The 57,445-nt window shown below is 57.1% G+C and carries 51 protein-coding genes (1 of these 51 cut by a window edge); 28 read left to right on the top strand and 23 right to left on the bottom strand.

The features are described 5' to 3' along the window. From ACZ3HG_RS20960 to ACZ3HG_RS20970, 3 genes are all read left to right on the top strand, one after another. Positions 1–356, top strand: a 356-nt coding sequence (locus tag ACZ3HG_RS20960) for a hypothetical protein (protein WP_465334266.1), incomplete at its 5' end; no start/stop codon positions are given. Then, a complete protein-coding gene (locus tag ACZ3HG_RS20965; protein ID WP_465334268.1) occupies positions 331–1,380 on the top strand; it encodes a colicin D domain-containing protein in 1,050 nt (349 codons plus the stop codon). The genes ACZ3HG_RS20960 and ACZ3HG_RS20965, both read left to right, overlap by 26 nt. 73 nt (positions 1,381–1,453) lie before the next feature. Further along, entirely contained in the window at positions 1,454–1,648 is a 195-nt protein-coding gene (locus ACZ3HG_RS20970; protein WP_465334270.1) for a colicin immunity domain-containing protein, read from the top strand. A gap of 307 nt (positions 1,649–1,955) precedes the next feature. Here the strand turns inward: ACZ3HG_RS20970 and ACZ3HG_RS20975 are convergent, their stop codons facing one another. Next, entirely contained in the window at positions 1,956–2,282 is a 327-nt protein-coding gene (locus ACZ3HG_RS20975; RefSeq protein WP_137269831.1) for a hypothetical protein, read from the bottom strand. A 33-nt stretch (positions 2,283–2,315) separates the two neighbouring features. Continuing rightward, entirely contained in the window at positions 2,316–3,218 is a 903-nt protein-coding gene (locus ACZ3HG_RS20980) for a lipid kinase (RefSeq protein WP_423244852.1), read from the bottom strand. A gap of 494 nt (positions 3,219–3,712) precedes the next feature. On the opposite strand from ACZ3HG_RS20980, the gene gdhA reads away from it, so the two are divergent. Further along, entirely contained in the window at positions 3,713–5,056 is a 1,344-nt protein-coding gene (gene gdhA, locus ACZ3HG_RS20985; RefSeq protein ID WP_191935514.1) for an NADP-specific glutamate dehydrogenase, read from the top strand. A 97-nt stretch (positions 5,057–5,153) separates the two neighbouring features. On the opposite strand, the gene ACZ3HG_RS20990 is transcribed toward gdhA, so the two are convergent. Next, a complete protein-coding gene (locus ACZ3HG_RS20990) occupies positions 5,154–6,551 on the bottom strand; it encodes an amino acid permease (protein ID WP_465334273.1) in 1,398 nt (465 codons plus the stop codon). 457 nt (positions 6,552–7,008) lie between these two features. Between ACZ3HG_RS20990 and dld the strand changes: the two genes are divergently transcribed. Beyond that, positions 7,009–8,700: a D-lactate dehydrogenase gene (dld, locus tag ACZ3HG_RS20995; protein ID WP_465334275.1), complete on the top strand. Its 1,692-nt coding sequence runs from the start codon at positions 7,009–7,011 to the stop codon at positions 8,698–8,700. Between the two features lie 154 nt (positions 8,701–8,854). Continuing rightward, a complete protein-coding gene (locus ACZ3HG_RS21000) occupies positions 8,855–9,298 on the top strand; it encodes a DUF3828 domain-containing protein (RefSeq protein ID WP_137269827.1) in 444 nt (147 codons plus the stop codon). A gap of 6 nt (positions 9,299–9,304) precedes the next feature. Here the strand turns inward: ACZ3HG_RS21000 and ACZ3HG_RS21005 are convergent, their stop codons facing one another. Next, positions 9,305–10,237: a VirK/YbjX family protein gene (locus ACZ3HG_RS21005; RefSeq protein WP_191935516.1), complete on the bottom strand. Its 933-nt coding sequence runs from the start codon at positions 10,235–10,237 to the stop codon at positions 9,305–9,307. A gap of 214 nt (positions 10,238–10,451) precedes the next feature. On the opposite strand from ACZ3HG_RS21005, the gene gstA reads away from it, so the two are divergent. The 3 genes from gstA (at position 10,452) to ACZ3HG_RS21020 (ending at position 12,992) form a co-directional block, all read left to right on the top strand. After that, positions 10,452–11,057 carry a glutathione transferase GstA gene (gstA, locus tag ACZ3HG_RS21010; protein WP_191935517.1) on the top strand — a complete coding sequence of 202 codons (606 nt, stop codon included), beginning with the start codon at positions 10,452–10,454 and terminating at the stop codon, positions 11,055–11,057. 67 nt (positions 11,058–11,124) lie between these two features. Then, complete coding sequence (locus ACZ3HG_RS21015) at positions 11,125–11,958, top strand: AraC family transcriptional regulator (RefSeq protein ID WP_191935518.1); 834 nt, start codon at positions 11,125–11,127, stop codon at positions 11,956–11,958. A gap of 71 nt (positions 11,959–12,029) precedes the next feature. Next, positions 12,030–12,992: a DMT family transporter gene (locus ACZ3HG_RS21020; protein ID WP_191935519.1), complete on the top strand. Its 963-nt coding sequence runs from the start codon at positions 12,030–12,032 to the stop codon at positions 12,990–12,992. 862 nt (positions 12,993–13,854) lie between these two features. Here ACZ3HG_RS21020 and ACZ3HG_RS21025 read toward each other — a convergent pair. Next, positions 13,855–14,250, bottom strand: coding sequence for a transposase (locus ACZ3HG_RS21025; RefSeq protein ID WP_191935520.1), 396 nt, complete (start codon positions 14,248–14,250; stop codon positions 13,855–13,857). Between the two features lie 545 nt (positions 14,251–14,795). Here ACZ3HG_RS21025 and ACZ3HG_RS21030 point away from each other — a divergent pair. Both ACZ3HG_RS21030 and ACZ3HG_RS21035 read left to right on the top strand, forming a co-directional pair. Further along, positions 14,796–16,052, top strand: coding sequence for an MATE family efflux transporter (locus tag ACZ3HG_RS21030; RefSeq protein WP_191936021.1), 1,257 nt, complete (start codon positions 14,796–14,798; stop codon positions 16,050–16,052). A gap of 8 nt (positions 16,053–16,060) precedes the next feature. Beyond that, entirely contained in the window at positions 16,061–17,017 is a 957-nt protein-coding gene (locus ACZ3HG_RS21035; RefSeq protein WP_191935522.1) for an ATP-grasp fold amidoligase family protein, read from the top strand. Between the two features lie 58 nt (positions 17,018–17,075). Here ACZ3HG_RS21035 and ACZ3HG_RS21040 read toward each other — a convergent pair whose 3' ends face one another. Then, the gene (locus ACZ3HG_RS21040; protein WP_465334281.1) at positions 17,076–17,357 is read right to left on the bottom strand and encodes a YjcB family protein; all 282 of its coding nucleotides are present in this window, start codon (positions 17,355–17,357) and stop codon (positions 17,076–17,078) included. 488 nt (positions 17,358–17,845) lie between these two features. Here ACZ3HG_RS21040 and dgcN point away from each other — a divergent pair, with 488 nt between their 5' ends. After that, complete coding sequence (gene dgcN / locus ACZ3HG_RS21045; protein ID WP_191936022.1) at positions 17,846–19,144, top strand: diguanylate cyclase DgcN/YfiN; 1,299 nt, start codon at positions 17,846–17,848, stop codon at positions 19,142–19,144. A gap of 3 nt (positions 19,145–19,147) precedes the next feature. On the opposite strand, the gene soxS is transcribed toward dgcN, so the two are convergent. Then, positions 19,148–19,573 carry a superoxide response transcriptional regulator SoxS gene (gene soxS, locus ACZ3HG_RS21050; protein WP_191935525.1) on the bottom strand — a complete coding sequence of 142 codons (426 nt, stop codon included), beginning with the start codon at positions 19,571–19,573 and terminating at the stop codon, positions 19,148–19,150. A gap of 91 nt (positions 19,574–19,664) precedes the next feature. On the opposite strand from soxS, the gene soxR reads away from it, so the two are divergent. The 4 genes from soxR to ACZ3HG_RS21070 all read left to right on the top strand — a co-directional run bounded on the left by soxR (position 19,665) and on the right by ACZ3HG_RS21070 (position 24,369). Beyond that, a complete protein-coding gene (gene soxR, locus ACZ3HG_RS21055; RefSeq protein WP_191935526.1) occupies positions 19,665–20,132 on the top strand; it encodes a redox-sensitive transcriptional activator SoxR in 468 nt (155 codons plus the stop codon). 30 nt (positions 20,133–20,162) lie between these two features. Next, positions 20,163–20,825, top strand: a complete 663-nt coding sequence (locus tag ACZ3HG_RS21060) for a glutathione S-transferase family protein (protein ID WP_191935527.1) — start codon at positions 20,163–20,165, stop codon at positions 20,823–20,825. A gap of 371 nt (positions 20,826–21,196) precedes the next feature. Further along, complete coding sequence (locus ACZ3HG_RS21065) at positions 21,197–22,546, top strand: NCS2 family permease (RefSeq protein ID WP_062748096.1); 1,350 nt, start codon at positions 21,197–21,199, stop codon at positions 22,544–22,546. Positions 22,547–22,719: 173 nt separating this feature from the next. After that, the gene (locus tag ACZ3HG_RS21070) at positions 22,720–24,369 is read left to right on the top strand and encodes a Na+/H+ antiporter (RefSeq protein WP_191935528.1); all 1,650 of its coding nucleotides are present in this window, start codon (positions 22,720–22,722) and stop codon (positions 24,367–24,369) included. Between the two features lie 84 nt (positions 24,370–24,453). Here the strand turns inward: ACZ3HG_RS21070 and ACZ3HG_RS21075 are convergent, their stop codons facing one another. Continuing rightward, positions 24,454–25,356, bottom strand: coding sequence for a LysR family transcriptional regulator (locus ACZ3HG_RS21075; RefSeq protein WP_465334285.1), 903 nt, complete (start codon positions 25,354–25,356; stop codon positions 24,454–24,456). Between the two features lie 107 nt (positions 25,357–25,463). Here ACZ3HG_RS21075 and ACZ3HG_RS21080 point away from each other — a divergent pair, with 107 nt between their 5' ends. The 3 genes from ACZ3HG_RS21080 to ACZ3HG_RS21090 all read left to right on the top strand — a co-directional run bounded on the left by ACZ3HG_RS21080 (position 25,464) and on the right by ACZ3HG_RS21090 (position 27,268). Continuing rightward, positions 25,464–25,892: a CidA/LrgA family protein gene (locus ACZ3HG_RS21080; protein ID WP_191936023.1), complete on the top strand. Its 429-nt coding sequence runs from the start codon at positions 25,464–25,466 to the stop codon at positions 25,890–25,892. Continuing rightward, positions 25,885–26,583 (top strand): LrgB family protein, encoded by a 699-nt coding sequence (locus ACZ3HG_RS21085; protein ID WP_465334288.1) that lies wholly within the window; start codon positions 25,885–25,887, stop codon positions 26,581–26,583. Before ACZ3HG_RS21080 ends, ACZ3HG_RS21085 begins: the two co-directional genes overlap by 8 nt. 139 nt (positions 26,584–26,722) lie before the next feature. Further along, on the top strand, positions 26,723–27,268 hold the full coding sequence (locus tag ACZ3HG_RS21090; protein WP_062748087.1) for a YfaZ family outer membrane protein: 546 nt from the start codon (positions 26,723–26,725) through the stop codon (positions 27,266–27,268). Positions 27,269–27,357: 89 nt separating this feature from the next. On the opposite strand, the gene ACZ3HG_RS21095 is transcribed toward ACZ3HG_RS21090, so the two are convergent. The 3 genes from ACZ3HG_RS21095 to acs all read right to left on the bottom strand — a co-directional run bounded on the left by ACZ3HG_RS21095 (position 27,358) and on the right by acs (position 31,533). Further along, positions 27,358–29,016 carry a cation acetate symporter gene (locus ACZ3HG_RS21095; RefSeq protein WP_191935531.1) on the bottom strand — a complete coding sequence of 553 codons (1,659 nt, stop codon included), beginning with the start codon at positions 29,014–29,016 and terminating at the stop codon, positions 27,358–27,360. Beyond that, positions 29,013–29,324: a DUF485 domain-containing protein gene (locus ACZ3HG_RS21100; protein ID WP_191935532.1), complete on the bottom strand. Its 312-nt coding sequence runs from the start codon at positions 29,322–29,324 to the stop codon at positions 29,013–29,015. Before ACZ3HG_RS21100 ends, ACZ3HG_RS21095 begins: the two co-directional genes overlap by 4 nt. A gap of 253 nt (positions 29,325–29,577) precedes the next feature. Next, entirely contained in the window at positions 29,578–31,533 is a 1,956-nt protein-coding gene (gene acs, locus ACZ3HG_RS21105) for an acetate--CoA ligase (RefSeq protein ID WP_191936025.1), read from the bottom strand. 523 nt (positions 31,534–32,056) lie between these two features. Here acs and gltP point away from each other — a divergent pair. The 3 genes from gltP (at position 32,057) to ACZ3HG_RS21120 (ending at position 36,172) form a co-directional block, all read left to right on the top strand. Beyond that, entirely contained in the window at positions 32,057–33,358 is a 1,302-nt protein-coding gene (gene gltP / locus ACZ3HG_RS21110; protein ID WP_191935534.1) for a glutamate/aspartate:proton symporter GltP, read from the top strand. 367 nt (positions 33,359–33,725) lie between these two features. Continuing rightward, complete coding sequence (locus tag ACZ3HG_RS21115) at positions 33,726–35,270, top strand: methyl-accepting chemotaxis protein (protein WP_191935535.1); 1,545 nt, start codon at positions 33,726–33,728, stop codon at positions 35,268–35,270. A 137-nt stretch (positions 35,271–35,407) separates the two neighbouring features. Continuing rightward, positions 35,408–36,172: an AraC family transcriptional regulator gene (locus ACZ3HG_RS21120; protein ID WP_191935536.1), complete on the top strand. Its 765-nt coding sequence runs from the start codon at positions 35,408–35,410 to the stop codon at positions 36,170–36,172. Here ACZ3HG_RS21120 and leuA read toward each other — a convergent pair. Further along, positions 36,154–37,827, bottom strand: coding sequence for a 2-isopropylmalate synthase (gene leuA / locus ACZ3HG_RS21125; RefSeq protein ID WP_191935537.1), 1,674 nt, complete (start codon positions 37,825–37,827; stop codon positions 36,154–36,156). The two genes, ACZ3HG_RS21120 and leuA, sit on opposite strands and share 19 nt — an antisense overlap. A 19-nt stretch (positions 37,828–37,846) precedes the next feature. Between leuA and ACZ3HG_RS21130 the strand changes: the two genes are divergently transcribed. Both ACZ3HG_RS21130 and ACZ3HG_RS21135 read left to right on the top strand, forming a co-directional pair. Continuing rightward, positions 37,847–38,158 (top strand): hypothetical protein, encoded by a 312-nt coding sequence (locus tag ACZ3HG_RS21130; RefSeq protein ID WP_465334293.1) that lies wholly within the window; start codon positions 37,847–37,849, stop codon positions 38,156–38,158. A 258-nt stretch (positions 38,159–38,416) separates the two neighbouring features. Continuing rightward, complete coding sequence (locus ACZ3HG_RS21135) at positions 38,417–40,069, top strand: dihydroxyacetone kinase subunit DhaK (protein ID WP_465334295.1); 1,653 nt, start codon at positions 38,417–38,419, stop codon at positions 40,067–40,069. Positions 40,070–40,149: 80 nt separating this feature from the next. On the opposite strand, the gene sbmA is transcribed toward ACZ3HG_RS21135, so the two are convergent. Continuing rightward, positions 40,150–41,385: a peptide antibiotic transporter SbmA gene (gene sbmA, locus ACZ3HG_RS21140; protein ID WP_191935540.1), complete on the bottom strand. Its 1,236-nt coding sequence runs from the start codon at positions 41,383–41,385 to the stop codon at positions 40,150–40,152. 454 nt (positions 41,386–41,839) lie between these two features. On the opposite strand from sbmA, the gene ACZ3HG_RS21145 reads away from it, so the two are divergent. The 4 genes from ACZ3HG_RS21145 (at position 41,840) to ACZ3HG_RS21160 (ending at position 48,040) form a co-directional block, all read left to right on the top strand. Beyond that, entirely contained in the window at positions 41,840–43,918 is a 2,079-nt protein-coding gene (locus ACZ3HG_RS21145) for a sensor domain-containing protein (RefSeq protein WP_244633760.1), read from the top strand. A gap of 270 nt (positions 43,919–44,188) precedes the next feature. After that, positions 44,189–44,926 (top strand): gluconate 2-dehydrogenase subunit 3 family protein, encoded by a 738-nt coding sequence (locus ACZ3HG_RS21150; protein ID WP_191935541.1) that lies wholly within the window; start codon positions 44,189–44,191, stop codon positions 44,924–44,926. Between the two features lie 2 nt (positions 44,927–44,928). Next, positions 44,929–46,713 carry a GMC family oxidoreductase gene (locus tag ACZ3HG_RS21155; protein WP_191935542.1) on the top strand — a complete coding sequence of 595 codons (1,785 nt, stop codon included), beginning with the start codon at positions 44,929–44,931 and terminating at the stop codon, positions 46,711–46,713. 10 nt (positions 46,714–46,723) lie between these two features. Next, positions 46,724–48,040, top strand: coding sequence for a cytochrome c (locus ACZ3HG_RS21160; RefSeq protein ID WP_191935543.1), 1,317 nt, complete (start codon positions 46,724–46,726; stop codon positions 48,038–48,040). 585 nt (positions 48,041–48,625) lie between these two features. Here the strand turns inward: ACZ3HG_RS21160 and araD are convergent. The 10 genes from araD to ACZ3HG_RS21210 all read right to left on the bottom strand — a co-directional run. Continuing rightward, positions 48,626–49,324 (bottom strand): L-ribulose-5-phosphate 4-epimerase, encoded by a 699-nt coding sequence (araD, locus tag ACZ3HG_RS21165; RefSeq protein WP_191935544.1) that lies wholly within the window; start codon positions 49,322–49,324, stop codon positions 48,626–48,628. Continuing rightward, positions 49,321–50,178, bottom strand: a complete 858-nt coding sequence (locus ACZ3HG_RS21170) for an L-ribulose-5-phosphate 3-epimerase (RefSeq protein WP_465334300.1) — start codon at positions 50,176–50,178, stop codon at positions 49,321–49,323. The genes araD and ACZ3HG_RS21170 overlap by 4 nt, the downstream gene beginning before the upstream one ends. A gap of 2 nt (positions 50,179–50,180) precedes the next feature. Further along, complete coding sequence (gene ulaD, locus ACZ3HG_RS21175; RefSeq protein WP_465334302.1) at positions 50,181–50,843, bottom strand: 3-keto-L-gulonate-6-phosphate decarboxylase UlaD; 663 nt, start codon at positions 50,841–50,843, stop codon at positions 50,181–50,183. After that, positions 50,840–52,324 carry an FGGY-family carbohydrate kinase gene (locus tag ACZ3HG_RS21180; protein WP_465334304.1) on the bottom strand — a complete coding sequence of 495 codons (1,485 nt, stop codon included), beginning with the start codon at positions 52,322–52,324 and terminating at the stop codon, positions 50,840–50,842. The genes ulaD and ACZ3HG_RS21180 overlap by 4 nt, the downstream gene beginning before the upstream one ends. Continuing rightward, the gene (locus ACZ3HG_RS21185) at positions 52,321–53,616 is read right to left on the bottom strand and encodes an MFS transporter (RefSeq protein WP_465334306.1); all 1,296 of its coding nucleotides are present in this window, start codon (positions 53,614–53,616) and stop codon (positions 52,321–52,323) included. Before ACZ3HG_RS21185 ends, ACZ3HG_RS21180 begins: the two co-directional genes overlap by 4 nt. Before the next feature lie 12 nt (positions 53,617–53,628). Beyond that, positions 53,629–54,099: a NanQ anomerase/TabA/YiaL family protein gene (locus ACZ3HG_RS21190; protein ID WP_191935549.1), complete on the bottom strand. Its 471-nt coding sequence runs from the start codon at positions 54,097–54,099 to the stop codon at positions 53,629–53,631. A gap of 14 nt (positions 54,100–54,113) precedes the next feature. Then, positions 54,114–55,112 (bottom strand): 3-dehydro-L-gulonate 2-dehydrogenase, encoded by a 999-nt coding sequence (yiaK, locus tag ACZ3HG_RS21195; RefSeq protein WP_191936032.1) that lies wholly within the window; start codon positions 55,110–55,112, stop codon positions 54,114–54,116. Between the two features lie 230 nt (positions 55,113–55,342). Continuing rightward, positions 55,343–56,194, bottom strand: coding sequence for an SMP-30/gluconolactonase/LRE family protein (locus ACZ3HG_RS21200; RefSeq protein WP_465334309.1), 852 nt, complete (start codon positions 56,192–56,194; stop codon positions 55,343–55,345). Between the two features lie 10 nt (positions 56,195–56,204). Continuing rightward, positions 56,205–57,305 carry an ABC transporter substrate-binding protein gene (locus ACZ3HG_RS21205; protein ID WP_465334311.1) on the bottom strand — a complete coding sequence of 367 codons (1,101 nt, stop codon included), beginning with the start codon at positions 57,303–57,305 and terminating at the stop codon, positions 56,205–56,207. Next, positions 57,302–57,445, bottom strand: the final stretch of a protein-coding gene (locus ACZ3HG_RS21210; RefSeq protein WP_191935553.1) for an ABC transporter permease. It continues 957 nt past the right edge of the window; the window shows 144 of its 1,101 coding nt (coding positions 958–1,101); its start codon lies off the right edge, out of view; it ends in the stop codon at positions 57,302–57,304. Before ACZ3HG_RS21210 ends, ACZ3HG_RS21205 begins: the two co-directional genes overlap by 4 nt.

Below are 57,445 nucleotides of genomic sequence, written 5' to 3' on the forward strand. Positions count from 1 at the left end.
ATCGTAGATCTTTAGCTTATGATGAACTGTATAAAGTTAAGGATGAATTAGATTCTATTAAAAGTGAACTTTCACTTGTGTTAAATAATAACATTGAGTGGATGTTGTTTGGAATAGATGAACATAACTCTAGATTGAATTTTGAGGGGGGGGATCTATCTGCTGTTTTTAAACGCTTCTTTAAAGCCTTTGATGAGGCATTAGAATGTACAGAGGTTTACTATCAAGGTTTTAATGAATATATACCTGTAAGAGTTGGGTTTACCGATACACCGTATTATATCGATGATGTTAATAGAGCATCAGAGCAATACGATGCATTAGCCCCAAATGATCCGCCTTTCTGGTTACGTTAAAATAAGTAAAATCCCGACCATCTGGCCGGGATTTTACTGTTCACTCAGTCAGTTACGCCTTAGCCGTCCGCTTCTGGGGCCCTGCGATCACCTGAATAAACTCGGCGATCTGCTGTTGTTTACGGGCGGAGAGCTTTTTACAGGTTTGACGCAGGGTGGTGACAACTTCCGGCTCCTCTGGCTCGAACTGGCCGCAGGAGTTGCGGGCGGCCTGGCGACGGGCGATACTGGCGGAGCAGTGACGGCCGGCCAGGCGGGTAAGAATGCGGTGGAGAATAACTCGCTGAGCGGCGATAAAGCCCGCGAATCGGTTAAGCAGAGCTCTGAACACTGGAAAGAGCAGGTCAGGGATAAGCTGGGCAACGGTACAACCTCTTCCATCGCAAACGGCATTATTAATGCCCTGGCTGATACCGGTGATGCGGCATTAGGTTCAGCGGACTACGTTGCCGATACAGCAATGGCGCTAGCTTCATGTGCTGCCGGGGACAGTTACTGTAGTACGGCGCTGAACGATCTGTCCGGGAAGAATCAGGCGGTGGCAGACAGCGTGAAAGCGCTGATGAACAGCGATGCCTGGTCAGCAGTCGCCGACACAATCAAACAGGCGTCTGAAGGAAATCAGGCAGCGCTGGAAGCTACGGGTGGGATGCTGGCCGGGATTATATTGCCTGGCAAGAAAGTACCAAGTGCAAGCACTGGTATTATTTCTGAAAGCGTTGCTTTCAGCACGAAACAATTGGATAAGAAATTCAAACATGCTGCTGACTTTGGTGTGACAACAACCAAGAAGAATGGCGATACAATTATAGAATATCAAACAGCTATCCAATCCCACCTGAACAATAAAACGGCTTACGAGCATGGAACCTATCTATTATTTCCTAAATCAAAAGTCTGTTTCAACCCGCACACCAATAATGTCGCGGTCGTTGATAAAATAGGTAATTTTGTGAACGGATGGAAACTTGATCCGCAAACGAAGCAATACGAAAACTTCATTAATAATGGAACATTAAGATGAGCATTTATCTTAAAGATTATATTGATCTCTTCCTTGCAAAAAAATAACAGCAGATGAATTTGCTGACAGCTATATGTCCAAATGGAAATGTGAGCGAGATGGTAATCTTCTTGAAAAAGATGAAGAGCATTTAAGCGAACTGTTATCGAGCACTTTTTGTCTGTCTGATATGTATAACCCTGATGATGATCGTGAAGAATATGAGCTTAATGAGGATCAATTACTTGATGAAATCAATAAACTCGTATTTGATTATCTGACTAAATGATCTCAAATCCCAGCCCTCAGCGGCTGGGATTTTTTGCCTGTTATCGGGCTAGCCAGCGTCCCGCTTCTTCACCATCACCTGAATCACGTCCATCAGTTCCCGCAGCTTACGGGCCGAGAGCCTCGGGCAGCGCTGGCCTGTATCACTTCCGGCTCCGTTGGCGGTACTTCCGCCGTCAGCACCAGACAACCGTTCATCACCCGCCCATCAGCCGGCGTGCCGGTGACAATATTATTTGGCTGCGATCTTTAAGAGTCTGCTTACAGTCTGGCCGTCCCTGACGGGCTGAAGGTGTCTTTACCGGCCGTTAATTATTCTCCGCCTCTTCCCCTTCCTCACCCTCTTTCTCTTCCCCACCGCCCGAAATCAAATCAGACAGCTTCATCTCCCCCAGTTCATCCATTTTTTTCCTGGCATCTTCCAGGGGCTGCGCCGCATTCAGTTCTGCCACTTTAGCATCGGCCAGGTCCGTCGCCTGCTTTCTGGTTTCATCCCACTGGGTTTGTGCCGACTCTACCAGACTGTTTGTGCGTTTATCCGCTTCTTCTTTAATATTTTCTTTGGTCGCATCGTCACAGGCGGTAATTAACGTCATCATTGCCGTTAAGGCCAGAATGCTAAATTTATTCATCATATTAACCCTTATTAAACCTTTATCAGATGTTGCTCAGGACGGGGCAAAAACAGTTATTGCATGTGCCTTAATGGTAAACCGGGCGGGCGTCTGCCCAATCAGTTCGCCGTCGGCGTTAATATCATGGGGGCGGCGCGTGCTCAGCGTCATGGCGGTGGTGGACAGGGTGCGCACCTTACGCCAGCGACCGTGCGTTCCTCGCCGGAGTGCGGGCAGCAGGGCTATCATTTCCCACCAGTGCGCCACCTCCAGGCTGTACACGTCCAGCCGGCCGTCATCAGGGGCGGCGCTCTGTTCCACCGTCATTCCCCCGCCGTAAAAGCGCCCGTTGCCAACGGAAACCTGCACGGTTTTTACTTTCTCTACGATGCCGTCATGCTCCAGCGTGGCGCTGAACGGACGGCTCTGCTTCAGCAGCCGGAAGGCCGCCAGTGCATAGCCAAATGTCCCCCAGCGTTTTTTGGACTCGGCCGTTAAATGGTGTGCCAGCGTGGCGGAAAAACCGATGCTGGAAACGTTAAAAAACAGGTGGCCGTTGACCTCACCCAGATCGACGGGGCGCTGGTGCCCGGTGGCAATCACCCTGACGGCCTGACTCAGGTTATTCGCAATACCGAGCGTGCGGGCAAAATCATTGGCGGTGCCCAGCGGCAGTACGCCCAGCGGCAGCCCGCTGTGCATCAGGCCTCTCGCGGCGGCATTCAGGCTGCCGTCACCGCCGCCGACAATAACCAGATCGATGCGGTCGGCATAGTCGAGAATAATTTCGCTACTGTCACGGCGATCGCCGGGCCCGGGCTCAATCACCTGAATGCCTCCGGCGGCCAGCAGGGATAATGCCTGCTGTTTATTCGCTTTCCCGTTACGGGCGTTTTCATTAATCAGTAATAATCCGATCGGCTTTTCCTGATTATTTTCGTTGTGATTGCTCATCATTATTTTCTCAGGTGGTAAAGCACAATTTGTGGAGGATTGATGAAATCACACTCAATTACGATGCGGCAAGCCGCATTTATTAAGTTTACATTTATACATAAATAATGACGCCACAGGCTGTCTTGCGGCTGAAATAAATACAATCACTGTCGTTTGTTTGCGCTGTAATAAAAGTGTCATCTTTTCTTTTTTCCGCAGATATTTATTCAACGGTCCGTTTTTGCTTTTCTGACCGGGCAATCAACAACAGTGATGATGGCGGCTGTGTGATAACTTTTTCTTATGGTGATGCGTGGGAATTTCTTGCATCAGCTCAGGTTTTTCGCCGCCTGCGGCAGTTTCGCTCGTTTTTTAGCGTTTTCCCGGGTCATAAGTTTTTTGTTGTACCACCGAAAGCCGGTGATATAGTCGCAGAGGAACAACATCATCCCTCTGATTACCCTAACAATACTAAACAACATCAGGGCCAGAACATTACGCACAAGGAATTAGTCATGACAGCTTTTCACTCTCTTGAGTCGTTTCTCACCTCCGTTCAGCAGCGCGATCCTCACCAGCCGGAATATCTGCAGGCCGTGCGCGAGGTGTTCACGTCACTGTGGCCGTTCCTGGAACGACACCCGCAGTATCAGGAGCAAAGCCTGCTGGAGCGTCTGGTCGAGCCGGAACGTGTGATCCAGTTCCGCGTTGCCTGGACGGACGATCGCGGTCAGGTGCAGGTGAACCGGGCATGGCGCGTGCAGTTCAGCTCCTCCATTGGCCCCTATAAAGGCGGGATGCGCTTCCATCCGTCGGTAAACCTGTCGATTCTGAAATTCCTCGGCTTTGAGCAGACGTTTAAAAATGCTCTCACCACCCTGCCGATGGGCGGCGGTAAAGGCGGGTCGGACTTTAATCCGAAAGGGAAAAGCCATGCGGAAGTGATGCGCTTCTGCCAGGCGCTGATGACGGAACTGTACCGCCACCTGGGCCCGGATACCGATGTGCCTGCGGGGGATATCGGCGTGGGGGGCCGTGAAGTGGCCTTTATGGCCGGGATGATGAAGAAGCTGTCGAATAATACCGCCTGCGTGTTTACCGGCAAAGGCCTGTCATTCGGCGGCAGCCTGATCCGCCCGGAAGCCACCGGCTACGGTCTGGTCTACTTCACCGATGCGATGCTGAAGCGTCACGGGCTGGGCTTTGAAGGCAGTACCGTTGCGGTTTCCGGTGCCGGTAACGTGGCGCAGTACGCCATTGAAAAAGCGATGGCGCTGGGCGCGCGCGTGCTGACGGCTTCTGATTCACGCGGAACGGTGGTAGACGAAGCCGGGTTTACCCCGGAAAAGCTGGCGCTGCTGGCGGAGATCAAAAACGTGCGTTACGGCAGCGTGGAAGATTATGCGCGTGAACGTGGTCTGGTTTACCTTGCCGGGCAGCAGCCGTGGAGCGTGCCGGTCGATATCGCCTTACCGTGCGCGACGCAGAATGAGCTTGATCTGCCGGCGGCACGTCAGCTGATTGCTAACGGCGTGAAAGCCGTGGCGGAAGGGGCCAATATGCCGACCACTATCCCGGCGACCGATGCGTTCCTTGAGGCGGGTGTACTCTTTGCGCCGGGCAAAGCGGCAAATGCCGGTGGCGTAGCCACTTCTGGCCTGGAGATGGCGCAGAATGCGGCACGTCTGAGCTGGAAAGCGGAGAAGGTCGATATTCGTCTGCAACACATCATGCTGGATATTCATCACGCCTGCGTGGAGCACGGCGGAGAAGGCAGGCAGACCCACTACGTCCACGGCGCGAATATTGCCGGGTTCGTTAAAGTGGCGGATGCAATGCTGGCTCAGGGCGTGCTGTAACGCCGGATCGTGAATGTTTTACCGGGTGGTCCTTGCTGATCGGGGCCGCCCGGCAGTGCCCGGTACCGGCACGGGGCAACCAGGAAAAGGGTCGCCCCTACGACGCCGTAACGACATTTTGCTGCTCACGTCGCTGTTTCACCCGCCAGAACCACGCCAGCAGGATAAACCACAGCGGCATCGCGCACAGCGCGGTCAGCGTATCCGGGTCAAAGACCATTACCACCAGTGAGAACAGAAAAAACAGTAGCGTCAGCCAGCTCATCACAATCCCGGCGGGCATTTTAAACGTCGAGCGCTCGTGCAGTGCCGGGCTGCACCTGCGGTACACCAGATACGCCACCAGAATCATTCCCCAGGTATAAATCACCAGAATCGCTGCCAGTGTAGACACCACGGTAAACAGCGTCATCACGTTGGGCACCAGGAACAGCAACAACGTACCGCTTAACATACAAAAGCAGGAAAACATCAGGCTGCGGACCGGGATCCGCGTGGTGCGCGACAGAATACGAAACTGCCAGTGGGCGTGCTGTTCCAGCGACAGGCCATACAGCATGCGGGTGCTGGAGTAGACCCCGCTGTTGGCGGAGGACATCGCCGAGGTCAGCGCCACAAAGTTGATCACGGCGGCGGCGGCGGGCAGCCCGGCTTTGGCAAACAGCGTGACAAACGGGCTGGTGTCCGGCGAGATGTGCGGCCAGGACGTCACGGCGATGATCACCACCATCGACAGCACGTAAAAGATAATGATGCGCAGCGGGATCGCCCTGATCGCGCGGGGCAATACCTTCTCCGGCGAGCGGGTTTCTGCACTCATGGTGCCCAGCAGTTCAATGCCGGTGTAGGAGAAAATCGCGATCTGGAACCCGGCGAAGAAGCCGACGATGCCGTGTGGCATAAACACCGCCGCGTCGGTGAGGTTGTCCAGCGAAGCGGTCACGCCATCCGGTGACGTCCAGCCGCGGGCGATCATCCAGAAGCCGGTGACGATCAGCGCAATAATGGCAATAACTTTAATAATCGCAAACCAGAACTCGGCTTCGCCAAACATCTTCACCGACAGCAGGTTAAACAGGCACAGCAGCCCCAGCGTCAACAGCGCCGGGATCCACGGCGACAGCGTCGGCAGCCAGTACTGCATGTAGCCACCGCAGACCACCACATCGGCAATACAGGTCACCACCCAGCTCAGCCAGTATGACCAGCCGAGGAAGAAGCTTGCCTTCGGGCCAAGGTAGTCGGAAACAAAATCCGCAAACGAACGGTAATCCAGACGGCTCAGCAACAGCTCGCCCATTGCCCGCATCACCATATACATAAAGAAGCCGACCACAATATAGGTGATCAGAATGGAGGTACCGGATACCGCAATGGTTTTTCCCGCCCCCATAAACAGCCCGGTGCCGATAGCGCCGCCCAGCGAAATCAGCTGAATATGGCGCGAACTGAGTCCGCGATGCAGGTGCTGCGGCGCATCCTTTGGGTCAGACATGGCATCCTCTCATTCAGTTCTTGTTAGCCGATACAACCCTCCCTGAAACGGGTGGCAATCAGGGCAATACGTCGGGGGGACAGGTACGTGGCGTTCATGCTGGCGCTGCGCTGTAACAAAGTCAACACAGGTGTATAGACAAATTATTCACTTTTTGATCACATTCAACTTTCTGAAAAACAGGGTAAAATATTTTTATATGCAGTTAAATTGCATATAGAATGCATAAAAAAGCGTTTCCTACAGGTTAATCAAAAGTTAACTATTTATTCATTTTTTGCCGACAGACGCGTGCGAAAAAAAGATCGGCAGGCTGGCGTTACGATCGATTTCCGTTATGGGCTTTTCGCCGCGATCAGCAACCTGACCGATTTTCACGACCCCGGCGCTGGCCCTGGCGCCAGCCCCTCGGGTACAATCGATGCTGCTAAAAATGCGCTATGGAGCGGCACCCTGAATGCAACATTCTCTGATCCTGCAACAACTGAGCGACCTCGTCGGCTCAGACCATCTGATTGCTGACGGTGAACGTAAGGCCTATTACTGCAAAGGTTTTCGCGTGGGTCACGGCGACGCACTGGCGGTGGTGCTGCCGGTAACGCTGCTGCAGCTGTGGCAGGTGCTCAGAGTCTGTCAGCAAAACGATGCCATTATCCTGATGCAGGCGTCCAATACCGGGGTGACCGGTGGCTCGACGCCGCACGGTGATGACTATGACCGTCCGGTGGTGATTGTCAGCACGCGCAATATTAAAGGCGTTCAGGTCATCGACAATGCACAGCAGGTGATTGCCTTCCCCGGCAGTACCCTGACGGAGCTGGAAGAGAGCCTGAAGCCGTGGCAGAAAGAGCCGCATTCCGTCATCGGCTCCTCCTGCATTGGCGCGTCGGTGGTGGGGGGGATCTGCAATAACTCCGGCGGCTCGCTGCTGCAGCGCGGCCCGGCGTTTACCGAAAAGTCGCTGTTCGCGCAAATTGACGATCGCGGCCAGCTGCATCTGATCAACCACCTCGGTATTGATCTGGGCCAGACCCCGGAAGAGATGATCGCCCGGCTGGAGGCCGGAGACTACACCACCGGCACCGCGCCGGACTGGGAAGGGAAGATCTGGGCCGACGACTACGCGGCGGTGATCAAAGATGTCGATGCCACCACGCCCACGCGCTTCAACGGCAACCCGCAGTATCTGCACGACAGTGCGGGCTGTGCCGGCAAGGTGATCGTCTTTGCCGTACGTCTGGCCACTTTCGACGCCACGCCGCAGGAGGACACCTTTTACATCGGCACCAATGATGAGCAGGTACTGCTCGACCTACGTCGCTATCTGATCGAACGGCTCGATACGCTGCCAATCCAGGCGGAATACATTCACCGCAACGCGTTTCGCCTGACCCTGCGCTATGCCCGTCATATGTTTTTGTCGATCAAACGGCTTGGGCCGGCGGCGCTGCCGGGGCTGATGCGCAAAAAGGCGCTGTGGGATGCGCGGGTGAAAAAGCTCAGGATCCTGCCGGCCAACACTATCGACCGGCTGATCCAGTGGGGTAACCGCATCACGCCGTCAACCGTTGCCCCGCGCCTGCTCTCTTATCATCGCCGCTACGAGCATCATCTGATGATCAAGCTGGCCCGGCCGGAGGTGGCGCAGATGAGTCGCCTGCTCACCACGTTCTTTGCCTCACGCAACGGCGACTGGTTCCATTGTACGGATGCGGAGCAAAAGGATGCGTTTCTGGTCCGCTTTGGCGTGGGTGCCTGTACGGTGTTCTACTGCGATCGTGCCGGTATCAGCACCGATGAACGACTGATCGCCTTTGACATTGCGCTGCGTCGTAACGACGACCAGTGGTTGATCCGCCTGCCATCAGCGCTGCAGGATCAGGTACTGGAAGCGTCCTGCTGTGGTCACTTCTTCTGTCTGGTGAACCATCAGGACTATATTCTGAAACCGGGCGTTGATGGCGCGCAGTTCAAAGCGGCGGTGCTGGACTATCTTGACCAGCGCGGAGCAAAGTATCCGGCAGAACATAATATCGGCCATCTGTATCACGCTTCCGATGCTCATCAGCATCACTTCCGTCAGCTTGACCCGACCAACGCCTGTAATCCGGGCATTGGCAAAACCAGTAAGAAGAAGCACTGGGCATGACGGTGCCTGTCGGGCCTGGGATAAACATTTACTAAATAAGCAGGTAAACAGGAGGCCGGAGGCTGGATTAGCCGGATAAATTCAATACAATCACTGGCGACCTGACAGGCACAGGTTGGGAAAATGAATAGCGGTGTTATCCGGAGCGGTTTGCATGAAAAAGTGGTTGCTGATGCTGGTGGTTTCGCTCGTTGCCTTTCAGGCAGCGGCGGCAGCACATAATGACGATCCCCAGGGAACCAGTCTGGCGTTTTACAACTGGTATCTTACGGCGCTGAATAAAGAAGAGAGCCCGATTGATGAACACGATCCGTTACTTAACGAGTACGTGACGCAGCGTCTGCTGCAGAAGATCAATCTGCTGATCAAAAGCCCGGATGGCATGGATGATGACTATTTTCTGCAGGACCAGGACTACAGTGACGGCTGGGTGAATAACGTCAGCGTCAGTCGCTTTACGTTAAACGGCAACCGGGCAACGGGAGATGTCACCCTGGGACGTGACCCCGGTGACCAGCAGCATCTGCTGGTCACGTTGCTTCACGAAGGTGATGGCTGGAAGATTGACGACGTTGAGCAGGAAACCACCGCCCCTTAATCAGCCTCAGTGAAAACGGGCAAACTGCTGGCGGATGGTCTCCAGTAGCTCATAGCGGCGGCGATACTCCGCGCGCTTTTTACTGGGGATCTCATCCATACTCTTCTGACTGAATACCAGCGGCAGCTGCCACAGCGCCGGGGAAATCTGTTCCGCATTAAGGGACTGCCAGAATTCGTCATAGCTCGCCAGAAACACATCCTTCTTTTTAAAGCGATAGCGCAGGCTGCGGTAGGTGTGGCCCTGGTCACTCACCGCCCTGATCGCACTGATCCCGGTGGCCCGAGCCAGCAGGGAGACCCCCTCCAGCAGCACGCGTTTAGGAAACAGCCCGAAGCAGGACTTTGTCGCGGAGCGGATCAGCTCGTGCGGCGTCGAGCTGCTCGCACCCTGGATCCCACCGATCACCAGCACCGGCAGTCCCTGTTGATCCGCCACGGCAAAAGTCAGGATAGCCAGCACTGTGCCGTCGCAGCGCAGCAGCATGTTCACTTCGCCTTCACGCTCACAGCGTCCATTACAGGTCAGGGTGATCTGAAACTGTTCACCCTCTTTGCCGGTGAAGCTGGCCAGCTCCGTGGGCTGGGCCGACAACATGGCGTTGCGCAGGCCCGGATGAGTGAGCTGCTGCAAAAAATCATAATGCTGACTGAGCACCGCTCCCCGCTGTCTGGCGGTCAGTCCCAGGTACAGGTAAGGTCGGTGGATCTTACCCGGCAGCATCGGTTGCAGATCCAGCGCCTGGCGCATCGTCGGCCGGATGGCGATCTGCTGCATGTGCTGTGCGCTTGCCACAGGCCAGGCCAGCGAGCGCGCAAGGAATTTGGCACGCCAGGACGATTTTGCCCAGAGCGCACCCGGCCTGATGCCGCCGTTCAGCAGCGCCAGAAAAAGCGAAAGTCCGCTTGCCTGACGGGGGATAACCAACGTGTCTGACATGATGTTTTACCTGTCCCTGTGGAATTGACTGCATTGAAGCACGTGCAAAATAAATGGCGCATCAATGCCCGTGAAACCCATCCCTCTGTCAGTACGGTGGTTAAGCTGGCGTTTAATTTTGCGCCAGGCACGCTGTAGTGGCATCAACGGCTAACGTCGGCGTAAGATGAGTCGCTTACGCTGGTCCACGTTAATTAACAAGGAATAACGACTGATGAAACTGTTCTATACCCCGGGTGCCTGCTCCCTCTCCCCGCATATTGTTCTGGAAGAGGTCGGAGCGACCTTTACGCTGGAAAAAGTTGACCTGAAAAGCAAAAAAACCGAAACCGGTGCCGACTTTGTCACCATCAACAGTAAAGGTTACATTCCTGCCCTGGTGCTGGACGACGGCAGCCTGCTGACCGAAGGTACGGTCATTGCGCAGTACGTGGCCGATCTGAAGCCAGAAGCGGGTCTGATCCCCGCAGCAGGCAGCGTGGAGCGTTATAAGGTGCTGGAGTGGCTGAGCTTTATTTCCACTGAGCTGCATAAACCGATGGGTGCGCTGTTTAACCCGGCGCAAACCGCAGACTGGAAGCAGGCGACGGTGGCCGGGCTGAACAAACGCCTTGACTGGCTCTCTTCCGCGCTGGCCGGAAAAACCTGGCTGCAGGGCGAACAGTTTACGGTGGCCGATGCCTATCTGTTCACCGTGCTGGGGTGGAGCCGGGTAGTCGGCTTTTCCCTCGACGGCTGGCCCGATATTCAGGCTTACGCCGGTCGCGTGGCGGCGCGTCCTGCCGTACAGCGTGCGATGAAGGCCGAAGGCCTGATCTAAGCGGTGTGGATCGCGTCAGGTAAAGATCGTAAGCTGGCTGCCTGACGTGATATCGCAGGGGGTGACATTGAACGGTGTACCTGAGCAGTTCAGTGATGAGGAGGATCGTGCCCGCTTCCGCCACCTTGCGGGGCGGCAGGGCGTTGAGCTCTATCGTGCCCATATCACCCGCTATGCATTTGCCCCCCACACTCATGAAGCGTTCGGCATCGGCACTATCGATCGCGGTGCCGAACGCTTTCGTTATCGTGGCGTCCAGCACCTGGCACCGGTCGGTTCGCTGGTACTGATGAACCCGGATGAACTGCACACCGGGGAGTCCGCCACCGAGGGCGGCTGGCAGTACCGCATGATCTATCTTGAACCACAGCGGCTGGCGGCCCTGACAGGCGAACCGGACTGGTGGTTTGAACAGGCGGTTTGCCACGATCCCTTACGTGCCCGTCAGCTCGCTCACCTGCTTGGCAGCCTGTGGCAGACTGACGATCCCCTTGCCCTGGATGGATTACTGCTCACGCTGTGCGACCTGCTGCGTCCCCATGCCCGCATTGCGCGTCCGCTAGCGGCGGAGGCGCGGCATCGCTTTGATAGCGTGCGCGACTATCTGCGCGCTAATCTCAGTCAGCGGATTACGCTCGACGAGCTGGCGGCGCTGGTCTCTCTCAGTCCTTTTCACTTTCAGCGGCAGTTTAAAGCCCACTATCACGTCACCCCACATCAGATGCTGATGGCATTTCGCCTGTATCAGGCCAGCCAGCTACTCCGTGCCGGGCTGTCGGCAGCTGACGTCGCGGCGGCGGTGGGTCTGACCGATCAGGCACATCTGACCCGCAGCTTCGCCGCCCGCTATGGCATTACCCCTGGCCGCTATCAGCAGCAGGTGCGGGCCGCCGTCCGCTGACCGCAATTTGCTACAATCCCCCGCTCTTACTTTCCCCCATAATGGGGTTTTCTTGCCGTCCGGAGTGGACAATGCTCACTGGAATTTTCTTTGCTCTCAGCGCGGGACTGATGTGGGGCCTGATTTTCGTCGGGCCGCTACTGGTGCCGGACTATCCCGGCACCCTGCAATCTATGGGCCGTTACCTGGCGTTTGGACTGATTGCCCTGCCGCTGGCCTGGCAGGACCGCCATCGTCTGGCGGCACTGACCCGCCGCGACTGGCAGGAAGTGATCAAGCTGACACTGGTGGGCAACCTGCTTTATTACGCCTGCCTGGCTACGGCTATCCAGCGTACTGGCGCGCCGGTGTCGACGATGATCATCGGCACACTGCCGGTAGTGATCGCCGTCAGTGCCAATCTGTTTTATGGCCGGGATGAGGGGCAGCTACGCTGGGGAAAGTTATTCCCGGCCCTGGTACTGATGATTGCGGGTCTTGTATGTGTGAATGTGGCGGAACTGACCGGCACCGGGCGTCCGCCAGACCTGTGGCGCTACCTCAGCGGGATGGTACTGGCCTTTACCGCGGTAGCGTGCTGGACGTGGTACCCGCTGCGTAATGCCCGCTGGCTGCGGAAAAATGCGATCCGTCCGGCTACCTGGGCCACCGCGCAGGGCCTGGCCACGCTGCCGCTGGCGCTGCTCGGGTATCTGCTGGTCATGGGGCAGTTGCACCTGACCCAGGCCGGATTTCCACTGCCGTTCGGTCCGCGCCCCGGGGTCTTTATCGCGCTGATGCTGGCTATTGCACTGTTGTGCTCCTGGCTGGGCACGCTGTGCTGGAATGAAGCCAGCCAGCGTTTACCGACGGTGCTGGTGGGGCCGCTGATTGTTTTCGAGATCCTGGCCGGTCTGGCGTATACCTTCTTATTACGTCAGGCATGGCCGCCGGTGCTGACGCTGTGCGGCATTCTGTGCCTGATAGTGGGAGTGGTGAGTGCCATGCGTATCAAGCCAGAGCCGGTAGTAAAGTCCTTGAAAACAGGCGAATAAATTAACTTCATCCCGGCGATAAAAGCCCTGTTATTGCCGGGACCTTAACGCAATCCACTGTGGCCCGGTTTTACGTATTTTCATCGCTACAATGTGATCTCCATCACTGTTTAGTGCCCTGCAACGGCATTTCAATCGTTAGCTGGCTGTTGCGCCCTCTGCCACATGCAGCGATTGTTCGGCTATAAGAATAATCGCTAATCAACAAATCCTTTTTTTTGTACAGTGTATCCGGCCTACTGAATGGCAAAATCTTCATTTTTGAGACGACTTTCTCTATCAGAGACCATCCTTAACTCGAATTATCTGATGATAAAATCACCCGACTCCGACCGGTGGCGGTAAGCGACAGATTAGCTAATGATAAGCGGTGACCTCTTTTGGGAAGGGTTGAGGCAGGGAAGAGGGATAAAATGATTAGTGCTGGTAAACTTTAAATTCTTGATCATCACCCGTGCTCAGGCGTTATCTGCCCGGCAAGCCAGGTAAATCAGTGTAAAGAGGTGTCACCGGACATCCGGAATCCATCAGAAAAAAGTGAGATTAATGAACCATAAAAAAAAAGAGAAGCGTGAAGAGGGCTAACGGTTTTTTGGCAGAAGACGAAATAATTATCAGAAACTTCAGGTTTACTTTAGGCGCGTTTATCTTTGCCTGCAAAGATAAACGCGCATTGAAAGCCTTGATGCTATTGAGGTTTTAGCTGGTGCCTGACTAAGTTACAGCCAAATACTGGCGCGGGGTTACAAATAACTCATTAGTAAACGTCCGCATCAAAAAGTCGATCTGTACTTTTCAATAAGCGTAAAGAATATTTTATTTTGGTCCTGTTAAAGCATCATAATACACATCGACTGCCTGATTACTGATTTTCAAGATTGTAAGGATAATGGTAAACACTGCGGCTGATATCCAGCAGACGGCAGCTGCGGCGCGTACCAATGTCATAGGTATCCTGTAAGAAATTAACGGCTTGCCGTTTGTCATTGGTTGTAAAGAAATTCTTCAGCACGCTTTGCAGCATCTCCTTGTCGGATGAAAGGGACAGAATCTCTCTTTCCATGCTGTGAACCTTTTCCTCCAACTCTTTGATTTTCCTTCCTTCTTCTGATGACAGTCCGGCATATTTCTTTTTCCAGCTGTAGAATGTGGCTTCGGAAATGCCAAGTTCTTCACAAATCTCTTTAACCTTGATGCCGTTTTCAGAAGCTTTAATGGCACTGGTGATTTGCTCTTCGGTATATCGTGACTTTCTCATGAATGCTATTACCTTTCTTAACAATAATGGGATGAGAATAACTGCATTAATCAATGGATCTGTTTTGCGTAAATATTAGCGCAGCGATTAAAAGTACGCGATTGGAATGGCAGGCTTTAAGTTAAGGGATTATGAAGAAATAACATCATGGGATTTCTCCTATTTTATTTCAAAAGGGTTTTGATAGCTTTCGATATTGGTTTTTTTGATATAGATTCGTCTCATGCCAGTTCAAGGCCACGGCGTAATTAGGAAAACTCCAACGTGCAGGGAAAAAAATGTGTGCTAACTTTAATCCCGGCCAAAGGGATTGAGAAAGCGAACACTGGAAAATTAAGACCACACAAAACCATAATCGAAGAGGCGGTCGCCTGCTTCGGTTAGAAAACAGTCTTTTAAAAATAAAAGGCACAATAAGGCCATTAAATAAAAACTTTTTCGTTTTGCGTTCTCGCCAGCGTTCCACTGTGCGTTATTGAATCAGTTGTGGACACGGATGTGTTGGTTTGCCGTTTGAGTGAGTTGGAAACACAAAGGATGCTTCGATGAAATACAGTGTGATGTCAAACGCGGCGTGGATGATGTCCGAAAAAATTGTGTCAGTATTTGGTGTGATTTTTGTCACATCTTACGTGGCTAAATCGTTCGGTCCCGTTATATTTGGCCAGATAGCATTTTCTGCCTCACTATTTTCAATTATTCAGACTATTGCCATTTTTGGCACGGAAACGATTCTATTTAAAAGCATCAGTAAAAGCACACCGAAAGGAATGCGACTGATGGCCGTGGCAAAGTCGCTACGACTGACCTTATTACTGGTGCTTTCGCTGCCAGTATTGCTGTACGTCTGGCTAACGATGCGTGAGAATTTTATTGTCTTTGCCGTGGCTTCATTTTTATCGGCCCTGTTTGTGACCCAGGATGTTTTTAGCGTTTACAATAACGCCCGCCTGGAATCACGTATGAATACGGTGGCGAATGCCATCGGCATGATACTGAGCTTTATGATCAGTTTTACCGTTGCCTGGTACAAACTGAGCCCGCTGTGGTTATCACTGTCGATTGTTGCGGTCACGCTGGTGCCCTATCTGATTAAGCGCAGTCGCTTCTATCAGACCCACAGCATCAGCCTGCCGCCCCGGCATAAACGTAAGAATTATCTGCGTTATTTGTTGTATGCAGGCCTGCCGCTGGCCATCTCCAGCGTGTTTATCGCCGTCCAGGTAAAGACCGCGCAGTTCTTTCTTCTGGGGGTGAGTTCGGCCCATGACCTGGGGTTGTTTACCGCAGCCAACACCATTTCTGCTTCATGGATTTTTATTCCAGTGGCAATTATTACATCCTGTTTTTCTGAGATTTTCAGAGAACGCGCGGATGTGGCAGTTAAACTGGCTTCACGACTGAATGGTTACGTTATGGCAGTTTCACTTTTGATGCTCTCCGTTGTCACGCTGTTTGGTGACAGGATCATTAACAGCCTGTATGGGCAAGATTACACACAAGCAGGAAACCTCATTACGTTATTGTCGTTAGCAACCTGTTTTTCGGCAATGGGAACCGTAGCGTATCGCTACATGGTTAAAGAGGGTGGCTTCAATTATTTACTGGTGAAAGTGATTCTGCTGGTAGTGATTGGCCTGGCGACATCGTACTTCTTTATCCACACCTGGGGATTAACAGGCGCAGCCTGGAGCGTGTTTATCACCGAACTCCTGTCCCTGACGATAATGAATTATTTCTTTAAGAATGGCGTCATTCTTAAAATACAGCTTTCCTCACTCAACTACAAAACCTACAGATGAGGTCAATCATGTTGAAGCTCAAAGCAGAATTGAGAAAGGGTTTTGTTTACCTGTTCAAGAAAATGCCTTGGTCTTACCAGGATAAAGTTTATTACTTTCAGAAATTCAAAAGAATACCGAATATTCGCGAACCCCGACTGTTCAATGAGAAAGTTCTGTATCGTAAATATGTGACGGGAGACCACGTGCGCTATGCCAATTTATCGGACAAATTACTGGTCCGGGATTATATTGCCCATACCATTGGCGAGTCATATCTGATCCCGCTGGTTCACCAGACTGACGATCCGATAACGCTGCTGAGTCTGCCGAGCCTGAAAAATACGGTGATTAAACCCAATCATGGCTCAGGGATGGTCGAGATCGTGCTGGAGGAGCCTGACTGCATCCAGAAGCAGTTGCTGATTAAGCGCTGTGACGAGTGGCTGCACAAGGATTTCTCACACCATGCGCGCGAGATCCACTATCGCTACATCAAACCCCGCATTCTGGTTGAGCAGTACGTCGGTGACGGCAAGTTTGCCGCCGTTGACTACAAATTTCATATGTTCAACAAGAAAGACGGTAACTTCGAATACGTGCTGCAGGTGATTTATAACCGGGTGGGGAACGCTGCGCTGTCGATGAACTTCTACGTCAACAACCTGAAGCAGACGTTCTATAAAATTCGTGACACCGGATTCGATACCAGCGCCGAGCTGGAGACGCTGGAGCATGCACTGGAGCTCAGTAAACAGCTGGCCGCAGATTTTGATTATGTGCGGGTGGACTGGTACATCCATGAAGGCCATATCTACTTCGGTGAGCTGACCTTCACGCCGGGCGCGGGCATGGTCACCGGACTGGAAAACGGTCTGAATCAGATCATGGGTGATATGTGGCTGCAGGATCGCCAGACGTCAGCGCTGCCTGAGGTCAAAGCCTCCAGCGATGTCCCGATGCCGGCGGTGCTAAAAAAGATCTAAAAAGTGGCAGGTCATCGCCTGCCCGGTGAGCCGGGTCAGCTCCCCGGGCAGATGTCGCTTACGGCATTGGCCAGTCGGCAGGCGTCCGGCTCATCACCTCAACGAACACATCTTTGGTGATATGCCAGAAGTTATGCAGATTATCCATACTCAGCGTAATGCCCAGCAGTCCGGTGACAAACCAGCACGACATGCCAATACCGATGCCGGTAAAAGCAAAGGCCATCACGTTACGGCTGGCTTTACGACAGCGTACGTTAAAGGTGCTGGCAAAAAACATCATCACTGCGCTGAGCAGCTCCCATCTCATAAGAATAACGCTGGTGGTAATAGTCGCCATGCTGAAAACTCCGGGGGGTCTGTCCTGACAAACGAAATGCAACATCACCCGCAGCGGAACCGGAGCTGCCAGGCGTGCTCCTTTCCGGTCTGACGAACAGGTCATTAAAGTGTGATGGCGATCACATTATATCACCCGATTTTAAAAACTGAACAAAATTTAAACCTGGTATGGTAGATATTTTTTACCGCTAGCCTGACTATTCTGTTAAGTCAAATTTATTGGTTTAAGATGAATCCGACGCTATTTAACATTGTGCGTTGTCTTGATGATCTGTAGGATTTTTTCGCTAATGCTACTCATAACCCGGCTGTGCCTTTTCTCCCAGTGCTTTTTCCTGGGCCGGACAGCTGTTGGTCTAAAACAAGAATTATAAATATTTCTAATATAATTACCGATCTGCGAACTGCAGAAATCACCAAGGGGGAGTATATGTCTTTTCATGGTCACTCCTGGCTTCGCCACCTTTCACCGCTTGTGAACATCGGATGAACACCCACAATCAGCGGCCGTCTCAGACGGCACGTGTGCTGCCGACGATGGGCCAGTCGTTCCGGCGTATTCACCTGACGGTGATGCTGGTGTTTCTGCTGTGCAGCGGTCTTTCCCTGTCGGCGCTCTCCATGTACGTATTGCGCAGCTACGCGGAAAATAATATTCAGCTTATTGCCACCAGCGTCAGCTACAGCGCCCATACCGCAGTATTAAAAGGGGATGCCGAAACAGCAAAAAGCCTGTTGAGTGATATCGGCAGCCATTCCGATTTTTCCGCTGCACGCATCTACGATGCTCATCAGAAACTGCTGGTGAGCTGGCAGATGCCGGGTGCCAATGTACATCGGGGCCTCAGCGCCGCCGTTGCCCAGTGGCTGTTTCCGAAACCGGTCAGCGCACCCATTATTCATCATCATAAGGAAATTGGCCGGGTCTGGATCCATGGCGATGCCACGCGCGTGCTGCACTATCTCTGGCAGGCGATGCAGTGGCTGGGGGGCAGTTTGCTGATCACCGCGCTCCTGGCGTTCTGGCTTTCTCACCGCATGCACGCCAGCATTTTACAGGGGCTGAAAAATATCGCCTCGGTGACCCATGACGTGCGCAAACGCCGGGCCTTCTCGCTGCGCGTCCCGTCGGCATCGATTGCCGAGCTGGACAAACTGAGCGGGGATTTCAATGCCCTGTTGGACGAACTGGACCAGTGGCAGCGTCATCTGACGCGTGAGAACAGCTCCCTCGTTCACCAGGCCTTACACGACGGACTCACCGGGCTGCCGAACCGTAAAGCGTTCGATCGCCAGCTTCAGGCGCTGCTGCTGGACCCCCTCCGCCGCCAGCAGGTGGCGGTGCTGTTTATCGACGGCAACCGCTTTAAGCAGGTAAATGATCGCCATGGTCATGCTGCCGGCGATCATGTGCTCACCGTGACCGCGCAGCGCCTGCAGGCGCGGCTGGGCAAAGAGGATATGGTTGCACGTCTGGGAGGGGATGAGTTTGCGGTGCTGCTGACCAGAGCCGGAGATGAGGAAGAGGTCGCTCAGGTGGCACGCCGCATCATCCGCGCGATGCAGCCGCCGGTGCAACTGCCTGATGGCACCCGGGTGGTTCAGTCGTTAAGCGTGGGGGCGGCGATGGCCAGACATCACCCGGTCGGCGAGGTGCTGATTGCTCAGGCAGATGCGGCGATGTATCACATCAAAGCGCTGGGCGGTGGCTGGTATCTGTCGCCGCTGCACTGGGGGCAGGAACCGCTGGCGATGCCACCGCAGAGGCTGATGGCATCGCGTTAAGCTTTAGCTGCACGTCGGACAGGCTTTCTCATGGCCCGACGGGCTGAAGCGCGGTGCAGTGAAGTCGCCGCAGTCAAAATTCCAGCCTGAACGCTGCAGCGTCTGGCGACGCATGGAATGGCGGTAAGCCGTCGGCGTCTGGGCGAACTGGCGTCGAAAGACGCGGGAAAACGTCTGCTGTGAGTCATAGCCATACTGCAGGGCAATGTCGAACACCGGGCGCTGGGTCAGACGCAGCGCTTCAGCGGCCAGCGTAAGACGACGTTCACGAATGTAACCACCCAGCGTCTGTTTCGTCACGGAACGGAACATACGCTGCAGGTGCCACTTCGAATAGCCAGATTTCGCCGCCACTTCATCAATCGACAGGGTTTTTTCCAGATTACTGTCGATCCAGTCTGTCAGGGTGCTGATGATGTCGTCATGCATACACTTTTCTCCCGGGTCTCTGCGTCAATAGATCGCGAACTCAATGGTTGCTGAGTATAATTCCTCAAGTTAACTTGAGGTAAAGCGCTAAATGAAAAAAATTCTTCGCACTTCTGACAAGCGGGAACTGACCCCTGGTGACGTTGCCCGGCGCTGCGGCGTGGCGGTATCGACGCTGCATTTCTATGAAAGCAAAGGGCTAATCAGCAGCTTTCGCAATCCGGGAAATCAGCGGCGTTACACGCGTGACGTTCTCAGACGGGTGGCAGTCATTAAAATCGCCCAGCGCATCGGCATCCCGCTGGCCACCATCAGCGACAGCCTGATGCAGTACTCCCCCGGCAAACGAACGACCCCAAAAGAGTGGGCGCTGCTGTCGCAGCAGTGGCGTGACGAGCTGGACAGACGCATTGAAACGCTGACCCGTCTGCGGGATGACCTGGATGGCTGCATCGGCTGCGGCTGCCTGTCGATGGAGGACTGCCCGCTGCGCAATCCGAATGACCGGCTCAGTGAACAGGGTACCGGAGCGATCCTGCTGGATGTGAAAGGCGCTTAACCTTCTATACTCAGGTTTTAAGGAGCGACTATGATCACCGTACATCACCTGAATAATTCGCGCTCACAGCGCGTGCTGTGGCTGCTGGAAGAGCTGGAAGTCCCGTATCAGATTAAACGTTATCAGCGGGAGGGCACGCTGCTTGCCCCCCCGGAGCTGAAAAAAGTACACCCGTTAGGTAAAGCCCCGGTGATCACCGATGATAATCGCGTGGTGGCGGAGTCAGGGGCGATCCTGGAATATCTCGAATCACATTATGATGCTGCCGGCCAGCTGAAGCTGGCCGATGATGAGGCGGTGATCCAGTCACGCTACTGGCTGCACTATGCAGAAGGCTCCCTGATGCCGCTGCTGGTGATGAAGCTGATTTTCAGCCGCATGGGAAAAGCCCCTGTCCCCTGGCTGCTGCGGCCAATCGGCAGCGCTTTTGGTAAAGGGGTGCAGAAAGGTTACCTCGACCCGCAGATCGCTAACCACCGTCAGTTTATTGAGCAGCATCTGGCCCGCAACGAATGGTTTGCCGGTAGCCGGTTTAGCATCGCTGACGTCCAGATGAGCTTCCCCCTGCAGGCGCTGACCGCACGTGGCGGGGCCGCAGACAGCCCGGCTATCCAGGCCTGGCTGCAGAAGGTGCAGAGCCGTGCCGCCTGGCAGCGTGCGCTGCAGCAGGGCGGTGAAGTCAAGTTTGACTGAGCAGGTTCCCGTCTGACCCCCTCCGCGTATCGCCGTCATAAGAAAGCGCTATGAGAGGACAGGGGGCTTCCCCCGTTAACATCCCTCTGTGTGAATGATCAGGGGGATGTAAATCAAGACTTATGCAAATTTAAGCGTTAACAGGTGTTGAATATGCACCATTAAACACCGGATAATCGTTTGCGCGAAAATACGCACTGCAATGACGCGGTTTTTACGTGGAATAGTAAACGTTTGCCTTTATCCGGTTTGTGCCTCGCCCTGAGGTTTTTGACACCGTGAATATTGTGCCAGGGATGCAAACGTTGACTACCGCTGGGATGCAGCGGTACCACGCAGCGATAACTCATAAGAATGCTCAGGGGATTACAATGTCAGCTCCTTCTCAACCGGCCAGCGGCTCTCTCGACGCCTGGTTCAAAATTTCTGCGCGCGGTAGCAGCGTCCGTCAGGAAATCCTGGCGGGTCTGACGACCTTCCTGGCGATGGTCTACTCCGTGATCGTGGTGCCCTCGATGTTGGGCAAAGCGGGCTTCCCGCCGACGGCGGTGTTTGTGGCAACCTGTCTGGTCGCCGGGTTTGGTTCCCTGCTGATGGGGCTGTGGGCCAACCTGCCGATGGCGATTGGTTGTGCTATTTCCCTGACGGCCTTCACGGCCTTCAGCCTGGTGCTGGGCCAGCAGATCAGCGTGCCGGTCGCGCTGGGTGCGGTGTTCCTGATGGGGGTCCTGTTCACGCTGATCTCAGCCACCGGTATCCGGGCCTGGATCCTGCGCAATCTGCCAATGGGCGTGGCGCACGGCACCGGCGTCGGTATTGGCCTGTTCCTGCTGCTGATCGCCGCCGACGGCGTTGGCCTGGTGGTGAAAAACCCGGGGCCGGGACTTCCGGTCGCGCTGGGCCACTTCCCGTCATTCCCGGTGGTGATGACGCTGCTGGGCCTGGCGGTGATTTTTGGCCTGGAGAAACTGCGCGTACCCGGCGGTATTCTGCTGACCATTATTACCATCTCGGTAATCGGCCTGATTTTTGACCCGGCGGTGAGTTATCAGGGGCTGTTTGCTATGCCCAGCCTGAGCGATGCACAGGGGAATTCGCTGCTGTTCAGCCTGGATATCCTCGGCGCACTGAAACCGGCAGTGTTGCCCAGCGTGCTGGCGCTGGTGATGACCGCCGTCTTTGATGCCACGGGTACCATCCGCGCCGTGGCCGGGCAGGCCAACCTGCTGGATAAAGACAACCAGATCATCAACGGTGGTAAGGCGTTAACCAGTGACTCTCTGAGCAGCATCTTCTCCGGTCTGGTTGGAGCAGCCCCTGCGGCGGTGTACATCGAGTCGGCAGCGGGAACGGCGGCAGGCGGTAAAACCGGCCTGACGGCCATTGTGGTCGGTGTTCTGTTCCTGATGATCCTGTTCCTGTCGCCGCTGGCATACCTCGTGCCGGGCTATGCCACCGCACCCGCGCTGATGTACGTTGGCCTGCTGATGTTAAGCAACGTTTCCAAGATCGACTTCAGCGACTTCGTCGATGCGATGTCCGGCCTGCTGGCGGCCGTATTTATTGTACTGACCTGCAATATCGTGACCGGCATCATGCTCGGCTTTGGTTCGCTGGTGATCGGCCGCATCTTTGCCGGAGAATGGCGCAAGCTCAACGTCGGTACGGTTCTGATTGCCGTCGCGCTGGTCGCTTTTTATGCCTGCGGCTGGGCGATTTAATGCTGTTTCGGGGCCGGGATCGCCGGCCCCACCTTCAGATGCCACTGAATTTCCCCTCTTAAGGCACATCCTGTTTTTCAACGCTTTCCTAATTTGCTTTACTATCCCGCAGGGTATACAAATCCTGGGCTGCTTTTGTTCAGAGCCTTCGGAAGACATATAAAAAGGAACGCATGGAAATTTTCTTCACCATTCTCATCTTGACGCTGGTTGTGTCGCTGTCGGGCGTCGCGGCGCGTATTATTCCCTTTCAAATTCCTCTGCCGCTGGTGCAAATTGCCATGGGCGCTTTGCTCGCCTGGCCGACGTTTGGCCTGCACGTCGATTTTGACCCGGAGCTGTTTTTAGTCCTGTTTATCCCGCCGCTGCTGTTTGCTGACGGCTGGAAAACCCCGACCAGCGAGTTCCTCAATCACGGGCGCGAGATCCTTGGCCTGGCGCTGGTACTGGTGCTGATCACCGTGGTCGGGATTGGTTACCTGATCTACTGGCTGGTGCCTGGCATTCCGCTCCTGTCTGCCTTTGCGCTGGCGGCAGTGCTGTCACCGACAGACGCCGTTGCACTCTCCGGCATTGTCGGCGAGGGGCGCATCCCGAAAAAAATCATGGCCATCCTGCAGGGCGAGGCGCTGATGAACGATGCGTCTGGCCTGGTCTCGCTGAAGTTTGCCGTTGCGGTGGCCATGGGTACGATGGTCTTTACTGTCTCGGGCGCGTCGCTGGAGTTTATGAAAGTGGCGATTGGTGGCCTGCTGGCGGGGATCGCCATCTGCTGGCTGTACGGTAAGTCGCTGCGCCTGTTCAGCCGCTGGAGCGGGGATGACCCAGCGACGCAGACCGTGCTGCTGCTGCTGCTGCCGTTTGCGTCATACCTGATTGCCGAGCATATCGGCGTGTCCGGTATTCTTGCCGCGGTCGCCGCCGGGATGACCATCTCGCGCTCCGGCATTATTCGTCAGGCACCGCTGGCGATGCGCCTGCGTGCCAACAGCGTCTGGCAGATGCTGGAATTCGTGTTTAACGGCATGGTGTTCCTGATGCTGGGTCTGCAGCTGCCGGGCATTCTGGAAATCTCCGTACGTCAGGCCGATGCCGACCCGAACGTGGAGCTGTGGGTGCTGTTTGCCTCGGTGGTGCTGATCTATATGGCGCTGATGATCGTTCGTTTTGGCTGGCTGTGGACCATGCGCTTTATCAGCCGCAGTGCGCTGAAAAAACGCCCGATGGAGTTTTCCAGCTACTCCACGCGTGAGTTGCTGATTGCCTCCTTCGCTGGTGTGCGCGGGGCGATAACGCTGGCGGGTGTGCTGTCTATTCCGCTGCTGCTGAGTAACGGCAACGACTTCCCGGCGCGTTATGAACTGGTGTTCCTGGCCACCGGGGTGATCCTGTTCTCACTGCTGGTGGGCGTGGTGATGCTGCCGCTGTTACTGCGCGGAGTGGAGGGCGTCGACAAGACGGTTCACCGCCGTGAGCTGCAGATGGCGCGTGCGGTGATGGCCGCTACGGCGATTGAAAGCCTGTATAAGATGGAAGAGCGGCTGACCAATGACACGGAAGAGAACATCGATCCTGAGTTGATTAAAGAAGTCAGTTCCCGGGTGATTGGTAACCTGCGCCGTCGCGTTGATGGCAAAGAGGACATGGAGCGCGCGCTGTTTGCCGAAAATCTGGAGCGTCGCTTCCGCCTGAGCGGGCTGCGTGCCGAACGGGGTGAGCTGTATCACCTGCGCGCCACGCAGAAAATCAGCAATGAAACCATGCAGAAACTGCTGCACGATCTCGATCTGATGGAAACCCTGCTGGTCGAAAAGGAAGAATAACCGCAGAGTATTCGGGTAGGGGCGGCCTTCTTTCCTGGCCGCCCGTGCCGCCGGTTTGTGTTGTTTACGTCTGTCCCCAGCGGTTCACAACGAAATGCACGGCGTTTCCCCCGGCCAGAACTCGCGGCAGCAGGTAATCCACGCCTGGGCGCTGCGCGACAGATAACTCCCTTTCCGCCAGATCAGCCCCAGCTTCCACACCAGGTCCGACTCCAGCGGCAGCCACAGTAGCTGGCTCTTATCCAGACGCTGGCAGATCGGCTCCGGCAGGATCGCCACACCCATCCCGGCCTGTACCATCGCCGCCAGAAAATCCCACTGACCGCTGCGCACTGCAATCTGTGGCGTAAATCCGCTGGCCTGAAACGCCCGCATCAGCTGGCGATTCAGGGAGAATTCCTCGTTGTAGATCAGAATGGGAAGCCCGGCCAGTTCACTGATCGGCATATGGCTGCGGCGCAGCCAGGCGTCGGTGCGCGGCACCAGCACGCACAGCGGATGGCTCATCAGCGCCAGCGAGTTGAGGGGCAAATCATCGGCCACCGGCAGGGCGGTCATGGCAATATCCAGGCTGCCGGACAGCACGGCCTGCTGAACGGTCAGTCCGCCAAACTCGGAGATTTTCAGCGCCACGCCGGGATAGCGCTGGCGGAAGGCAGAGATCGATCCGGCAATCTGCATCCCGACCATCGGGGGAATGCCCAGGCGCAGCTCACCGGTTTTCAGTTCGTTGATATCGCTGATCTCCGCCTCCAGCTGCTTAAACTCCTGCAGGATGGTGACTCCGCGCTGGTACACCGCCTGGCCGGTATCGGTCAGGTGCAGCTTGCGGCCCTCGCGGATCAGTAACGTACAGCCCAGCTCATCCTCCAGCTGGCGCAGCATCTTGCTGATGGTAGGCTGCGTGACGTACAGCTGCTCGGCGGCACGGGTAAAACTTTGCTGACGAACCACTTCCACAAAGTAGCGCAGGGCGCGAACGTCCATAATCATTCCTGTCTGGCATAGTTGGGATAATATTAAGTCATTTTTTTCACCCTTTGTTACCGCTTTATACTCTTTCCCATAAAAACATTTTAAGAGGGAAAAACAGCATGGCACTGGCAATACGTCCACAGAGTTCGGCCTGGCTGCAGCGGGTGCAGGTTCCGCTTCAGGTGGCGCTGTATGTCGGGCTTTTTCTGGCGTCAGAGCAGTTAGTGAACTGGCTGCACCTGCCGCTGCCTGCCAACATTGTCGGCATGTTACTGCTGCTGGCGATGATTATGCTGCGTGTGATGCCGCTGGGCTGGGTGAAAGCGGGGGCCAGCTGGCTGCTGGCCGAAATGCTGCTGTTCTTTGTCCCGGCGGTGGTGGCGGTGGTGAACTACGGCGACCTGCTGCGGGTGGAAGGCTGGCGCATTCTGCTGGTGATCGGCCTCAGTACGCTGCTGGTGCTGGCGGCGACCTCGCTGGTGGTGGAGCGGGTATACCGGTTTGAACTGTGGCTTGCCGCCCGTAAGCAGGGGAAAAACGATGCGTGATTTTATTCTCAGTATCGTCTGCCTGCTTGCCACGCTGGTGGTTTACTTCCTCAATAAGCGACTCTACCGTCGCTGGCACCGGCTGCTGCTGATGCCGCTGGTGATGACGCCTATGGTGCTGGTAGCGCTGCTGCTGGTTGCCCATATCTCCTGGCAGGACTACATCGGGGAAAGCCGCTGGCTGCTGTGGCTGCTTGGCCCGGCCACGCTGGCATTCGCGGTGCCGGTCTATGAAAACATGGCGATCATTCGCCGTCACTGGCTCTCCCTCAGCGCCGGGGTGATCACCGCGACGACCGTGGCGGTGTGCAGTTCGGTATGGCTGGCGCAGATGCTGGCCCTGCCGGAAGCCATTCAGCGCAGTCTGGCGGTTCGCTCTATCACCACGCCCTTTGCGCTGGCGGCGGCGAAGCAGCTGGGTGGGCAGCCGGATCTGGTGGCGCTGTTTGTGGTGATCACCGGGGTCTTTGGCATGGCCGTGGGGGACCTGCTGTTCCTGCGTCTGGCGATCAAACAGGGGCTGGCGAAAGGGGCCGGGTTCGGGGCTGCCTCGCACGGCGCGGGGACAGCAAGGGCCTACGAGATGGGGCAGCAGGAAGGTGTGGTCTCCAGCCTGGTGATGATGTTATCGGGTGTGGTCACGGTGGTGATCGCGCCGGTCATTGGCCATATTATGTGGACCGTGAGTTAAATAAACGGTTTTCAGCGCTTTGTAAGGTTACTCAAATTCACATTGATTCACGGCTTTCTCATATAATTTCTTTAACGGTTGGTTTACTCTGCAAGGCCGCCGCATCAAGGCGTGAGTAAATTTTAATCAGGAGAAAAAAATGAAAAGAGTGGCAATGACAACCGGCGCTCTGGCGCTGCTGGCGCTGGCAGGCTCTGCCCAGGCGATTGAAGGTGGCGTGAGTGTGGGCAAAGATTACACTGACGTGCACGTAGGCCTGGGTACTAATACCCCTGGTTTTGCACTTTCCGGTGACTGGCTGCGCAGCGATCACGACGGTAACGTAGAAAGCCTGGGTCTGGGCTACAACGTGGCTGTCGGTGATGTGTTCCTGTCTCCTACTGTTAAAGCGATGTCAACTAACCCGAAAGACTCCAAAGATGGCTACGGTGTGGCTATCGGTGGCGGCGTGCGAGTCCCGGTGACTAACATGTTCAATGTGTACGGTGAATACTTCTGGTCTCCGGACTCGTTCTCCAGCCATATCGATAACTACCAGGAAGCGTCTGCAGGCGTAAGCTTCCAACCTATCTCGCTGGTGGATGTGAGCGTGGGTTACAAATATATGACCATGAACGGCAAAGATGGCCGTAAAGATAACGTCGTGGCCGATGGCCCATACGTGGGTGCCGCTGTTCATTTCTGACAGCGTGGGCGGACCGAAACAGCCGGTCCGCCCCTGTGAACCGCTACGGTGCGGACCGTGACACCCGGTCCGCACCTGCCTCTCTGATATTAATGCCCTTTCCCGCCTTCAATGCCGATCCCCGTCTGTGAACGAACAAACTGCGCCTGGAAGCGCTGACGCTCCTCCGCACCGGATGCCGAGCTGTCGGTCACCGAGAACAGCCAGGTGCCGATAAACGCCGCCAGCATTGAGAACAGCGCCGGATACTCATACGGGAATACTGCTTTCGCATTGCCCAGCACCTGCACCCACACCGTCGGGCCGAGGATCATCAGCAGCACCGCCGTCAGCAGGCCCAGCCAGCCTCCAATCATCGCTCCGCGCGTGGTCAGCTTCGACCAGTACATCGACAGTAAAATAATCGGGAAGTTACAGCTGGCAGCAATCGAGAACGCCAGCCCGACCATAAAGGCGATGTTCTGCTTTTCAAACATAATCCCCAGCAGGATCGCCACAATACCCAGCAGAACGACGGTAATTTTTGACACCCGCAGCTCATCTTTTTCACTCGCCTGCCCCTTACGGAAGACGCTGGCATACAGGTCATGAGACACGGCGGAAGCCCCCGCCAGCGTCAGTCCGGCGACCACCGCCAGAATGGTCGCGAAGGCCACGGCAGAGATAAAGCCGAGGAACAGACTGCCGCCCACCGCGTCCGCCAGATGCACGGCCGCCATATTATTACCGCCGATCAGCGCCCCGGTAGCATCCTTAAACGCCGGGTTGGCCCCGACCAGCAGAATGGCCCCAAAGCCGATAATAAAGGTCAGGAAGTAGAAGTAACCCATAAAGCCGGTGGCCCAGAATACGCTCTTGCGCGCTTCCCGCGCGTCGCTGACGGTGAAAAAGCGCATCAGAATGTGCGGTAAACCTGCCGTACCGAACATCAGCCCCAGCCCGAGCGAAAGGGCAGAGATCGGATCGTGTACCAGCCCACCGGGGCTCATGATCGCAATCCCTTTCGGGTGAACCTTGATGGCTTCGGTAAACAGCGTGTTGAAACTGAAACCGACCGTTTTCATCACCATAATGGCCATAAAGCTGGCCCCAAACAGCAGCAGGACGGCTTTAATAATCTGTACCCAAGTGGTGGCCAGCATGCCGCCAAAGAGCACGTACATCACCATCAGGATACCAACCAGCACCACCGCGACATGATAATCCAGGCCGAACAGCAGCTGGATCAGCTTGCCTGCGCCGACCATCTGCGCAATCAGATAGAGTGCCACTACCACCAGGGAACCACAGGCGGAAAGCGTGCGGATTGGCTTCTGTTTCAGGCGGTAAGAGGCCACATCGGCAAAGGTATAACGCCCGAGGTTACGCAGGCGCTCGGCGATCAGGAACAGAATAATCGGCCAGCCGACCAGGAAGCCCAGGGAGTAGATCAGTCCGTCGTAGCCGGAGGTATAAACCAGCGCCGAAATCCCCAAAAACGAGGCGGCGGACATAAAGTCCCCGGCCATCGCCAGACCATTCTGGAAGCCGGTAATATTGCCGCCCGCCGTATAGTAGTCACTGCGTGAACGGGTGCGCTTGGAGGCCCAGTAGGTGATCCCGAGCGTAAAGCCGACGAAAATCAGGAACATGACAATCGCTTCGACGTTGGTGGGCTGGCGCTCAACCGCACCGCTGATGGCATCCGCCGCCAGCACGCCGCAGGGCAGCAGGGCCGCCAGCGCAAAGAACAGATGGCGTGATTTCATCCTTTCACCTCATTCAGCAGTTCGCGGGTCAGGCGGTCGAACTCGCCATTTGCACGCCAGACATAGACGCCGGTCAGCAGGAAGGAGATCACAATCAGGCCTACGCCAATGGGAATACCGCGCGTCACATTCGTCCCTTCATGAAGCGGGGTGCCGAGCCAGGCGGGCGCGAAGGCAATCAGCAAGATAAAGCCGACATACAGCACCAGCATAATGGCGGACAGCAGGGTGGCAAAGCTCTGGCGTTTTCTCACCAGCTCTTTAAAACGTGCGCTCTTTTCTATTCTTTGATAAAGGACATCGTTCATTGTCATATCTCCAGAGGTATTTCCCCCTTCATCCCTGACGCCGCAGCGGTACAGGCCTGAGCCATTTTTCCTGGTGACTTATGCGAATAAGTTCCCGGGAGTTCATCGCTTTACCGCCTTGCTGCAGCGTCAGTGACTGAGGGGAAATGTGAAATATAGTTTTTATAATTCCTGGTTCGGACAAGATTAAGACCTGATACGGCAGGGCTGCTCTGCGGCAGTTTAGAACAGGGGCACAGAGGCCCCTGTCGTGTTATGGCATTTTAATCGACTGCTTCTCTTCGAGTAATTTCTCGACCACGCCAGGATCGGCGAGGGTTGAGGTATCCCCAAGGTTACTGGTATCCCCGGCGGCGATTTTGCGCAGAATACGGCGCATGATTTTGCCGGAGCGGGTTTTCGGTAACGAGTCCGTCCAGTGCAGCACATCCGGGGTGGCAATCGGGCCGATCTCTTTACGCACCCAGTTACGCACTTCGGTGTACAGCTCCGGCGAGGGCTCTTCGCCGTGGTTAAGGGTAATGTAGGCATATATCGCCTGGCCCTTCAGCCCGTGCGGGATGCCCACCACCGCCGCTTCAGCGATCAGCGGGTGCGATACCAGCGCGGATTCGATCTCCGCTGTGCCCAGACGGTGGCCGGAGACGTTGAGCACATCATCGACGCGTCCGGTGATCCAGTAATACCCCTCTTCATCACGACGTGCGCCGTCGCCGCTGAAGTACATATTTTTGAAGGTAGAGAAGTAGGTCTGCTCAAAGCGTTCGTGATCGCCATACAGGGTTCGCGCCTGGCCAGGCCAGGAGTCGACGATCACCAGGTTACCTTCTGTGGCTCCTTCCAGGGCGTTGCCCTCATTGTCGACCAGGGCAGGCTGCACGCCAAAGAACGGGTTAGTGGCCGAGCCGGGTTTCAGCGCCGTCGCTCCCGGAAGCGGGGTGATCATAAAGCCGCCGGTTTCCGTCTGCCACCAGGTGTCTACGATCGGGCAGCGGCCATTGCCGATTTTTTTATGGAACCACTCCCAGGCTTCCGGGTTAATCGGCTCGCCTACGGAGCCGAGGATACGCAGGCTGGAGCGGTCGGTGCCTTCAATCGCTTTGTCGCCTTCGGCCATCAGTGCGCGTACCGCCGTCGGGGCGGTATACAGAATGGTGACCTTATGCTTATCCACCACTTCCGCCATCCGGCTCGGTTTTGGCCAGTTCGGCACGCCTTCAAACATCAGGGTCGTTGCCCCACAGGCCAGCGGGCCATACAGCAGATAGCTGTGACCGGTGACCCAGCCAACGTCGGCGGTACACCAGTAAACGTCGTCCGGATGGTAATCGAACACGTACTTAAAGGTGGTTGCCGCATAGACCAGATAGCCCCCAGTAGTATGCAGCACGCCTTTTGGCTTCCCGGTAGAGCCGGAGGTATAAAGGATAAACAGCGGGTCTTCCGCCCCCACTTCTTCGGGCTGATGATGGGCGCTGGCTTTATTCACCAGCTCGTGCCACCACAGGTCACGGCCGTTGTTCCAGCCCACGTCTTTCCCGGTACGACGGAAGACCACCACTTTGCCAACGCTGGTCACGTTAGGGTTATTCAGCGCATCATCGACGTTTTTCTTCAGCGGAATGGCGCGTCCGGCGCGGATGCCTTCGTCGGCGGTGATCACCAGACGGGCGTTACAGTCGATAATACGCCCGGCTACGGCTTCGGGAGAGAAGCCGCCAAAGATCACCGTATGCACGGCACCAATCCGCGCACAGGCCAGCATCGCGACGGCGGCTTCCGGCACCATCGGCATATAGATAGCCACGACATCGCCTTTGCTGATGCCCAGCTCTTTTAAGGTATTGGCAAAGCGACAGACGTCGCGATGCAGCTCACGATAGGTGATGGTTTTGCTTTCGCTGCTGTCGTCGCCTTCCCAGATAATGGCCGGGTGGTCACCCCGGCTGGTCAGATGGCGGTCAAGGCAGTTCGCCGCCAGGTTCAGGGTCCCGTCCTCAAACCAGCGTATAGAGACATTGCCGGGGGCGAAGGAGGTGTTTTTCACCACTGTATAAGGCTTAATCCAGTCCAGGATTTTACCTTGCTCACCCCAGAACGCATCGGGGTCCTGTACTGACTGCTGATACATCGACGAGTACTGCTGGGGTGTAATCAGAGTATTTTCCGCAATGTTCGCGGGAACCGGGTAGGTATGTGACTGGCTCATAGCTGGCCTCCTTGAAGATTGTTAATAATATGTCAATCAAAGGTTAAGTGAAGATGTTGGTTTGGCTTTGTTTTCTTTTTGCGCGGCAGATCACGCCATAACATAATCTGATGGATCCGGGTCATCTGACGGCGTTAAAGATATTCATTTCGCGCAGTAATCGTTGAGAGGCGCACGACAAGTCGCACAAAAAAGGCGCAAATAGACCATTTTGTTTCTGCGGGGTAATACCCCGTTTCTGCATAGTCATGCGGTATCAGGCAGGAATATTTCTAATTATTACAAAGAGTTATTTTATTTGGCGTAAAGCAGGGCTTTATCCTGTTGAGTGATGGTTAATTAGCCTCATCTCTCGCGGGGTTGCATTTAGGGCGTTGAAAATGGTACTGATTACGCGCCTGTTAATCAGGAATCAACCATCCATTACCTGCGAATTGCCCGATTCCGGTCAGCCTCCCTTGAGTGTTATTCACTCCGCATACCACACGCGGAAAGCAGGTTTTGTTAAGGAAACAGACACGTTATGAAAGCCGTAAAATTCAGCCTTGCATGGCAAATACTGATTGCACTGGTTCTGGGGATCGCCGCGGGCGCGATACTGCATAATCAGCCGGAAAACCGTGAATGGTTAGTCACCAACATTCTCAGTCCGGCCGGTGATATCTTTATCCACCTGATCAAAATGATCGTCGTACCTATCGTTATTTCTACACTGATTGTCGGTATTGCCGGCGTAGGTGATGCCAAAAAACTCGGGCGTATTGGTGTTAAAACCATCGTCTATTTCGAAGTGATTACCACCATTGCCATTGTGACAGGTATTACTCTGGCGAACGTGTTTCAACCCGGCTCCGGCATTGATATGTCGACGCTGGCAACGGTGGACATCTCTCAGTATGAAGCCACAACGGCACAGGTTCAGGGGCAGCCACACAGTCTGGTGAGCACCATCCTGTCGCTGATCCCGCAGAATATTTTTGCGGCGATTGCCAAAGGCGACATGCTGCCGATTATCTTCTTCTCCGTGCTGTTTGGCCTGGGCCTCTCTTCCCTGCCGTCGGAACACCGTGACCCGCTGGTGAAAGTGTTCCGTTCAACGTCAGAAGCGATGTTCAAAGTCACCAATATGATCATGCGCTATGCGCCGGTCGGGGTGTTTGCGCTGATCTCGGTGACCGTGGCGAACTTTGGCTTTGCCTCACTGTGGCCGCTGGCGAAGCTGGTGATCCTGGTGTACGTGGCGATCCTGTTCTTTGCGCTGGTGGTTCTCGGTGCGGTGGCCCGCTTCTGTAAGCTGCGTATTACCACCCTGATCCGCATTCTGAAAGATGAACTGATCCTCTCTTACTCTACTGCCAGCTCGGAAACCGTGCTGCCGCGTATTATGGAGAAGATGGAAGCCTACGGTGCGCCGAAGGCGATCACCAGCTTTGTGGTGCCGACCGGCTATTCGTTTAACCTCGACGGTTCCACGCTCTATCAGAGCATTGCCGCCATCTTTATCGCCCAGCTGTACGGCATTGACCTCTCTCTGGGTCAGGAAATCGTGCTGGTGCTGACGCTGATGGTCACCTCTAAAGGGATTGCCGGCGTGCCGGGCGTCTCCTTTGTGGTGCTGTTGGCGACGCTGGGCAGCGTCGGTATTCCGCTGGAAGGCCTGGCGTTTATCGCCGGTGTTGACCGTATCCTCGATATGGCGCGTACCGCGCTGAACGTCGTAGGTAATGCACTGGCGGTGCTGGTAATTGCCAAGTGGGAAGACCAGTTTGATGCCAAACAGGCCCGTGCCTATGAGGCACAGCTGAAGGCGCAGCCTTCAGCGTAACCCTCCTGCGGGCTGGCGGTTCTGACCGCCAGCCCGATCCCTTCCCGGTCCACGCCTTCCTTTATACCTCTTTTCTTACACCTCTCTGCCTGACCTTCCCGCTTCTGGCTTGCCTGAATAAAGATGTATTGCCGTATCATAAATTTTCTCTAAAGAATAATACCCTGCTAAAAAAGAAGCGGTTTTGCTGGTGCTGGCCACGTGTTTGCCTGCAGGGCACGAATGCCAATGTTACTGGCTTTGTCGCCCCGATCACGCTATTCGCGTAAACCCGGCTAAAGATCCCCGGTTTCGCGCCGAAAATATAAAAAAACGTTACTAATATTCCCTGGTACAACTCCCGTTGATCCATTCAAGGATTTAACCCATGCGCAATAACTTGCCCGTTACGCAGCAGGAATATGAGTTTGGCGATGACGCCACGCTCATGTCGACCACCGATCCCCGTAGCTACATCACCTATGCCAATGATGCCTTTATTGAGGTCAGCGGTTTTACGCCGGAGGAAACCAACGGCCAGCCCCATAATATGGTGCGTCACCCGGATATGCCGCCGGAAGCCTTTGCCGATATGTGGGCAACGCTGAAGAAAGGGGAGCCCTGGACCGCGCTGGTCAAAAACCGTCGTAAAGATGGCGATCACTACTGGGTGCGGGCCAATGCCATCCCGGTGGTGCGCAACGGCAACGTGCAGGGGTATATGTCGGTGCGCACCAAACCGGGTGAGGAGGAGGTGCGCGCAACGGAACGTCTGTACCAGGATTTTCGTAATGGCAGGGCAAAAGGTAAACGTTTCCATAAAGGGCTGATTGTCCGCACCGGTCTGATGAGCTGGCGTTCACTGTTTAAAACGCTGCCGCTGCGCTGGCGTATCCGCTCGGCGCTGCTGGCGGTACTGCCGCTGGCCACGCTGGGTGTGTGGGGGCTGGGCCTGAGCCACGGGGCGCTGGGCCTGTTTGCTGCGGGTATGGCGCTGCTGCTGCTGCTGGCTTCAGCCTGGCTGGAAATGCAGGTTTCCCGGCCGATTGAACGGGTCTGTCAGCAGGCGCTGCGCGTCGCTACCGGTGCCGATCATAAAGTCGAGCAGATGGACCGGGTCGATGAGGTGGGCACGACGCTGCGGGCCATTGGTCAGCTGGGGCTGATGTTCCGCTGGCTGGTCGATGACGTCAGCGGCCAGGCCATTAACGTGCTCAGCGCCAGCGACGCCATTGCGCAGGGCAACAGCGAACTGAGCCGCCGCACGGAGCAGGCGGCGGCTAACGTCCAGCAGACTGCCGCGACGATGAACGAAATGACCGCCACGGTGAAGAGTAATACCGACACCGCCGCCGAAGTCAAAAGCCTGTCGATCAGCACCAGTAAGGCTGCGGTGCAGGGGGGAGAGGCGATGACTGATATGGTTAAAATGATGGCGGAAATTACCGAAAGTTCTAAGCAAATCGCCAATATTACCAGCGTGATTGACGGTATTGCCTTCCAGACGAATATCCTTGCGCTGAATGCCGCGGTGGAAGCCGCCCGTGCGGGAGAACAGGGGAAAGGGTTTGCCGTGGTAGCGGGAGAAGTACGCAGCCTGGCCCAGCGCAGCGCGAAAGCCGCCAGTGAGATCAAAATGCTGGTAGAGAGCAGCGCCGGTAAGGTCAAATCCGGCACGCTGCATGTGAATGAGGCGGGTAAAACGATGGAAAGCATTGTTTCTCAGGTGCAGAACGTCACATCGCTGATCGCCGAGATCAGTGCGGCTACCGCGCAACAGGCTACGGCCATCGGTGAGATTAGCCTGGCGGTGGAAGATCTCGACCACATCACCCATCAGAACGCCGCGAAAGTAGAAGAGGGCGCACAGGCTTCCAGCCGGATGACGCGGCAGGCGACGCGGCTGGTCGAGGCGATCAGCGTCTTCCGTTAACCACGGTTACGCCCGCACTGGCGCAGACGGTAAGGTCCGGCCGCCCGTGCCGGTGATGAGCTTCACCAGGGGCGACCTTTTTTTCCGGTCGCCCTTTTTTTTGCTAGGATGGATCTCCGTCAACCTGCGAGAACCCCATGTCCGCCATTCTCGATTTTTCCTTTGCCCACCGCCCGCTGGTCCCCTACGCGCACGACTACCGTCACGGCGACGTTGAACCGCAGCACCATCACAACTGTGCGCAACTGGTGCATACGCTGACCGGTGTCGTCAGGGTGGAGACGGCCCTGGGGCACTGGATTGTGCCGCCGGGTCGCGGCGTATGGCTGCCGGCCGGGGTGAAACACGCCCTGCAGATGACCGGCGAGGTGGCCGCCCGCACGCTGTTTGTCGATCCGCTGGCGCGTGCTGACCTGCCGGCCAGCTGTCAGGTGGTGCAGATTTCGCCGCTGCTGCGTGAGCTGATCGTCAGCGCGCTGGATCTGCCCGAAGCCTATGCCCCCGCCAGCCGTGCCGAGCGTATCTATGAACTGATCCTTGATGAAATCCGCGTGATGACCGAGCTCCCCTTCAGCCTGCCGGAACCGCAGAGCGAGGCGCTGCTGGGGCTGTGCCGGGCACTGCGCGCGTCGCCGGGAGAGAGCTGGACGCTGGAAAACAGCGCCCGTCGGGTCAACGTCAGTAGCCGCACGCTCGCCCGGCGTTTTTATCAGGAGACGGGCCTGCAGTTCAGCGACTGGGTCAGACGCGCCCGGCTGATGGAAGCCCTGACGCGCCTGGCGCGGGGAGATTCGGTGCTGACGGTGTCGCTGGAGCTGGGCTATGAAAGCCAGAGCGCCTTCAGCGCCATGTTCCGCCGCATCCTTGGCGTCGCCCCCAGTGACTATTTCCCGGCCGGCTGATGCTGCGCCACGGCGTTCAGGAGTGCCTGCAAAGAGGCGCGTGATACATCACTGTCGATACCCACGCCCCAGGCGCTGCGATTGCCGGGGAAGATGCAGCGCAGATAGGTGACGGACCGGCTGTCGCTGCGCTGGCCGAGGGTATGCTCGTGATAATCCTGAATGGTAAACGCGATGTCCAGCGACTGGCGCAGCGCATCCGCAGCCGCTGACAGCAGGCCGTTTCCGCGCCCGCTGATGCTGTCATACCGATCGCCCCGGCGGATGCCTGCCTCGAAGCGTAACTCTCCCTGGCTGTCACTTTCGCTGCGGTACTCCCCCAGTTGCAACGTCGGGGCTTCAATGCCGTACACCCGGCGGAACAGCTGCCAGATGGCCGCCTGGGTCATTTCACGATTTTCCGCATCGGCCACCTGCTGTACCTGCTGGCTGAAGTCCTGCTGCAGAGTGCGCGGTAGCGTCAGGCCGTGATTCTGCTCAATCATCCACGCCGCCCCACTTTTTCCTGACTGGCTGTTGACGCGGATCACCGCCTCATAGCTGCAGCCGATGTCCGCCGGATCCAGAGGCAGATAGGGGACTTCCCAGCGGCTGTCCTGCTGCTGCTGGCGCGCGGCAAACCCTTTTTTAATCGCATCCTGGTGGGAACCGGAAAATGCGGTAAAGACCAGCTCTCCGGCGTAGGGATGGCGCGGATGAACCGGCAGTTGGTTACACTGTTCCACCACGTCGACGACCTGCTTCATCTGGCTAAAGTTAAGCTGCGGATCAATGCCCTGGGTGTAGAAGTTCAGCGCCATGGTCACCAGATCGACATTACCGGTGCGTTCCCCGTTGCCGAACAGGCAGCCTTCCACCCGGTCAGCCCCTGCCAGCAGTGCCAGTTCGGCGGCAGCAATACCGGTACCGCGATCGTTATGCGGATGTACGCTAATACAGACCTGTGGGCGGCGGGAAAAGTGACGACAGAAGTATTCGATCTGATCGGCATAGACGTTAGGCGTACTTACCTCGACCGTGGCGGGCAGATTGATGATCATCGGCCGCAGCGCACAGGGCTCCCAGACGGCCGCCACGGCCTCGCAGATCTCCAGGGCGAAATCGGCCTCGGTGAAGCAGAAGGTTTCCGGCGAATATTCAAAGGTCCAGTGAGTCTGCGGCTGCTCTTCGCAGCGCTGGCGAATGAGTCGCGTGGCGTTAACGGCCAGTTCGATAATCTGCTCACGGCTCTGGCGAAACACCAGGCGGCGAAATACCGGGGCCGTGGCGTTATACAGGTGGATACAGGCCTGTTTTGCCCCCTCCAGCGCCACAAACGTACGGTCGATCAGATCGGCCCTGGCCTGGGTCAGCACCTGGATAGTCACATCATCAGGGATCATCTGCTCTTCGATCAGCTCACGCACAAAGTTGAAGTCAGTCTGTGACGCCGAGGGAAACGCCACTTCAATCTCCCTGAAACCACACTGTAGCAGCAGCTGCCAGAATGCTTTCTTACGTGCCGCATCCATCGGTTCGGCCAGCGACTGGTTGCCATCGCGCAGGTCCGTTGAGAGCCAGCGTGGCGCGCTCTTCAGCGTTCGGCCTGGCCACTGGCGATCGGTCAGCGTGACGGGAGGAAACGGGTGATATTTGTCGGCGGGTTGCTGCAGCATCGGTCAGGCTCCTTGTTGGGTGAAGCCCTATACTGCAGTGACGATGCCGGTTCTGGCTGGCGCAAAACTGACAACCGTGTATGAAAAAGTGACAACTGAAGAGGAAAAAAAAGGAGCAAAAGGGAAACCCCTGCTCCTTTTACGCCCTGGTGTTGGCGTGGGTATGACGGGTGATACGGGTAGCGGGGGGGCCGGTGAAGAGAACGCCCGCTCAGGCGGCGAAACGTGGAGGTTATCGGTAAGCGGTATTCTATTGTTACCGTCTTATCAGCCACATTTAGTTATAAACTTTTTTTTGCCTTTCCGCAGTTCTTTTAATAGCAAATTGTGATTGATACTACAATTTCATTATCGCTTATCGGCGGCAGTTAATATGTATTAAAATATTACACAGTAGTAAGTTTTCTTTTTTATCATTGTGATAGCCTGTTTTTAGTCACGCTGCCATTTTGCCGGTAAAAAACACCGGGGCTATTTTCAGTGTTGAACTCTACTGTAAATAGGAAATATCGTAAGTATCTCTGTTCCATTAAGGTTTTATTAATATATGAACCATTAACCATTATTCGCTTGTGGATGAGGAGCTTCAATGAGTCAGTTTTTTATGAATCAGAAACAGCATGTTGTGAACGACGCGATTGAGGGCATTTTGCTCAGTTCCCCGCATCATAATCTTGGCCGCTTGTCGCTGGGGCCGCAGATGCGGGTGGTGGTCCGCAAGGACTGGGATAAGTCGCGCGTCGCCCTGATTTCGGGTGGCGGTTCGGGGCATGAGCCAGCCCATATCGGCTTTGTCGGTCAGGGGATGCTGACGGCGGCGGTGTGCGGCGATATCTTCGCGTCACCCAGCGTGGATGCGGTGCTGCATGCCATTATCAACGTCACCGGAGATGCCGGCTGCCTGTTGATCGTAAAAAACTATACCGGCGACCGCCTTAACTTTGGTCTGGCGGCGGAGAAAGCCCGGGGCCTGGGTTATAAGGTGGAAATGGTGATGGTGCGCGACGATATTGCGCTGCCGGAAAACCCGCAGCCACGGGGCATTGCCGGAACGGCTCTGGTGCATAAAGTTGCCGGCTATGCCGCTGAACAGGGGCAGACCCTGGCGCAGGTGGCCGCCGTGGCACAGCAGGCCTGTGACGCGACGTCCTCTATCGGGCTGGCGTTCACCACCTGCCACGTTCCGGGCGAGGCGCGTGACGACCATCGCGTGCCGGAAGGGGGCAGCGAGTTGGGTATGGGGATCCACGGTGAGCCGGGCGCTTTAACGCTGAAAACCCAGAACAGCGCGGAGATCGTGGCAGAGCTGGTGTCGCGTCTGACGGCGAAAAAAATCGCGGGTCCCCTTGCCCTGATGGTCAACAACCTGGGCGGCTTTTCGGCGCTGGAGATGGCAATAGTGGTGCGTGAAGCGCTGCATTCCGCGCTGGGCCAGCAGGTGACGCTGCTGATTGGCCCGGCGACGCTGGTCAGCGCGCTGGATATGAAAGGGTTTTCCCTGTCGGTGATGCAGCTGGATGCTGAAAGGGAGGAGGCCCTGCTGGCCCCGGTACAGGTCAGCGGCTGGAGCCCGGCGTTCGCGCCGTTCTCCGCGGCGGAAATTCCGGCGAAAACGGCCGCGCAGCTGCAGTCCTTTACCCCGTCGGATAACCCGACGGCGGCAGCCATCGTGAAGACGATCTGTCAGACGCTGATCGGTCTGGAGAGTGAGCTTAACCAGCTGGATGCGAAAGTGGGTGACGGGGATACCGGATCGACCTTTGCCGCGGGTGCCCGTAGCGTACTGGACGCCAGTGAGGCCCACGCGCTGCCGCTCAACCAGCCGGATGCGCTACTGACGGTCGTGGGGGAAAAGCTGGCCACCGTCATGGGCGGGTCCAGCGGGGTGCTGATGTCGATTATGTTTACCGCTGCCGGACAGCAGCTGGCCAGCGGGGCGTCGCTGGCTGAAGCCCTGACCGCAGGTCTGGAGCGGATGCAGCACTACGGCGGAGCGCAGGTCGGGGACCGCACGATGATCGATGCCTTACACCCCGCCTTTGCCGCGCTGCTGAACGGTGACGACCTGACCCGCGTTGCGGCGGCGGCCAGGGAAGGGGCCGACAGCACCAGCAGCATGCGCAGCGCTCGCGCCGGACGATCGTCCTACCTTAATCAGGAGAGTCTGGACGGTGTGAAAGATCCGGGTGCCTGTGCCGTTGAGAAGGTGTTTGCTGCGCTGGCGGCAGGTCAACCGGCGTAAAGCCGGGTAACGGTCCCTGTTGCCGGGTTGTGCCTGTTCCCGGCATGGGGCGACCGGAAAAAAAGAGTTGCCCCTACATTTCATTGTAGGGGCTGACCTTCTATGCTCAGCTCCTTCACGTCCAGCGCCTGCTCGAAGCTGCGCAGACGCTTGTAGATCGACATCAACTCTACCAGCGTGGTCCAGGCGTTAATCAGATACTGGAACGCGCCTCGCACCTGATCGAAGACGTTAGTGATCTGCGTCAGCAGCCCGAGCGTGATAGCGCCCGTCACAATCGAGGGAAACAGCACAAAGATGCTGAATACCGCATCCAGTTGCAGATAGAAAATGCGCGCGATATTAAAGTAGAGATAGTGAAAATAGAGGCGGAAGTAGTTTTTGCGCACGCTGAAGAACAGCTCACGAACCTTTGGCGGGCTGGCACGATCCGCATTATCTTCACCATACACCAGCTCTTTACGATAGGCCGCCTCCACCCGCTGATTACGAAATGACAATCCTGGAAGCTTAATCCCCACCAGCGCCAGCAGCCCGGTGCCGAACAGTGACCAGACCACCGCTGCAATCACCAGCGCATAGGGCACCTGCCCGAGGATTGGCACGGTCTTCACGTGTACGGACAGCGCCACCAGCACCGGCAGGAAGGCAATCAGCGTCATCACCGCATCAATCAGCCTGACCCCCATATCTTCCAGGGTCGAGGCAAAGCGCATCGTATCCTCCTGCACGCGCTGGGCAGCGCCTTCGATATGGCGCAGCCGCGACCAGTGCGCCATATAATAGCTGTTCATCGCGGTGCGCCAGCGGAAGACATAGTGGCTGATAAAAAACAGATTCAGCACGTCAATCACCACGGCAATCAGCGCGATGCTGAGGAAGCCATTGACCTGAGTATAAAACGCCGAAATTTTAATGGTATTCGGATGCGCCATGGCTTTCTGTATCAGATCGTAGAAGGGTTCGTACCAGCTGTTGATCGCCACGCCCACCTGCACGGAAAACCAGGTGACGAAGATAATCAGCGCACTGCCCAAGATTGACCAGCGCTGCCAGGGGTGGGGGCTGACGAAAAACCAGAAGCCAGCAAACAGCAGCGTGGCCAGCAGATAATAGCTGTAGAAACCCAGCTCGGCGGGAGAAATAAACCGCAGGGCGTTGTTCGGTAACACACCGGGTGGAAGCAAGGAGAGATGAATCATCAGGTGAGCCAGCCTGCTGTCGGCATAGCCAAACCAGAACACCACCGCTAAGAAACTCCATATCACCACGCTGCTGAAAAACAGCCCGGGCCTGGGGAAAAAAGATTTAAACATAGGCACTCCGCTGTTAATGTTTGCTGGTTATACCGCGATTAACGCTGAGTGATCTCGTTACGGTTGTATCTATTAATGTCGGGATAAACATCTTGTTTATTTCATGGTTAATTGTGCCGTTAATTTTCCCGTACTCTTTATTTTGTAGAAGTGAAAGGCCAAATTAACCTTTAAACTGACGTCATTAAGGTCAAAAAGGTAAAAATTCACGCTGAATATTTTTTTGAGCAACGTCGACGACCGTCAATGAACGGACGTGATTGGAAGGAAATTGCTTGAATAGACTGATGTTATAGGTTTATACCCATGTGGTTTGACCACATTAGCAGTCAAGAATCCTGCTGCCGCCGCGCGGCAGGAGCGGGTTATTTTACGCCACTGAAAGGCGTATGCAGCGCTGAACGTCTTTTCCGCGATGGAAAAAATGACCGCCAGCGCCTGGGTGAAAATAATAATGAATGACAACTCGGATGTGATGTACCGGCAGCTGGTACAAAGCGTAGTCGATTACGCAATCTATATGATCACCCCTGATGGAACGGTAACTAACTGGAATCCGGGCGCGCAGCGTGCCAAAGGCTACACCGCAGAGGAGATCGTCGGTAAGCACTTTTCCTGCTTCTACAGCGCTCAGGACCGGCTGCTGCAGCTGCCGGAAAGCAACCTGGCGATCGCCCGCCGCACCGGGCGTTTTGAAGATTATGGCTGGCGGTACCGTAAAGATGGCAGTGCCTTCTGGGCGCATGTGGTGATCGATGCGATCCGCAACGATGAGGACCGGCTGATCGGTTTCGCCAAGATCACCCGCGACTGTACCGAAGTGCGCGAGTATGAGCAGCAGATCCTGCGCACGAAAGAACTGGCCGAACAGAACAGCGCTAAAATGGCCTCGTTGTCGACCTTCCTCGACACCATTATTGCCAATATTCCCTCCTGCGTGATTGTGGAGGATGTCGTATCACGCGAGATCCTGCTGCTTAACAACAAAGCTGAACAGCTGCTGGGGGGCACGCAGCGCGATTTTATCGGCAAGCGCGGGCCGGAGTGCATGACTGCCGAAATGGGCGAATACTTTATGCAGCTCTCCGATGCTGCGCAGCGCAGAGAGGGAATGCAGCGCAATGAGCGGTTGCTGATGACGCCGGGTGGCGAGCGGATCATCAGTGCCAGCGCCTCGATCATCCGCGGTAACGATGAGCACCATAACTATGTGCTGCTGATTGCCGATGATGTCACCGACCAGCGGGCGGCCGATGCGCAAATTCATCATATGGCCCATCACGATAATCTGACCAGCCTGCCAAACCGCGTCCTGTTCAACCAGCGTCTGACCCAGGCGCTGCGCGACGATCGCGATGGGCGTCGCAAAACGGCCACGCTGGGGCTGGATCTGGATAACTTCAAAAACGTCAATGATGCCCTGGGCCACCAGACGGGTGACGATCTGCTGCGTTCCGTTGCGGTGCGTCTGCGTGGGGTTCTGCGTGACCAGGACACGCTGGCGCGCAGCGGCGGCGACGAGTTCTCCATTGTTCTGCCGGGGCTGACGCAGCGGCAGGAGGCTGAAGCCGTTGCCACCCGCCTGATCGAAACCATTCGTCCCCCGTTCAGCGTGGACGGGCATAACCTGTCGGTGGGGCTGAGTATTGGCATCGCCATTGCCGACGGCGGCATGGCCACGCCGGATGAGCTGTTACGCCGTGCGGATATGGCGCTGTACGAAGCCAAACGTAACGGCCGTAACCGTTTTGAACACTTTACTGAGACGATGGGTGCGATGGCGCAGAGGCGTCGGGCCATTGAAAACGATCTGCGTGAGGCACTCACCAGCCGCCAGCTGAGGCTGTATTACCAGCCCATTACCAACCATCTGCACCGGGAAATCATTGGCTATGAGGCCCTGATGCGCTGGCAGCACCCGGAAAGGGGCATCATCATGCCGGTCGATTTTATTCCCATTGCCGAAGAGACCGGACTGATCCACAGCCTGGGAGCCTATGCGCTGTATGAAGCCTGCCGTGAGGCGGCGACCTGGCCGGGCGAGCAGAGCGTGGCGGTAAACCTGTCGCCGCTGCAGTTTAAAAACAGCGCGCTGGTGTCGGTCGTTGAGGCTGCGCTGAAGGAGTCCGGCCTGGCCCCGCACCGGCTGGAAGTGGAGATCACCGAATCCGTGCTGCTGGATAACACCCTGGTCAATATCCATATTTTGCAAAATCTCAAGGCGCTGGGCATCCGTATTGCGCTGGATGACTTCGGCACCGGCTATTCGTCGCTGAGTTACCTGCGTTCCTTCCCGTTCGATAAAATCAAAATCGATAAGTCGTTTATCAACGATATGCACGACAGCCGCGAGGCACTGGCCATTATCCGCGCGATCACCGGGATGAGCCGCAGCCTGGACATTCAGATCACTGCGGAAGGGGTGGAAAGCAATGAGCAGTTTGAGCGGCTGAAGGAAGAGGGCTGTACGCTGTTCCAGGGCTACTATTTCGGCCGCCCGCAGCCGTCAGAGTGCCGCTTACAGGCGTTTTAAGCTGTCCGTCAGGGCGTTTTCCGCTGCTGCCGGGCCAGAGACCGGCCCGGCAGCAGGCGGGGCCGGTAAATTGTTAATGAAATTGTGCCTTTTTGTTTCTCTCCCCTCACACCTTATACGTATAACTGTTACAGTATGCGCCACTGTTACCGGTAACAAAAAAGCGTATAAAGGCCGGAACAGCAAAGACCCCCTATATCAGTGTGACGATAAAATCATCCGACCCCCATTTTAGCGATCGCCCACGCGAACGTTTGAGAAGGCAATGTCATGTCAGAGCAAAAAACAGGCAGTACCCGCAGGGATTTTCTGCTGAAAACCATTACCCTCGCCCCGGCGATGGCGATAGGTTCCGCCGGACTGGGTTCACTGGCCGCTGTCGCGCCCGCCGTGGCGAAAGAGGCTGCCGCCACCGGCCCGCAGCAGGCGCGTGAGTATCAGCCCACCTGGTTTACCCCGGAAGAGTACGCCTTTGTGCAGGCGGCAGTCGCCCGGCTGATCCCCGCCGATGAGCGTGGCCCCGGCGCGCTGGAAGCTGGCGTACCCGAATACATCGACCGCCAGATGAACACGCCCTACGCCACCGGCAGCAACTGGTATATGCAGGGGCCCTTCCACCCGGATGCCGATAAAGCTCTGGGTTATCAGCTGCCGCTGACGCCGCGTGATATCTACCGGCTTGGCCTGGCCGACGCCGATGCGCTGGCAAAGCAGCAGCACGGTAAGCTTTTCGCGCAGTTAAGCAGCGAACAGCAGGACGCCTTTTTACAGGCCCTGGAAGCGGGCAGCGTGACGCTGCCACAGCTTCCGGCGAAAACCTTCTTTTCCTTCCTGTTACAGAACACCCGCGAAGGCTTTTTCAGTGACCCGATCCACGGGGGCAATCAGGGGCTGGTCGGCTGGCAGTTGATCAACTTCCCGGGCGCACGCGCCGACTTTATGGACTGGGTGGAACGCGGCGAGCGTTACACGCTGCCGCCGGTATCAATTCGCGGGGAAAGAAGCTAATCATGGCTAACGAACAGAAAAAAGTGGATGCAGTGATCGTCGGTTTCGGCTGGGCCGGGGCGATCATGGCGAAAGAGCTGACCGAAGCGGGTCTGAACGTGGTGGCGCTGGAGCGCGGCCCGCACCGGGATACCTATCCTGACGGGGCTTATCCCCAGGTGATTGACGAGCTGACCTATAACATCCGTAAAAAGCTGTTCCAGGATCTGTCAAAAAGCACCGTCACCATCCGTCATAACGCTGCGCAGACCGCACAGCCGTATCGTCAGCTGGCCGCGTTCCTGCCGGGTACCGGCACAGGTGGCGCGGGCCTGCACTGGTCGGGCGTGCATTTCCGCGTTGACCCGATGGAACTGCGGATGCGCAGCCACTATGAAGAGCGCTACGGCAAAAATTTCATCCCGGAAGGCATGACCATTCAGGACTTCGGCGTGACCTATGACGAGCTGGAGCCGTTCTTCGACCAGGCCGAGAAAGTGTTCGGCACCTCCGGTTCGGCATGGAGTGTGAAGGGCAAAGTGGTCGGCCAGGGCGGCAAAGGCAACCCGTTTGCCCCGGACCGTTCCAGCCCGTTCCCGCTGCCCGCGCAGAAGCGCACCTGGTCAGCGCAGCTGTTCGCCCAGGCGGCGGAGAGCATCGGCTATCACCCCTATGATTTGCCGTCAGCCAATACCTCCGGCCCGTACACCAATACCTACGGCGCGCAGATGGGGCCGTGCAACTTCTGCGGCTACTGCAGCGGCTATGCCTGCTACATGTATTCCAAAGCCTCACCAAACGTCAATATTCTGCCTGCGCTGCGCCAGGAGGCAAAATTTGAACTGCGCAACAATGCACACGTCCTGCGGGTGAACCTGACCGACGATAAAAAGCGTGCCACCGGTGTCACTTATGTCGATGCGCTGGGGCGCGAGCAGGTACAGCCGGCGGATCTGGTGATCCTGTCGGCCTTCCAGTTCCACAACGTCCACCTGATGCTGCTGTCCGGCATTGGTAAACCGTACGATCCGGTGACCAACGAAGGCACCGTCGGGCGTAACTTTGCCTACCAGAATATCTCCACCATCAAAGCCTTCTTCGGTAAGGATGTGTTCACCAATAACTTTATCGGGGCGGGCGGTGCCGGTGTGGGCGTCGACGACTTCAACGCCGACAACTTTGACCATGCGAAATACGGTTTTGTCGGCGGCTCACCGATGTGGGTGAATCAGGCGGGTGTGAAACCGATCTCCGGCCTGCCAACGCCGCCGGGAACGCCAAACTGGGGCAGCAAATGGAAAGCGGCAGTGGCCGATCATTACACGCACCATGTGTCGATGGATGCCCACGGTGCGCACCAGTCTTACCGCAATAACTACCTCGATCTGGATCCAAACTACAAGGATATCCACGGCCAGCCGCTGCTGCGTATGACCTTCGACTGGCAGGATAACGACATTAAAATGTCGCAGTTTATGCACGGTCGCATGCACAAGATTGCCGAAGCGATGAATCCAAAGCTCATCAGCGGCACGCCAAAAATGCCGGGGACGCATTTCGATACCACCGTGTATCAGACCACGCATATGAACGGTGGGGCGATCATGGGTGAAGACCCGAAAACCAGCGCCATTAACCGCTATCTGCAGAGCTGGGATGTGCCGAACGTGTTTGTTCCCGGTGCCTCGGCGTTCCCGCAGGGGCTGGGTTATAACCCGACCGGTATGGTCGCTGCGCTCACCTACTGGTCAGCAAAAGCGATCCGCGAACAGTACCTGAAAAACCCGGGTCCACTGGTGCAGGCATAAGGATAAACAGATGAAAAAGTTACTTCTTATTGCCCTGCTGCCGGGCATGATGGCACTGAACGCCCTGGCGGCAGACGGTGCGGATGCGCAGATAGCGCGCGGCGAGTACCTGGCGCGCGCGGGGGACTGTGTGGCCTGCCATACCAAAGCTGGCGGTGAGCCGTTTGCCGGTGGCCTGCCGATGGCGACGCCAATCGGCACCCTCTACTCCACCAATATCACGCCGGATAAGCAGAGCGGCATTGGCGGCTACAGCTACGACGACTTCCAGAAAGCGGTACGCCACGGCGTGGCGAAAAATGGCGATACGCTCTACCCGGCGATGCCTTACCCCTCTTACGCCGTCGTCAGCGATGAGGATATGCAGGCACTGTATGCCTACTTTATGCACGGCGTGAAGCCGGTGGCGCAGGCCAATCAGGAAAGTGATATCCCCTGGCCGCTGTCAATGCGCTGGCCGCTGGCAATCTGGCGCGGGGTGTTTGCCCCGGACGTGAAAGCCTTCCAGCCAGTGCAAGGTCAGGATCCGGTGCTGGCGCGCGGTCAGTATCTGGTGGAAGGGCTGGGGCACTGCGGGGCCTGCCATACGCCACGCAGCATCACCATGCAGGAAAAAGCGCTGAACAACGACGAGGGCAGCGACTTCCTTTCCGGCAGTAACGCACCGATTGACGGCTGGACCGCCAGTAACCTGCGCGGCGACGGACGTGATGGTCTGGGGCGCTGGAGCGAGGACGACCTGGTGCAGTTCCTGCGGATGGGGCGCAACGATCATACGGCGGTCTTCGGCGGCATGACCGACGTGGTGCAGCACAGCCTGCAGCACCTGACCGCGGAAGATGCCACGGCGATTGCCCGCTATCTGAAGTCGCTGGGCGCGAAAGATCCGAATCAGGTGGGCTTTACGCCGGACGATACGGTGGCGAAAGCGCTGTGGAAAGGTGATGACAGTAAAACCGGTGCGTCGGTCTACGTGGACAGCTGCGCCGCCTGCCATAAAACGGACGGCAGCGGCTATGCGCGCTTCTTCCCGGAACTGCGCGGGAACCCGGTAGTGCTGGCATCCGATCCCACGTCGCTGATTCATATTGTGCTCAGTGGCGCGCAGCTGCCGGGCATGAAGGGCGCACCGACCACCATCACCATGCCGGCCTTCGGCTGGCGGCTGAACGACCAGCAGGTGGCGGACGTGGTGAACTTTATCCGCACCAGCTGGGGCAATACCGCGACGTCTACGGTGTCCGCCAGCGATGTGGCTAAGGTGCGTAAGGATGAGGCCGTGGTGCATCAGCAGGGGAATGCCGACGTGGAGAAACTGACGCCGTAACGGTCGGTCGGAAAGGGGGACGGCAATCGCGCCGCCCCCTTCACCCCCTCGTGCCGACGTCCCGTCGGTACGTCCTGGAAATCATCGCTTCTTCGGTGCAGTTTCAACGTTAAAACCCAAACCAAAAACCTGAGATATTACAAACAGAAAAGGCCTTTGTCTTTTGTCTATTGTCTTTTGATCTGGTTTTTGACCTTTAAGCGGCGTTAAGCCTCGCTGAGGAAGAGCAGTGAGCCAGGACGAACGGCCAGGAGGGCGGTGAGAGTGAGTGCAGCACAGGGATGTGCGTCACGAGCGGTCCGTACGGCGAACGAAGCTGACGAGGGCACCCGCGAAAAGCGGGCGGTGCGCCAGCCGCAAGCGCGGATTCCTAAGGCCGGGGCGACTGCCGGCCTTAGGTCGCTTCGCCTGCGCAGCAGGAAAGCGAAATGCTGTTGACCTGGGTCGCTTCGCCTGCGCAGCAGGAAAGCGAAATGCTGTTGACCTGGGTCGTTTCGCCTGCGCAGCAGGAAAGCGAAATGCTTTTAACCGCTGTGGCTCCAGCCTAACCCCGGTCCTCACCAGCAGAAAGAGAGCCGCCAGCGGTCACTGCCCGTAATACGCCCCCGCTCCATGCTTGCGCAGATAGTGCTTATCCAGCAGCACCTGCTGCATATCCTTCATGCCAGGCGTCAGCTGGCGCGAGAAAATCCCCATATAGGCAATTTCTTCCAGCACCACCGCATTGTGGACGGCGTTGTCGGCAGTGCTGCCCCAGGCAAACGGTCCGTGGGCGTTGACCAGCACCGCCGGGACCGCCGTCGGGCTGATGCCGCGCGAACGGAAGGTGTCGATAATCACCTCGCCGGTGTTATGTTCGTAATCGTCAGCGATCTCCTGCGGCGTCATCAGGCGCGTACAGGGTATGGGGCCGTAGAAATAGTCGGCGTGCGTGGTGCCCCAGGCCGGCAGGTCCAACCCGGCCTGCGCCCAGATGGTGGCGTGGCGCGAATGGGTATGGACAATGCCCCCGATATCAGCGAACGCCCGGTACAGCGCCAGATGCGTGGCGGTATCGGACGACGGCTTTTTGCTGCCCTCGACGGTGCGGCCGCTTTCCAGCTCCACTACCACGATATCGTCCACGGTCATGCCGTCGTACTCCACCCCGGACGGCTTGATCGCCACCAGCCCGCGGCTGCGGTCAATGGCACTGACGTTGCCCCAGGTGAAGGTCACCAGACGGTGACGCGGCAGCGCCAGGTTAGCCTCGAACACCTGCTGTTTCAGCGTAGTTAAGCTCACTGTAAGCCTCCTTCCTGCATTTTCTGTTCAATCCAGCGCCGGGCCTGCACGATCTCGGTCACCGGTTCCTCGGCTTTCTCGGTCCACATCTCAATCAGAAACGCCCCGCGATAGTTAAGTGCTTTCAGCGTGCGGAACACGCCGACAAAGTCGACGCAGCCGTCACCAAACGGCACATCGCGGAACTGCCCCGGTGAACTGGCGGTGACGGGCTGCGTGTCTTTCAGGTGGATGGCGGCAATGCGGTCAATGCCCAGCGCCAGCTCGGCGGCGACGTCATTGCCCCAGGCGCTCAGGTTGCCGACGTCGGGATAGACGGTGAACCACGGCGAGGCCTGCTGCTTATCCCAGAGCTTCCATTTGCTGATGGCATTCATAAATTCGGTGTCCATAATCTCGACCGCCAGCATCACCTGCGCGGCGGCGGCGCGGTCGACCGCCCAGGCCAGTCCTTCGGCAAAGCGCGCCACCGTTCCTTCGTCATGCGGTTCGTAGTAAACGTCGTAGCCCGCCAGCTGGATGGTGCGGATGCCGACGTCTTTCGCCAGCTGGATCGCCTGCTCCATCAGGCTGTACGCCTGCTGACGTATTTCCGGGTCGCGGCTGCCAAACGGAAAGCGGCGGTGGCCGGACAGGCACATTGACGGGATGCTGACCCCGGTTTCCATCGTCGCGCTGACCAGTGACAGGCGCTGCTCTTTGCTCCACTGCAAGCGCGAGAGACGCAGATCGGTTTCATCCACCGACATCTCAACGAAGTCGAAGCCGCAGGCTTTCGCCAGGGCCAGGCGTTCCGGCCAGCTCAGATGAGAAGGCAGGGCTTTTTCGTAAATTCCCAGCGGGTGTTGGCGCATGGTTAGTGTCCCCAGAGGGTGGCAATGGCTTGATGGAAGTCGGCAGCGGTCGCCAGCCCGTCGGCACTTTCGCTGAGTGCCCGGCCGACGATAAACGCCTTCACGTCGATGTCCCTGAACTGCGGCAGTTCGTCGGGGGTAATACCGCCGGTGACCGACAGCGCAAAGCCCAAATCTGACAGCGCCTTCATCGCCGCCAGGTCCTGCGGGCTCCACTGCTGGCCGCTGGCCTGCGCATCGCGGCCTCGGTGGTAGATGGCCTGCGTCAGCCCCAGCTCACGCCAGCGGCGGGCATCCTCCAGTGTCCAGTGACCGAACAGTTCAATCTGGATATCGCCCTGGTGCTGCCGGGCGACCTCCAGCGCGCTGGCAAAGGTGGCCAGCGGGGCGCTGCAGATCACCGTCATCCAGTTGGCCCCGGCTTCAAAGGCCAGTTTTGCCAGCGTGGCCCCGGCGTCGGCTACTTTGAAATCGGCCACCAGCGTTTTATCCGGGAGCAGCTGGCGCAGCTGGCGCACGGCATCAATCCCGGCGCTTAAGCAGAGAAGGGTGCCCGCTTCGACAATATCGACCTGATGGTGCAGGCGCTGCGCCGTCGCCAGGGCGGCATCCAGCCGGGTGTGATCGAGCGCCAGCTGCAGCCGGGGAACAGGGGAATGACTCATGCGGTGACTCCTTGTACGGCGATCAGTGCCGTGATTATCTGCTGATAACGCTGGTATTTTTTCTGATACAGCGCGTGACGCCCGGCGTCCGGCTGATAGCTGACGATGGCCGGTTGCAGCGCCTGCTGCGCCGCTTGCAGCGAGGCACAGGCTCCGGTGCCAGTCATGGCCGCCAGCGCCGCCCCCAGGCAGCCGCTCTCTTCAATCTGTGGGATCTCGACCGGCAGACCGCTGGCATCGGCAAACATCTGCATCCACTCGGCGGAACGCGTTGGGCCGCCGCTCAGGCGCAGGGCGCTGACCTGCGGGAAGCGTGTCAGAATGCGGTTCAGATGGGTGAGGTGCGAGAACACCACGCCTTCGTAGATCGCCTGTACCAGGTGGCCGCGCTGGTGGCCTGCCTGCAGGCCAAAGAAGCTGGCGTGCAGGTCGCCCCCGGCATTACAGCCGTAGAGGAACGGCAGGAACAGCAGCGAGCTTTGTGCAGGGGGCAGGGCGGCGACCCACTGATTCAGCTGTGCATAGTCGTCAATTCCCCACTGCTGGCAGAACCACTCCAGGTTGGCCGCCGAGGTCGGGCTGGCTTCGTGAATAATGTACTGACCGTCAATGGCGTAGCGGCCGTAGACAAACGGGTGGCCGGTTTCGTCGCTGATGCGGTCGGTGATGCCGCTGGTCACGGACCAGGTCCCCATCACCGCGTTCAGCCGGGTGTCATCGTGCAGTCCGGCGCACAGCGCGGTAGAAACCACGTCGAACAGCCCGCCCACCACCGGCGTGCCCTCGCGCAGCCCGCACAGGGCTGCCGCCTCTGCGGTTACCTGTCCGGCGATGGCCGTTGACCCGACGATCGGCGGCAGGGCCGGAAGAATGTCACCGATACCGAGCGTGTCGGCCAGCGCGGCAGACCAGCCGCCCTGCTGTATGTCGTAGAGATTAGATTCGGAAATATTGGTTTCTTCGCAGGCCAGTTCCCCGGTCAGGCAGTAGCGCAGATAGTCATGGGCCATCAGCACGCTGCCGATAGCCGCGTAGCGCTGCGGCTCGTGCTCCTTCAGCCAGCGAAGCAGTGAGACCGGGTGTCCGGTCCACAGCGTCTGCCGGGTGAGCGGGTAGAGCGTCTGCGGCATGCCGTCCCGCTGCCACTGCTGCACCAGCGCCAGCGCCCGGCGGTCAGAGGAGAGGATGCCGTTGCCCAGCGGCTGACGCTGTTTATCCAGCAGGAACAGACCTTTCCCCTGGGCAGATATGCCCACCCCGGCGACCTGGTTTGCCTGCAGCCCGCTGCTTTTCATCACGTCCGCAATCACCCTGGCAGCCTGCTGCCAGAGCTGCGGCATATCACGCTCGGCGCGGCCGGGTTCCGGTACCAGCACCGGCAGTGTCTGCCGGGATACCGCCCGTTCCCGACCCTGTGCGTCATACAGACCGGCTTTAATAAAGGTGCCGCCGCAGTCCAGTCCTAACCAGTAGTGGCTCATGCTGCCTCCCTGTTCTGTGCATCACAGCGGGCGGGTAGCGTCAGCGCCAGCAGTGAGGCGATGGTCAGTGAGATTGCCAGGCTGTATACCCCGGCATCTTTGCTGTACGCGACAATCAGTACCCCGACCATATACGGCCCGCAGAAGCCGCCGAGGTTGCCCAGGGCATTGATCACCCCGCGCGCGCCGCCGGCCACTTCGGCATTAAACAGGCGCGGAGGTATACTCCAGAACACGCCAGCCGCCGACTGAATAAAGAACCCGCAGCCGACCAGCGCCGCGTAAGACCACCAGATATGCGCTTTCAGAAGTACCGACAGCGCCATGCACAGGGCGAAACCGGCCAGCGGCAGGGCAACGAACAGCTTGCGGCGGCCGGTGGCGTCCGACAGAGCAGAGAACAGGAACATGCCGACGATGGCGCAGACATAGGGCAGGATCGCCAGCAAGCCGACCTGTTCCAGGTTGCCGTTGGTCAGCCCTTTCAGGATGGTAGGCAGCCACAGGGTGTAGCCGTAGATCCCAGTCTGATAAAAGAAGTTCACCAGGATCAGCCGCCACATCACCGGCTCGCGCATCACCTGACGCAGCGAGGCTTTACGGGTGTTTTTGCCTTTGATCAGCAGCTGTTCATCGTGCAGGGTTTTGATCAGATACTGTTTTTCCGCCGGTGAGATCCACGTCGCCTCCTGCGGGCGGTTGCTGATGGTGAAGTGCCACAGCGCCATCACAAACAGCGACAACACCCCCTCGACAAAGAACAGCATGCGCCAGTCCCAGGCGGTGATGATCCAGCCGGAGAGCGGGGCCGTCAGGATCCCGGCGATCGGCACAAACATGATCACAATGGCATTAGCGCGACCGCGTTCCGCATCCGGGAACCAGTTGCCGATCATCGTCAGCACCACCGGCAGCATCCCGCCTTCGGATACCCCCAGCGCAAAGCGCAGCGCCAGCAGCTGATACTGGCTGGTGGCCAGGCCGGTCAGCAGGGAGATCACCGCCCAGGCCAGCAGCGACCAGCCGATAAACCGCTTGCCGTTGCCATACACCGCCAGCTTGCCGCCCGGCACCTGTAAGAACAGGTAGCCGATAAAGAAGATGCCCCCGGCCAGTCCGGCCATGGAGGCGCTGATGCCGAGATCGGCATCCATCCCCCCCGGCATGGCAAAGGCAATGTTGACCCGATCCATGTAGGAGATAATGCAGGTGATCAGGATCGGCGGGATGATCCGCAGCCAGCGCAGGGCGGGGATCGGCTCCCGGACAATCGGGGTGGAAGTCAGGCTCATAGGGATCCTCTTTCAGTCAGCGAGATCGGCCGTGGGGATCTTCACCACCACCTTGCGAATGGCCTCGGGGGCGTCCAGCGCGCAGTTCGGGCGATGAATATCCTGCGGGAAGAACACGGCAAAGTGGCCCGGCTGCATCAGAAGCAGGGTTTCATTCGGCACGTCGCGGTAAAAGATGATGTCGCGTTCCTCGTCATAAGGCTGGTGAACGGGCGGTACGGTTTTTTCCGTAGCCACCCCCATCAGCTCGTTGCCGGACACCAGGAACTGCACATCGATGAAACGGCGGTGGGCCTCTGGGTAGTTATCACCGTGCGGGGCGGTGTGCAGATCCAGCACCTGCACCTGCCAGCCGGTCTGGCTGTCCTGATAGCGACCAGCCGCCATGCCCGCCAGGTCGTGCGAGGCTAAGTACGCCAGGGCACGGGCAATGGCCGGCGGATAGTGGCGGGCATCGGTATGGTTGATATGGCCAAAAATCATCGTCTCTGCTCCCGTTACAGTGCCTGGATACGTGCCCAGACGCGCTCATCAACCGGAATCCCCAGGCGCTGGTTCTCGGCGCGGATACCGGGGAATTTGTGGCCGGGCAGGCGGATGGCCTGCCGGTCGTCGGCGCGTTCGGCACCTGTGATGGATTCGCGGATGCGGGCCAGCTTGCTGTCGCGAGTCGCACCGTCGATCAGACGATCGACGTCGATGGCGATAAACACCTGAGAAATGCCAAATTCGTCGCCGTTATCTTCGGTCACCTCAGTCACGGAAGCGCCGTTGGAGAGCAGGGTGGCGACCATATCCAGCACGATAGACAGGGCGGAGCCTTTCCAGTAACCCATGGGTAAAATGCGGCGATTGGCTTCGATGGTGGCGGGATCGCGGGTGTATTCCCCGTCATTATCAAACCCGCCGTCGACCGGCAGGGTGTTGCCTGCCAGGCGGTTCACTTCCAGCATCCCGTAGGAGAACATCGACATCGACATATCGACCATGGTAATAGGCTCACCCGGTACGGCGACGATCAGCGGGTTGGTCCCGATGGCGCAGTTTTTCGCGCCCCACGGCGGCATCACCGCGATGGAGTTGGTCCAGCAGACGCCGATATAGCCTTTTTCTGCCGCCTGCCAGCCGTAGCTGCCGCCGCGCATCCAGTGGTTGGCATTACGCAGTGCCACCAGACCAATGCCGTGCCCGTCGGCCAGTTCAATGGCGCGATCCATCATGCTGCGGGCGGTGAGGTTACCGATGGCGCGGTGAGCGTCCCACTGTTCGATGGCCCCCAGAGAGAGAATTTTTTCCGCTTCGGCCTGAGGCACGATATGCCCCGCGTCCAGCTGCTGGATAAAGCGGGGAAAACGATTCACCCCGTGGGAGTAAACGCCGTTCTCGCTGGTGTCAGTGAACATCGTGGCGCAGCTTTCTGCTTTATCGGCCGGCACACCGCGTGCCAGTAACACCCGCAGGAACGCCTGTTTCAACTGCTGATAGCTGATTCTCATACTGCTGTTTCTCCCCGGAGGTGGCATTATTTCAATATATGGAATGTCGTTCCAAATAAATCCTATGCGCCTGGAGAGAACAAGTCAAAGAAATGAGGTGGTAATTTATCTTTATAAAACAGATAGATAAAAATAGTGTTGGGTTCTGTGATCGCTGGCACATCCACCAGATTCTGGGCGAGCGAAAGCCGGCAGCAGGAGAATCCGGCTGCCGGGAAGGCCCTGTCGCGCTAGTGCGGGAGTTGCACCCGGTAGAGCGACGTGGTGGCGGTGATATACAGCTCGTTACCGTGCGGGCCACCGAGGGTGCAGTTCGACACGCGTTCCGGCAGCGGGATCTTGCCGCACGGCATGCCTTTGCTGTCGAAAATAATCACCCCGTCGGCGCAGCTACAGTAAAGATAACCGCGTGTGTCGACGCAGAAACCGTCCGGAAAGCCGGGTGCCACTTCGGCAAACAGCCGTCCGCTGCCCAGCTCATGGCCGTCAACCGGATAGACCCGCAGCTGGCGGCGACCCAGCGTCGGGAAGTCGACCACCGACATATCCGCCACGTACAGCAGACTTTCATCGGGCGAAAAAGCCAGCCCGTTGGGGCGCTGCAGATCGCTGGCGGCGATGGTCAGCCGCTGTGCGATCGGATCGAAACAGTAGAGATAACAGCCGATCACCTGACTGTGCGCGTGATAACCCTCATCGTCGCTGACGATCCCGTAGGGCGGATCGGTGAACCAGATCGTGCCGTCGGATCGCACCACCACGTCGTTAGGTGAATTGAAGCGCTTGCCGTCCACTTTCTCCACCAGCAGCGTGACGCTGCCGTCATGCTCCGTGCGGCTGATGGCGCGGCGGCCGTGCTCACAGCTCACCACCCGGCCCTGCAGATCGCGGGCGTTGCCGTTAGCGTAGTGGGACGGCGAGCGCCAGAGGCTCACCTCGCCGCTGCGCTGCCAGCGGAACATGCGGTTCCCTTTCACATCGCTGAACACCACGGCATCCTGTTCCGGCAGCCATACCGGCCCCTCGGCCCAGAGTGCCGGGGAACAGAGTTTTTCCAGCGTCAGGTTGTCAGTCCTCTGCATAGCCCCTCCGCTACTTCACGCCCCAGATGGTTTTGTAATGCCCCTGGTAGTCATTCTGCGGGTCGTAGTGGTTTTGCGGCCCGCCGTCGCTGCCGATGTTTTCTTTAGTAATCAGGTGCGCCGGGGTGACATAGCCTGACGGCGGCTGACCGGCAAAGGCGCGGTTAAACTCATCCAGCAGCTGCCAGCCGTGCAGCTTCAGCGGCTCGGCCACGGTACCGATCTGGCTGCCGCCGCTGCGGATGCGCTGGAAGGCCGAAATCGAGCCGTCCCCGGCGGAGATATTAAACGGCGCGTTTTTGCCGCCTTTGCCCGCGGTCTTCAGCGCCGGGGCCATAAAGTCGAAGTAAAGGTCGTTGATCGCCAGTGCGTACTGGAACTTATCGCCATATTTTTGCAGCAGGCTGAAGGTCATTGACGGCATGCGGTTGGCGGTATCGGCCAGCGGCGTATCGATAAACTCCACCACCTTACAGCCGCTGCACTTCTCGATTTCCTGCTTCATCGTATTGGCCTTATCCAGCGCAATCTGATAGAGCGAATCGGTGAAAATCAGCACCTGTGCCTTACCGCCGGACTGCACCACCGCATACTGTGCAGCAAGGCGGGCGACCTCGTTGGAATCAGAAGTGATGTTGGTTACCACGTTATATTTGGCAATCGGCCCCGGCTGCGGTTCGGCGTGCCAGGCCATCAGCACGATTTTCTGCTGAACAGCTTTTTTCAGCGGAATTTTGGCCACGTTTGGGTTCCAGCCGCCAATGACAATACCGTCCGGGCGCTGGGCAATAGCCTGGTTCAGCGCCGCCAGCTGATCTTTCACCGAGCCGCCGCCGTCGAGCGTTTCCAGCTTCCAGCCTGCTGCGGCAGCGGCTTCACTCAGCCCCTGCTGCACGCCCTGTACGCCGCCGTTTTTCATATCCGAGGCGATAAAGATCACCTTCTTGTTCTTTTGCAGGGTCGGCCCGGTGGTGGGGCCGTCCCACTGGGTGACGCTGGCGGTGGCTTTACTGACTGCGGCGGTGGCCTGCTCGAGGTAGCTGTCAGCCCAGGCTGGCAGCGAACCTGCCAGCAGCGTGCCAAGAGTCAGTGCAAGAAGATGACGTTTCATAAGGTACTCCCCGGAGTGATGGTGTTTTGATTATTGTCAGGAGTGGCAGCCGGGGTGTTTTGACTGCGCACCACGGCTTTTTGGTTCAGCATCCGGCGGCGCTGGGCGTAACCGGCAAGCGTAATGGAAAGCAGCAACGT

Source organism: Erwinia sp. PME.40.26/001, assembly GCF_055556675.1.

Excerpts from the sequence above, each read along its gene's own strand:
- ACZ3HG_RS20965 (WP_465334268.1), top strand. The coding sequence starts at position 331 with ATGATCCGCCTTTCTGGTTACGTTAAAATAAGTAAAATCCCGACCATC.
- ACZ3HG_RS20970 (WP_465334270.1), top strand. The coding sequence starts at position 1,454 with ATGTCCAAATGGAAATGTGAGCGAGATGGTAATCTTCTTGAAAAAGAT.
- ACZ3HG_RS20975 (WP_137269831.1), bottom strand. The coding sequence starts at position 2,282 with ATGATGAATAAATTTAGCATTCTGGCCTTAACGGCAATGATGACGTTA.
- ACZ3HG_RS20980 (WP_423244852.1), bottom strand. The coding sequence starts at position 3,218 with ATGATGAGCAATCACAACGAAAATAATCAGGAAAAGCCGATCGGATTA.
- gdhA (WP_191935514.1), top strand. The coding sequence starts at position 3,713 with ATGACAGCTTTTCACTCTCTTGAGTCGTTTCTCACCTCCGTTCAGCAG.
- ACZ3HG_RS20990 (WP_465334273.1), bottom strand. The coding sequence starts at position 6,551 with ATGTCTGACCCAAAGGATGCGCCGCAGCACCTGCATCGCGGACTCAGT.
- dld (WP_465334275.1), top strand. The coding sequence starts at position 7,009 with ATGCAACATTCTCTGATCCTGCAACAACTGAGCGACCTCGTCGGCTCA.
- ACZ3HG_RS21000 (WP_137269827.1), top strand. The coding sequence starts at position 8,855 with ATGAAAAAGTGGTTGCTGATGCTGGTGGTTTCGCTCGTTGCCTTTCAG.
- ACZ3HG_RS21005 (WP_191935516.1), bottom strand. The coding sequence starts at position 10,237 with ATGTCAGACACGTTGGTTATCCCCCGTCAGGCAAGCGGACTTTCGCTT.
- gstA (WP_191935517.1), top strand. The coding sequence starts at position 10,452 with ATGAAACTGTTCTATACCCCGGGTGCCTGCTCCCTCTCCCCGCATATT.
- ACZ3HG_RS21020 (WP_191935519.1), top strand. The coding sequence starts at position 12,030 with ATGCTCACTGGAATTTTCTTTGCTCTCAGCGCGGGACTGATGTGGGGC.
- ACZ3HG_RS21025 (WP_191935520.1), bottom strand. The coding sequence starts at position 14,250 with ATGAGAAAGTCACGATATACCGAAGAGCAAATCACCAGTGCCATTAAA.
- ACZ3HG_RS21030 (WP_191936021.1), top strand. The coding sequence starts at position 14,796 with ATGAAATACAGTGTGATGTCAAACGCGGCGTGGATGATGTCCGAAAAA.
- ACZ3HG_RS21035 (WP_191935522.1), top strand. The coding sequence starts at position 16,061 with ATGTTGAAGCTCAAAGCAGAATTGAGAAAGGGTTTTGTTTACCTGTTC.
- ACZ3HG_RS21040 (WP_465334281.1), bottom strand. The coding sequence starts at position 17,357 with ATGGCGACTATTACCACCAGCGTTATTCTTATGAGATGGGAGCTGCTC.
- dgcN (WP_191936022.1), top strand. The coding sequence starts at position 17,846 with ATGAACACCCACAATCAGCGGCCGTCTCAGACGGCACGTGTGCTGCCG.
- soxS (WP_191935525.1), bottom strand. The coding sequence starts at position 19,573 with ATGCATGACGACATCATCAGCACCCTGACAGACTGGATCGACAGTAAT.
- soxR (WP_191935526.1), top strand. The coding sequence starts at position 19,665 with ATGAAAAAAATTCTTCGCACTTCTGACAAGCGGGAACTGACCCCTGGT.
- ACZ3HG_RS21060 (WP_191935527.1), top strand. The coding sequence starts at position 20,163 with ATGATCACCGTACATCACCTGAATAATTCGCGCTCACAGCGCGTGCTG.
- ACZ3HG_RS21065 (WP_062748096.1), top strand. The coding sequence starts at position 21,197 with ATGTCAGCTCCTTCTCAACCGGCCAGCGGCTCTCTCGACGCCTGGTTC.
- ACZ3HG_RS21070 (WP_191935528.1), top strand. The coding sequence starts at position 22,720 with ATGGAAATTTTCTTCACCATTCTCATCTTGACGCTGGTTGTGTCGCTG.
- ACZ3HG_RS21075 (WP_465334285.1), bottom strand. The coding sequence starts at position 25,356 with ATGGACGTTCGCGCCCTGCGCTACTTTGTGGAAGTGGTTCGTCAGCAA.
- ACZ3HG_RS21080 (WP_191936023.1), top strand. The coding sequence starts at position 25,464 with ATGGCACTGGCAATACGTCCACAGAGTTCGGCCTGGCTGCAGCGGGTG.
- ACZ3HG_RS21085 (WP_465334288.1), top strand. The coding sequence starts at position 25,885 with ATGCGTGATTTTATTCTCAGTATCGTCTGCCTGCTTGCCACGCTGGTG.
- ACZ3HG_RS21090 (WP_062748087.1), top strand. The coding sequence starts at position 26,723 with ATGAAAAGAGTGGCAATGACAACCGGCGCTCTGGCGCTGCTGGCGCTG.
- ACZ3HG_RS21095 (WP_191935531.1), bottom strand. The coding sequence starts at position 29,016 with ATGAAATCACGCCATCTGTTCTTTGCGCTGGCGGCCCTGCTGCCCTGC.
- ACZ3HG_RS21100 (WP_191935532.1), bottom strand. The coding sequence starts at position 29,324 with ATGAACGATGTCCTTTATCAAAGAATAGAAAAGAGCGCACGTTTTAAA.
- acs (WP_191936025.1), bottom strand. The coding sequence starts at position 31,533 with ATGAGCCAGTCACATACCTACCCGGTTCCCGCGAACATTGCGGAAAAT.
- gltP (WP_191935534.1), top strand. The coding sequence starts at position 32,057 with ATGAAAGCCGTAAAATTCAGCCTTGCATGGCAAATACTGATTGCACTG.
- ACZ3HG_RS21115 (WP_191935535.1), top strand. The coding sequence starts at position 33,726 with ATGCGCAATAACTTGCCCGTTACGCAGCAGGAATATGAGTTTGGCGAT.
- ACZ3HG_RS21120 (WP_191935536.1), top strand. The coding sequence starts at position 35,408 with ATGTCCGCCATTCTCGATTTTTCCTTTGCCCACCGCCCGCTGGTCCCC.
- leuA (WP_191935537.1), bottom strand. The coding sequence starts at position 37,827 with ATGCTGCAGCAACCCGCCGACAAATATCACCCGTTTCCTCCCGTCACG.
- ACZ3HG_RS21135 (WP_465334295.1), top strand. The coding sequence starts at position 38,417 with ATGAGTCAGTTTTTTATGAATCAGAAACAGCATGTTGTGAACGACGCG.
- sbmA (WP_191935540.1), bottom strand. The coding sequence starts at position 41,385 with ATGTTTAAATCTTTTTTCCCCAGGCCCGGGCTGTTTTTCAGCAGCGTG.
- ACZ3HG_RS21145 (WP_244633760.1), top strand. The coding sequence starts at position 41,840 with ATGAATGACAACTCGGATGTGATGTACCGGCAGCTGGTACAAAGCGTA.
- ACZ3HG_RS21150 (WP_191935541.1), top strand. The coding sequence starts at position 44,189 with ATGTCAGAGCAAAAAACAGGCAGTACCCGCAGGGATTTTCTGCTGAAA.
- ACZ3HG_RS21155 (WP_191935542.1), top strand. The coding sequence starts at position 44,929 with ATGGCTAACGAACAGAAAAAAGTGGATGCAGTGATCGTCGGTTTCGGC.
- ACZ3HG_RS21160 (WP_191935543.1), top strand. The coding sequence starts at position 46,724 with ATGAAAAAGTTACTTCTTATTGCCCTGCTGCCGGGCATGATGGCACTG.
- ACZ3HG_RS21170 (WP_465334300.1), bottom strand. The coding sequence starts at position 50,178 with ATGCGCCAACACCCGCTGGGAATTTACGAAAAAGCCCTGCCTTCTCAT.
- ulaD (WP_465334302.1), bottom strand. The coding sequence starts at position 50,843 with ATGAGTCATTCCCCTGTTCCCCGGCTGCAGCTGGCGCTCGATCACACC.
- ACZ3HG_RS21180 (WP_465334304.1), bottom strand. The coding sequence starts at position 52,324 with ATGAGCCACTACTGGTTAGGACTGGACTGCGGCGGCACCTTTATTAAA.
- ACZ3HG_RS21185 (WP_465334306.1), bottom strand. The coding sequence starts at position 53,616 with ATGAGCCTGACTTCCACCCCGATTGTCCGGGAGCCGATCCCCGCCCTG.
- ACZ3HG_RS21190 (WP_191935549.1), bottom strand. The coding sequence starts at position 54,099 with ATGATTTTTGGCCATATCAACCATACCGATGCCCGCCACTATCCGCCG.
- yiaK (WP_191936032.1), bottom strand. The coding sequence starts at position 55,112 with ATGAGAATCAGCTATCAGCAGTTGAAACAGGCGTTCCTGCGGGTGTTA.
- ACZ3HG_RS21200 (WP_465334309.1), bottom strand. The coding sequence starts at position 56,194 with ATGCAGAGGACTGACAACCTGACGCTGGAAAAACTCTGTTCCCCGGCA.
- ACZ3HG_RS21205 (WP_465334311.1), bottom strand. The coding sequence starts at position 57,305 with ATGAAACGTCATCTTCTTGCACTGACTCTTGGCACGCTGCTGGCAGGT.